This is a genomic window from Streptosporangium sp. NPDC049248, from assembly GCF_040678965.1.
In the GTDB taxonomy this organism is placed as follows: Bacteria; Actinomycetota; Actinomycetes; order Streptosporangiales; family Streptosporangiaceae; genus Streptosporangium; species Streptosporangium fukuiense.
Genome location: NZ_JBFAQY010000002.1, coordinates 550,916 through 608,586, shown reverse-complemented (window position 1 = coordinate 608,586; position 57,671 = coordinate 550,916). Strand labels below are relative to the sequence as shown.

Sequence of the window (57,671 nt, the reverse complement as noted above, 5' to 3'; positions counted from 1 at the left end):
GATACCGTACGCGCCCGAGTAGCGGTTGCGGGCGCGGTGGTTCCAGTTGCTCTCCCTGGTCCAGAGCCTGCTGAGGCAGTCGAACTGGGCCCTGCTCCAGCCGTGCGCGGCCACCATCGGCCTGGCGACGGCCTGGTTGCCCGTTCTCGCCGAGGACGCCTGGGCGACCGTGGTGGTGGTGCCGAGGGTGAGCGCCGAGGCGATCACCAGCACACCGGTACGGCGTAGCGTCGACATGGGACTCCCTTGTGCCTTGGGGGTGGGGACGGCCGCCACGATGCCCGGCGATTCGCCGCCGGGCCAGTCGACAGCGCCTGTCAGGAGCCATGTCAAAGATCGGTAAGAGAATGATCAAAGTCTTGGTGAGGGGGGCGCCGTCTCACCTGTGGCCTCTGTCACATTTCACTTTATGGACGACATAACTCTCAAATGTGACAGGGGGATTAGGGTGCGGAGCATGGGAATCCGTGATATCGCCATCCACACTCTTTCCGACGCGCCCACCACCCTGGCCGAGCTGGCCGGAGATCGGGCGGTCCTCGTCGTCAACGTCGCCTCCAAATGCGGCCTGACCCCCCAGTACGCGGCTCTCGTCGACCTCCAGCGGACCTACGGCGACCGGGGTTTCACGGTCGTGGGGGTGCCCTGTAACCAGTTCTACGGACAGGAGCCGGGCAGCGCCGAGGAGATCCAGGAGTTCTGCTCCACCACCTACGGCGTCGACTTCCCGCTTCTTGCCAAGAGCGAGGTCAACGGCGAGGGCCGGCACCCGCTCTACGACCTGCTCACCCAGACCGCCGACGGCGAGGGCAAGGCCGGCGACGTCGAGTGGAACTTCGAGAAGTTCCTCGTCTCGAAGGACGGGGAGGTGCTCGCCAGGTTCCGGCCGCGCGTCACGCCCGACGATCCCGCGGTCATCGAGGCGATCGAGAGGTCCCTCTAGCCGCGCAACTGCCCCTGACGATCAGCTCGGTGGGCAGCAGCACCCCGCGCGGCCGCCTGGTGCCGCCGCGCAGCACCAGTTCGGCGGCGCGGTAGCCGATGTCCTGGGCGGGCTGGGCGATCACCGTCAGTGGCGGTGAGCACAGCTCCGCCCAGGGCACGTCGTCGAACATGATCAGAGACAGGTCCCTGGGGATGCGCAGGTCCAGCTCCCTGGCCGCCAGCACCGCCGCCTCGCCCAGCAGGTTCCCTCCCGCCAGTACGGCGGTCAGGTCGGGCCGGTGCTGGAAGAGTCCGGCCGCGGCGGCGTAGGCGGAGTCGCGGCTGCCGCGGGCGACCACGACCAGTTCCTCGTCGACAAGAGGGCCGAGCGCCTGCCGGAAGAAGGACAGGCGCTGTTCCTGGCCGGGACCGCCCAGGTAGGCGATGCGACGGTGACCCAGCCCCGTCAGGTAGTCGACCGCGGTCCTGATTCCCGCGCGGTCGTCGGCCAGCACCGCGGGGATGTCGGAGTGCCCGGGCGAGAGCCGGTGCGCGAACACGGTGGTCAGCCCGGCCCGCAGGGTCGGCGCCCAGCCGTCGCCGTCACCTGAGGGGACCGCGACCACCCGGTCCACGCCCTGTTCGAGCAGCGTGCCGATCAACTCGGCCTCACGCTCGGGATCGTCGCCGGTGGCGCCCAGGATCACCGGCTCTCCAGCCGAGCGCGCGCAGGTGAGCACGCCGTCGGCCAGGCGGCCGTAGAAGGTGTCGGTGATGTCGGGCAGCAGCAGCCCGATCCCGCCCGAGCGTCGCTGGCGCAGGTTGCGACCGAGCGCGCTGGGCCGGTAGTCGAGCTGGGCCGCGACGTTCAGCACCCGTTCCCTGGTCTCGGGACTCGCCGATCCGCCGGACAGAACCCGGGACACCGTGGCGACCCCCACCCCGGCCGCCTCGGCGACATCCTTGATCGTTGTGCGATGCCTGTTCATGGAAACGATTCCATCATGCTTTCCGTGTTCGATCCAGCGCGAAGCGATAACGACCGCCTTGCTGACAGGCCAGGACCGGCCATCCTCTTGACAGGGATGTCCGTTTCCGGTGAGATGCATGAAAACGTATCCAATATCGGGTGAACACGGGGTTGGCCCGAGGCGCTAAGGACTTCCATGGCATCCATCGTTCTCAGCAAAGTCGACAAGATCTACGCGGGCGGCGTCAAAGCCGTGAACGGCCTCGACCTTGAGATCAAGGACGGGGAGTTCATGGTGCTGGTCGGGCCGTCCGGCTGCGGCAAGTCCACCGCCCTGCGCATGATCGCCGGGCTTGAGGACATCAGCGGCGGCGAGATCGCCATCGGCGACCGGGTGGTCAACCACCTGCCGCCGAAGGACCGCGACATCGCCATGGTCTTCCAGAACTACGCGCTCTACCCGCACATGACCGTCGAGGAGAACCTCGCCTTCGGTCTGAAGCTCCGCAAGATGCCCAAGGCGGAGATCGCCAAGCGCGTCAACGAGGCCGCCAAGATGCTCGGCCTCGACCAGTACCTCAAGCGCAAGCCCGCCGCCCTCTCCGGTGGCCAGCGCCAGCGTGTCGCCATGGGCCGCGCCATCGTGCGTGAGCCGCAGGCCTTCCTCATGGACGAGCCGCTCTCCAACCTGGACGCCAAGCTCCGCGTCTCCATGCGGGCCTCCCTCAACACCCTGCACGAGCGCCTGGGCGTGACGACCGTCTACGTCACCCACGACCAGGTCGAGGCCATGACCCTCGGCGACCGCGTCTGCGTGCTCCGCGACGGCCTGCTCCAGCAGGTCGACACCCCGCAGAACCTCTTCGACAAGCCGGTCAACCTGTTCGTCGCCGGCTTCATGGGCTCCCCGTCGATGAACTTCGTCAACGCCGAGCTGGTGCGCGGCGACGGTGGCGCGGCCGTCGCCTTCGCGGGCTTCAGGCTGCCGGTGCCGAACGAGACCTTCACCGAGAAGCGCGGCCTCGACCAGTACTTCGGCAAGAAGATCATCCTGGGCATCCGCCCCTCCGACTTCGAGGACTCGGTCGCCGCCAACGGCGCCTCGGGCGGCTGGACCCGCCTGCAGGTCCGCGCCGAGGTCACCGAGGAGCTGGGCTCCGAGATCAACGTGCTCTTCCTGATCGACGCCCCGCCCGTCCAGCACCAGGACACCGTGGCCGCCGCCGACGCCGACGGTGACGAGGAGGCGACGCTGCCGCTGGTGGGCGACAAGTCGCTGTGGACCGCCCGGGTCAACTCCCGCAGCCACGTCCGCCCAGGTCAGAACGTCGAGCTGGTCGTCGACACCCACAACCTGCACTTCTTCGACCCGGTCTCGGGCCTGGCGATCGGCCACGAGGCCAACGTTCGCGTCTGATCCGGCCCGGCGGACCTCAGGGGCCGTCGTCGACCACCCCCGCAGGCCGGAAAGGGCCCGCGCCACGACCCCCTCCCGTGGCGCGGGCCCTTTCTGTCGGCGACGTCAGGCCGGCGACGTCGGCCGGTGTTGTCATGTCAGTGGCGTCAGGTCAGCGGCGGCCGAGGCGGCGGGAGACCAGGGCGATCACGTTGGCCGGAAGCAACCTGCTGACCCCGACGACGGCCTTGTAGCGAAGGTCGGGGACGCTCACCAGCACACCGCGGGCCAGATCGCGCATGGCCTCGCGGACGACGTTGTCCGCCGACAGCCACAGGAAGCCGGGGATGCCCGACTTGTCTATCGAGGCGCGCTCGTGGAACTCGGTGTGCACGAAACCCGGGCACAGGGCCATCACCCGCACGCGGCTACCGGCCATCTCCATGGCCGTGGACTCGCTGAAGTTGACCACCCACGCCTTGGAGGCGCTGTAGGAGCCCCCGGGCAAGAACGCCGCCACCGACGCCACGTTGATCACCGCACCCCGGTCGCGCTCCCTCATGCCCGGCAGCGCGGCCAGCGTCAGCCGCAGCACCGCCTCGCAGTGCAGCTTGAGCATCCGCACCTCCTCCTCCACGGGGATGTCGAGAAAACGGCCCTGAAGGCCGAAGCCCGCGTTGTTGACCAGCAGGTCGACCCCCTCGCGGAGCCGTCGCTCCACCGCCTCCAGCCCCTCGTCGGTCACCAGGTCGGCGGCGAGCACCTCGCTGCTCACCCCGTAGCGCAGGCGCAGTTCCTCGGCGACCGAGGTGAGGCGTTTCTCGTCGCGGGCGACCAGGACGAGTGAGAATCCGTCGGCGGCCAGACGTCGGGCGAAGGCGGCGCCGATGCCGGCCGTCGCCCCGGTGATCAATGCGGTTGGCATACCCGCAGTCTAGGGACGACACGGTGCGGGAAGGACAGGCGAAGGCCCGGAGACTCCCGGTCGGTGGCCGTGTCGACCAGTGATCGTCAAAGGGCGGAGAACAGTTGGCGATCTTTCGGTAAGTGTCACGAGGCGGCGAGTCCGTTTCCGACGAGGTTGCATATAACGGGTTCCAGGGACATGTCGCCCGCACTCCGGGTGTCGTTTCCACAGCTTGAAATGCCGCCATCGGGGAGCTTGAAATGGCTGGAAAGTGTTTGGTACCCACCGTCTTGACGATGACCGTCGGGGCCGTACTGGCCTTCGGAATATCAACGGCGGCCTCCGCCGCGACCTCGACCACCGCGACCGGCCTGTCCGCGCCGGCGGTCCAGCCGGTGCCGTACCCACCGCGTCCCGCGGAACAGGTCAACACGATCCATCAGGACCAGAAGCAGGCGAACAACATCCGCCTGGAAAACCGCAGGAGGCATCACCGTAACTGCAGGGAGCACTGCCGTAACTGCGGAAGGAACTGCGGTGGTGGCGGCTGCGGGAGAGGCGGGAGAAGCTGTGGGCCGAGCGCGGTGGCGGGGAAGCAACTGCCGTTCACGGGGGCGCCCATGGGGGCGATGGCCGCGCTCGGCGGCGGCCTGCTGGCCGCGGGGGCGACCGGCACGCTGATCTCGGTACGGCGCCGTCGATCCGCCAGTGCCGAATAGGAGGCGACGCCTGACAGTCGTGGTGGGCCTGCTGGTCCCCGCAGCCCTGGGGCTGGCGGGAGGCTGGTCGGTCCACCTCGGCATGCGCGTGCGCGATCACCTGGAGGCCGCCAGGGGCGCGCTGGTCCAGTTGCGCGCGGTGGTGGGCACGGGCGATCCGCGCACGGTGACCGAGGCACTGGCGGCGGCCCGGCGGCACGCGGTCGAGGCCCGGCGGCTCACCGGAGGCCCGGAGTGGTGGGTGATCACGCACACCCCGATCGCGGGGAACGCCGCGACGACCGTGCGCGGTCTCGCCGGGGCCACCGCCGAGCTGACCGATGTGCTCACCGGCGTGCGGGAGGCGGCCGACCCTCTCCTGACGATCGGGACGCGCTCCCCGGGCGACCTGCGGCATCAGCTGGTCGCGCTCGACGCCGCGGCGCCGGTCCTGGACGACGGCGTCACCCGTCTCGGGCGGGTGCTCACTCACCTGGCGGCCACTTCGGACCACACCGGCCTGGACCGGCTGGACGAGGCGCGTGACACGGCACTGAACGAGATCGGCCGACTGCGTGGCCTGCTCCGCGGCGCGGCGGACGCGGCCGCCCTGTTGCCCCCGATGCTCGGCCGCGACGGCCCCCGCCGTTACTTCCTGGCGTTCCAGACCAACGCCGAGGCGCGAGGCACCGGGGGACTGGTCGGGGCCTTCGGCATCCTGAGGGCCGACCGTGGCCGGGTCTCCGTCGAGCGTCTCTCCGCCAACACCGGCCTGGCCACGAGCCCGGTGCCCGTCGCCGACCACGGCCAGGACTTCCTCGGGCGCTACGGAGCGAGCGCGACCAGGATGCTCTCCATTTCCAACCTCTCCCCGCACTTCCCGTACGCCGCGGCCACCTGGACGGGGCTGTGGGAGCGGCAGTCCGGCGAACGGCTGGACGGTGCCATCGCCACCGACCCGGTGGGTCTCGCCCACCTGCTGAAGGTCATCGGGCCGGTCCCTCTCCCCGGCGGGAGCGAGGTCACCGCCGAGAACGTCGTCGACCTCACCGAGCGGGAGGCCTACGCCCGCTACCCCGACCCCGCGGCACGCAAGCGGTTCCTCATCGAGGTCGCCGGTGCCGTCAGCGAGGCGCTGCCCAAGTCCCTCGTCGCCCCCACAAGGCTGCTGCCCGTGCTGTCCGACATGGTGAGCGAGCGGCGGCTCCAGATCTGGAGCCGCCACCAGGCCGAGCAACGGCGGCTGTCGGGTACCCCGGTCGGCGGCGTGTTGCCGTCGCGCCCGGGCCCGTTCGCGGGACTGGTGGTCAACAACTCCGCCGGAGGCAAGCTCGACTACTACCTGGAGCGCTCCCTTGGCTACGAGCTGGGCCCCTGCCAGGGCGGGCTGCGCTCCTCGACGGTGCGGATCCGGCTCACCAACGACGTCCCGAGACGGACGCTGCCCTCCTACGTCACCGGCAGGCTCGACGCCCCGCAAAGCGGCCACACTCCCGGTTCCAATCTGCTGTGGGTGTCGCTGTACGGCGGACTCGACGCGAGGATGACCGCGGCGCGCCTCGATGGCGAGCGGGTGGCGGTCATCAGGGAGGCCGAACGCTCCCACCCCGTCTACTCGGCTCTCCTGGAGTTCGCCCCGGGACAGTCCAGGAGGCTGGAGTTCGACTTCACCGAACTCGCCTCCGACGATCCGCCGGTGGTGCCGGTGCAGCCGCTGGTCCGTCCCCAGCGGACTCATGTCACCCAGGACCCGCGAGGTTGCGCCTTCTGACGCCGAACTCCCCGGCGGGACGAAGGGTGGACCCGCCCGGTGCCTGTCCTCGCGGGGTGTCGGCGCCGTATCGGCAGAAAAGAGCAAAGAGGCGCGTGCCACCGGCGATGGCGTGACGCGAACGATCTACCCTCGCGCCATGAGGGCTTCACCGGGGACCGATGGGATCGCACAGCACCCCGTGACCGCGGCGGGCGCCGGAGCACCGGGCGAGGGCGTCCCGGCCGGGCACGAGGACTGCGGGCAGCGCTGCTGGCGGGAGACGGGGGATGCGCGGGCGCCGCGGGACGGTGCCCGCTTCCGCATCCTCTTCGTGTGCACCGGCAACGTCTGCCGTTCCCCGATGGCCGAGCGGCTGACCCGCTCCGCCCTCGGGCCGTGCCCGGCGGTCCAGGTGATCAGCGCGGGCACCCACGCCGAACCGGGGCGGGAGATGACCGAGCATGCCCGGCGGGTCCTGGTACGGCTCGGCGGCGATCCGGCCGGCTTCGGCTCCCGCTCGCTCAGCCCCGAGCTGGTGGCCGCCGCGGACCTCGTGCTGACGGCCACCCACGGGCACCGCGCGGAATCGGTGGCCATGCACCTCGCGGCGGCCACCCGGACCTTCACCATCGCCGAGTTCGGCACGCTGGTGCGGGCCGTGCCGCCCGAGGAGATCGTCCGGCACCGGGATCCCGTACGACGGGCCCGCGCACTGGTCGACGAGACACGGGCGATGCGCGGGCTGGTCCGGGTCGACCGGCTGGACATCGCCGACCCGTACCGGCGATCCCGGCTGGTCTATCGGATGGTGGGACGGCGCATCGCGAGATCGCTCGCCGTCCCACTCCGGTTGCTCACACACCCACCGGCTTCTTGACCGGCTTCTTGACCTCCGCCTGGTACTCGTACCCGTAGCCGTGGTAGGCGTCGTTACCCGAGGGGACGAAGTTCAGGACGGTTCCCACCACGCGGACGTTGATCGACGACAGCAGTTCCGAGGCGCGGGCCATGTGTTCCCGGCGGGTCTTGCCGTACCGGGCGACGAGCAACGCGCCGTCGCAGAGTGCGGCGATCGCCGCCGCGTCGGTGATGGGCAGTAGCGGCGGCGCGTCGATGATCACCATGTCGTACGCCGCGGTGAGCTGGGCGAGTACCTCACGCATCCCGCCCGAGCCGAGCAGCTCGCTCGGGTTGGGCGGGATCTGGCCGCTCGGCAGGACGGACAGACCGGCCTCGCCCCAGACCTGGATGACCTCGTCCAGGCGTGCCCTGTCGATCAGCACGTCCGTCAGGCCGATCGCCCCCTCGATGCCGAGATAGCGAGGAATGCTGGGACGGCGCAGGTCGCCGTCCACCAGGACGACCCGCCAGCCGGCCTGGGCCAGCGTGATCGCGAGGTTGGCGGAGGTCGAGGACTTCCCCTCGCCCGGCAGGCAGCTGGTGACCACGAGTGACTTCGGCTGCCGGTCGACGCCGATGAACTGCAGATTGGTGCGGAGCGCGCGAAACGCCTCGGATCTGGTGGACCGGCCGCGGTCGCGCAGGATCAGGGGGTAGTGCCGCGCGTCCCGCTCGTAGCCGATGACCCCGAGGGTCGAGTTGCCCGACGCCTCCTGCAGTGCCTGGGAGGTCTTGATGGTCGTGTCCAGCCGGTCTCGGAGGATGATCGCGGTCATGGTGGCCAGCAGCGCGGTCAGCACCGCGACCGCCAGGTTGGCCAGTGGTCTGGGACTGACGGGTTCCTCCGGGACATCCGCCTGGTCCACTATCGTGATCTTGACGGTGGGGCGGCTGCGCGGAGTGGGCCGCTCGATCTGGTCGATCAACTCGGCGAACCGGTCCCCCAGGGCGTTGGCCAGCTGGGAGGCTCGCGCGGGGTCGGCGTCGGTGACCGTGGCACGCAGGAACACGGTGCCCGGGACGGCCTCGGCGGTGATGTTCTGCTGGAGGCGCCCGATGTCCTCGCCCTTGACGATCTGGCCGACCACCCGGCGGCTGGACAGCAGGCTGGCGTAGGAGTGCACCCGCTGGGCCGACAACATGCCCGCCTGATAGGCGGTGGAGAGACTGCCCTCCTTGTCATAACCCGACACCAGCATGGAGATCGTCGCGACGTATTTCGGCGGCGTGTTCGCCGTGATGGCGAGCGCCGCGCCTACCGCCAGGATCATCGAGAGGAGGAGGAACAGCCAGTTCCTGCGCGCCAGTCGTACGTAGTAGAGCAGATCCACGGGGTCAACGCCGCCTTTCGCGGATTTTCTGAGGGGCCTTGGGGCGCTGGACCGGCGAGTCGACGCTCGCGCCGCGCAGTAGACCGATGAGAACGACGGCGATCACGCCCGCGATGACCACCGCGATGAGCGGTGACAGCCGGCCCAGGAGCACCGTCAGGCAGAGGGCACCGGTGATCGCCGTGATCGTGCCCAGCGTCACGGAGACCGCCCGGGTTCCCAGGCCGATGTGGCGTAGCCGGTGAGACAGGTGATCGGTGCCGCCCTGCAACGGTGAGCGGTTCGCCAGTATCCGGGAGAGGAAGACCACGCAGGTGTCGACGGTCGCGACGAAGGTCGGCAGGAACAGTCCGGCGATCGTCGCGTCCGGGGGCCGTCCGGTGACCAGGACGGCCGCCGAACAGGCCAGTGTGAATCCGAGGAACAACGATCCGGAGTCCCCCATGAACACTCTCGCGGGCGCCCAGTTGTGCGGCAGGAAGCCCAGGCACGCGCAGGCGAGCGCGGACAGGAATACCGCGAGCGCGGTGTGGCCCTGTACCAGGGCCGTGGCCGCGAGGAGACCGGCGGTCACGGTGGCGACGGTTCCCAGCGCGCCGTCCATGTTGTCCAGCAGGTTGAAGGAGTTCGTCATCACGACGACCCACACCACGGTGAGGGCGCCGTCCAGCCACGTCCCGGTCAGGGGTGCCTGGACGCCGGAGAGCACCACCCCGATCGCCACCACGGTCTCCACGGCCAGTCTGGTGGCCGCGGGCAGGGGGGCGATGTCGTCGATCAGGCCGAGGACGCACACCGCGGTGGCGGCGAGGAGGATCGCGGTGATCTGCAGGTCGGCGAGGCCGAGCGCGGCCACGGTGGGCACGACCGTACCTACCATGATCGCGATGCCGCCGAGGTACGGGGTCGGGCGGGTGTGGGCCTTGTGCCCGCTGGGGTGGTCGGTGAGATCCCATCGCAGCGCCAGGCGTCTCAGCGGCACGGCGGCCGTCACGCTGAGCAGGCAGGCCGCTCCCGCGGTGAGGACGATCGTCCCGCTCACCGGGGGAACACCGTCGGATCTCCGCAGGACTCTCTGATGATCTCGGTGAGGATCTCGTCGAGAGTGCGTCGCGGGGTCCAGCCGGTGAGCGTGTGGAGCTTCGTGGTGTCGGGGACCCTGCGGGTCATGTCCTCGAATCCCCGCTCGTAGGCCTCGGAGTAGGGGATGAGGTCGACCCCGGAGGTGGATCCGGTGAGCTCGATGATGAGTTTCGCCAGCTCCATGATGCTGACCTCTTCGGAGGAGCCGATGTTGAACGTCTCACCGACGGCCGCGTCCTCGTCCAGTAGCCGGAGCAGCGCGTCGATGACGTCCGCGACGTGCGCGAAGCAGCGGGTCTGGGTCCCGTCGCCGAAGACCGTCAGCGGCGTGGCCGACAGGGCCTGCCGGACGAGACTCGGGATCACCATGCCGTAGGTCGGGCTCTGCCGCGGGCCCACGGTGTTGAACAACCGGACGACGATCGTCGGCAGGCCACGCTCCCTGTGGTAGGCGTTGGCGAGGATCTCGTCGACGGCCTTGGCGGTGCTGTAGGCCCAGCGGACCACCGCGGGGCTGCCGAGAATGCGATCGGCGTCCTCGCGCAGCGCATCGGAGGAGTTCTTGCCGTAGATCTCGCTCGTGCTGGTGATCAAGATCTTCTTCCGGTACCGGTGTGCGGCCTCGATGACGATCTCCGAACCCCGGATGTTGGTCGTCAACGACCGCAGCGGTTGCTCGACGATCAGCTTGACGCCGACCGCGGCCGCCAGGTGGACGACGACGTCGCACCGGTGGACCAACTCGTCGACCATGAGTTCGTCCAGCACCGAACCGTGCACGAAACGCAGGTCCGGGTGGGGTCGCAGGTTCTCCAGCCGCCCCGTCGAGAGGTTGTCCAGGACGACGACGGAGTCACCACGCGCGAGCAGCGCGTCGGACAGGTGCGATCCGATGAATCCACTGCCACCCGTTATCAGATAGTTGGTTCTTAGTGTCGTGCTCACGGGTTCCCCTCATCACGTGCTTGGAGAGATCTCTGTTGGCGGGAGGAGGCGGTGGTTCACGCGTACGTGCCAAGCGTCGACTCGATGCCCGGAACCTGGGTCGTCTCGAACCAGCGCACCGTTGTGCGGAGCCCGTCCTCAAGCGGGACGGGACACACACCGGGGAACAGTTCGCGCAGAAAATGGGGAGAGGCCTGGGACTGCCGGATGTCGCCCGCCCTCGGCGGCAGGTGAGCCGACTCGACCGGCCGGCCGAGGACCTCGGCGAGGACGTCTATCAGGTGCCGGAGGGAGACCGTGGTGCCGAACGCCAGGTTCACCGGCTTCGTGCTGGTCATCCGACACGCGGCCGCGTCGGCGAGGACCCGGGTGACCGACCCCACGTAGGTGAAGTCCCGCGACTGGAGGCCGTCGCCGTGCAGCGGCACCGGCTCGCCCCGCAGCGCCGCCGAGACGAACGCCGGAATCACGGCGGCGTAGGCGTGGCCGGCGGTCTGCAGCGGGCCGTAGACGTTGAAGAAGCGGAACGGCAGCACCGGCAGGCCGTAGCTGTGCGCATAGGCCATCGCGTAGGCCTCGCCCGCGAGCTTGCCGGCCCCGTACGGGCTGAGCGGTCTGGTGGGCAGGTCCTCGTGCTTGTGGGGTTCGGGACTGTCGCCGTACACCGAGGAGGAGGAGGCGAGGATCACGTGCGGCCTGTTCGCGCGGCACGCCTCGAGCACGTGGAGGGTGCCCGTAGCGTTGACGGAGTGCGAGGCCAGCGGGTCGAGGAGCGAGCGGGGCACCGACGGGCGGGCGGCGAGGTGGATGACGGTGGCGACGTCCGCGACGAGGTCGGCCAGGAGATCCCGGTCCAGGATGCTGCCCATCACGAAGTCCACCCCGACACCGTCGAGGTTGGCGAGCTCTCCGCTGCTCAGGTCGTCCAGCACGGTGATGTTCTTGATTTCGGGCCGAGCTGCGAGCGCACGACACAGATTCGCGCCGATGAACCCCGCTCCACCGGTCACCAGGACTCTCACTTGTTCATTCCTCTCATGATTCCTGTCGTAACAAGGCGATCGCGGCGTTCTGCGTACAGTGCTCGATAAAGGGCTTCGGTGTCCGCGACGAGGCGCTCCACGTTGAAGGAGGAATCGGCCCATCGGCGGGCCGCCTCGCCCATCCGGCAGGCGAGCGCGGGGTCGGAGAGCAGCCTCACGGTGTGTCGCGCCAGCTCCTCCGCGTCGGCTCCGGCCAGCAGGCCGGTGCGCCCGTCCTGGACGATCTCGGCGACGCTTCCGACTCGCGTGGAGACGGCCGGGGTTCCGGCCATCCCGGCCTCGATGAGGGTGAGGGGCGTGCCCTCGTTGTCGGAGGTCAGCAGGATCACGTCGGCTGCGGCGTATACCGTCTCGACATCTTTTCTCCACCCGAGCATGCGAAAGGAGTCCCCCGCAGGCCGGATGCTCCGCTCCACCTCCTCCTTGAGATCGCCTCCTCCGCAGATGACGAAGCGGCAGTCGGGCAGGCTCCGCAGGACGGCGTTCGCCGTGGCGACGAACCGGTCCGGCCGTTTCACCGATGTGAGCCGTCCCACGAAGGCCACGACAGGCACGTCCAGGGGAAGGTTCAGAGCGGCACGAGCCGCCCCGCGCTCGGGAATCCGGTCCAGCCGGACACCGGGTGGTATCACGACATACTGCTCCGACCGGCCGATCCCGGCCGCCAGCAGGTCGTCGCGGACCTGAGATCCGACGGTCACCAGCCGATCCGACATGGACGCGAGGAGCCGTTCCACCTGTACGTACAGGTGACGTTTGGCCGGTGAGAAGTAGCCGTGCAGGAGATGGCCGTGGAAAACGTGGATCCGGGCCGAACCGACGCCGGCGAGGCGTGACGCCGTACGGCCGAGCGCACCCGCCTTGGCCGTCCGTGTGTGGACGATGTGCGGGCGGAACGCACGCATGGCGCTGATCAGATGGAAGAGGGCCCGATAGTCGTCGGTGGGCCTGAGCGGCCGGCCGAGGCCCGCGACCCGGTGAACCTGCACCGCCGAGTCGCGGAGCCGGAGGTGGTCTCCCTCGCCGTTGTCGACGTGACCGGTGTAGAGATGGTGGTCGAACTCATCCGGGTTCAGCCCTTCAGACAATCCCATTACCTGGGTAGCGGGACCGCCGACATTCATCCGGGCAATGATTTCCATGACACGAATCCGACTGTCGGGCTTCACACAGGCTCCTTGCTGACAGGCGTGGCTCACGTCGAGAAGCTAACTAGGGATTCGGGCCGTTCCGTCCACGCCGTCACGGCGGTGGTGAAATGTTTTATCGCTCCCTACCTGCGCGTTATCGAGCCGCGTTGCTCGGTGTGACAGCCGTCCGCGTCGCTTCACGGACAGCGGGCTCAACCGACGGGATACGCCGGCGAAAAGAATCGGCAATGGGGGGTAATCACCAGACCATGGACATCCTTCGGACATGAGGACATCCGTCCCTCGGCGCTAGCGTCGCCGACGCAGAGTCACTCGCCGGTGGGTCAAACCGACCGCCGGCCCCTGTGACGTCGTCCTGACGCGGATCGAAGGTAGCCTCCCGTGGAATATCTCATCGTTGCCGCCGCCGCAGTGGTGCTCGTCTTTCTTGTCCGTGCGAACCTGGACGCCGCAGTGGCGCGCCGGGTCCTGCCGGTCCTGCTCGCCGCCTTCGTCGTCCGGCTGGTCGTCCACGTCCTGGTGATGCGGAGCGGTGTCATCGACTACGGCGGCGACAATCTGGGTTACGAGGGGAGGGCCGTTGGAATCGTCGAATACTGGAGGCAGGAGGGTTTCCAGTTCGTCACGGCCGATGAGATCGACACCCTCACCTCCGTCGCTGTGCCGTGCCAGGTCTTCGCGATCGTCATCTACCTGTGCGGTGGCCTCGCTCCGCTCGCCTGCACCGCCATCGTCGCGCTCCTCGCCTGTGCGCTGTGCATCGTCATCTACAGACTTGCCCGGCTCGTCGGTGCCGACGAGCGCTCGGCGTTTCTGGTGCTCGTCGTCACGGCGTTCATGCCCGCGTTCCTGTTGCACACCTCGGATACATACAAGGACGGCTTCAACGCATTTCTCGTGGTGACCAGCATCGGCCTGGGAGTTTCGCTTTCACGACGATTCGACCTGCACAGGCTCCTCATGCTCGTCCCGCTGCTGTGGGCCCTGTGGTACGTGCGGCCGTACATGGTGTTCATGTGCGCGGTGCCGCTGATCCTTGGCCTGGTGGGTCTCAAGAGCGTGTTCTCCCCGCGGCGCATGCTCGTCTTCGCGATGCTGCTGGTATCCGCCGTGTTCGTTTTCGGGGGCGTTTGGGAAGCCCAGCTCGAGGTGGCCCAGGAGCAGCTTGAGAACGGGCAGTCGGCGGCCGTCCGTCGTGCCAACGGGGACGGGAGGTCGGGCGTCGTCTTCGAAGACGGCGGCGACCCGTGGAACGCGCTCGGCTCCAAGGTGCTCTACACGCTCCTGTCCCCGTTCCCCTGGACCGAGGGCGGCCTGATATTGCATCTCGGGAAGATAGACGTCCTTATCTGGTATTTCCTTCTTTACAGTGCGGCGCGCGGGTGCCGCCGGCTGTGGCGCCGTGACCGCGCGACACTCCTGATCCTCATGTCGTTCATCATCCCGGGCACGATCGTCTACGCCAGCACCATGGCCAACATCGGCCTGATCTTCCGGCAACGCATACCGATCGTCCTGGTCACGAGTGTGCTCGCCGCAGTGGCGTGGAGCAGGAGCTCATGGGGCGAGGAGCAGCCCGCGGCCGCTCCTCCATGCGGGCGGCCTGCCGATGGCGGTGTCTCGAAAGTGATCTGACGGCGCGACCGGGCCGGGTCGCCGGAGGAAACGCGGCCGGTGCTTCAACGCCGGAACCATACCTCCGACATGACCAACGTTGGCCGAACCTTTCGCCGGTGCATGCTGATCATCACGGCTGCGCGCCCGCCGTCCGCCGTAGCATCGGTCGCGATACGACAGCCTGCGAATTCGCTTCAGGACGGATGGTTCGATCGCACGGCACCGAGCCGGCTCGAAGAGCCCGCACGCGGTCTCCTCCGGCTGCCGTCCGTTTCCAGGATCCGCCCTTTCCCGAGATGGGAGCCATGTGGTGATGATGCACCGGATCGACGTGAGTGCGGTCCCCGGCCTGGTCCTTGCCGGACGGCGGGCAGGCGACGATAGATCGCGCGGGGGAGCCGTCGTACCGCCTGATGTCTTCGCGACAGTGGTATGAGGTGTGCCGGATGCTGGTCACCGTTCTCACTCCCACGTTCAACCGGGCAGGGTATCTCCCGGAACTCCACGCGAGCCTGTTGCGTCAGGACATGGACCTGGAATGGGTCGTCATCGACGACGGGTCGACCGATGACACCGAAGATGTCATGGAGGAACTGGCCCGGATCAGCTCGTTCCCGGTCCGCTTTCAACGGCAGCCGAACGGTGGGAAGCACTCGGCGTTCAATCGCGGGGTCTCGATGGCCCGCGGCGAACTGATCGCTCAGATCGACTCGGACGACCTGCTCGTTCCCGGCGGGCTGCGCCGCCTCCTGGACCATTGGTCCGATATCGGGGACAGCCGGAGGTACGCCGGGGTCGCCGGCCTCTGTGTGGACGAGCGGGGGCACGTCGTCGGTGAGAGATTCCCGCGCGACATGATCGATGCAAGCTGGCAGGAGGCGCTCTATCGGTATTCCACGGCCGGCGACAAACCGAGGATGTACAGGACCGATGTCCTCCGCGCGCATCCCTTTCCCCTGAGAACGGGGTACGTCGCCGAAAGCGTGCTCTGGCGGGCGATCGGAAGAAATTATCTGACGCGCCACGTCAACGAGCAGGTCGTCGTGTGCCGTATGTCCGCGCAGAATCGCCTGACCCGGCGTCCCTTCGCCGAGATCGCCTCTGGGGCCGTCATGCAGCACGGCATCACCCTCGCGGAGGACATCGCATGGCTGCGCTTCAGGCCGGTTCATTTCGTCAAGGCCGCGGTGAACCTCTCGCGGGCCTGTTTCCATCAGAAGGAACCGGTGTGGCGCCGCTCCCGCGGGTTCGACGCGGTGGCCGCCAGAGCTCTGAGCATGGGCTCGATACCACTTGGCTGGGTGTTCTACCGCATGGACCTGCTCTCCTCTGGCTCATGAGAAAGTCATCATGAGCGTTGCGGGGAGATTCGGCCCTCCCGGCTGAGGGCCCGTGACGTCCGTGACCGGTGTCTGATCACGGCCACCGCCGGCCCCCAGACGCCTCCGTGGACCTCCCCTGGAAGGAACGCGGCATCAGGCGTCATGGCGGCGCCACCGGGCGATCAGGCCGGAGTCCGTCAGCGGCGCCAGTACCGAACGCGCCTCGGACAGGCGAGGTAGGAGATCGCGTAGCGGGAGGTGCGCCGAACGCGTGAACCATGCGACTTCGAGCAAGGCCATGAGGATGTAGGCGACGCTGGACGCGAGGGCGGCGCCCAGCGCGCCCCAGCGAGGAATCAACACCAGGTTGAGCAGGACGTTCATGGTCAGCGCGCCGACGGCGATGACAGTCATGGAGATCGGCCGGGCGAGCCGTACGAGATGCTGCTCGACCAGCCGGATCACCGAAAGCGCGATCATTCCGGGGGCCAGTGCCAGCAGCGGTATGACGCTACCGGCGAAAGGCCGGCCGTAGACCAGCGGGATCAGCACGGGGGAGACGGCCGCCAGGATCCCGATGAAGGCTGCGGAGAGAAGCAGGTTGAGCCGGAGGGCGCGGACGGTGACCTGCTCGGCCTGCCGGATGTCGCCATAGGCCTGCCGGGGAAGCATGACCCGGGTGATCGCCTCTGCCGGGATGCAGGCAAGGGAGAGCGTCGTGACCGCGACGGTGTAGATCCCGACCGTGGCGGCGGAGTCGAGAGCGTTTATCAGCAGGGTGTCAACGGTCATCAGGAGATAGAAGGCCACCAGCCCGATGTGGTAGCGGCTCCCCACGGCGAGCTGGCGGCAGGCGAGCCGACCGTCCGTCAGCAGGGGACGTGGGCGGAGCGCCCGGATGAGAAGGATGAAAGGAAGGACCACTGACATCGTCCAGCACACGATGACGCTGGTCACCGTGATGTGGCCGGTGGCCGCCAAGACCAGAAGGGGGAGGCACTGGATCGACGCGGCGGCGACGGTACCGCGGTTGATGATGTCCACCTGTGATCGCAGCAGCGCGATGCCTTTGAGATTCGTGGCCGCCACCCCGAAGGGCACGGTGAGCAGTGCCAGGCCGAGCAGCGGAGACGTCGTCGGCATGGCGCCGACACGCATCAGCGTCAGCGCGATCAGTGCGGTGGTCGTCCCCGAGAGCAGGCCGATTACCAGGCCGTTCGCGAGGAGACTGCCGTGCCGTGCCCGGTCCGTCCACAGATAGATCTGTGCTTTCTCGACGGACAGGTGCCCCAGCAGGATGGCGATGAGCGTCGTGGTCGCGATGACCGAGTAGGTTCCCCGCCCCTCGGGCTGAAGGGTGCGTGCGATCAGCACGCCCGTCACCGTGCCCAGCAACACCTGGACCGCATGGCTCCCGACGGTCTGGAGCACCCTGCTGAGGGAGGAGCTCAGGTACGCGGTACGGGGCATCGCAGTTGCTAGGCGTGGCATCCGGCCCCGCTGATGAGGGCGGCGTTCGGGGTTGCGTGCGTTCGGTGCCAGAGCTCGAACTGCAGCAGCGCCCACAGCCGAACGCTGTGGTCGGCACCGTCGATGTGCTTCCGGAGCAGCTCCTGGACCACCGCCGGCCGGAACAGGCCCCTGTTGCGGGCGGTGTCGTCGGTGAGCATGTCGTAGGCCAGTTCTCGCAGTTCGCCACGGAGCCACGAGGCTAGAGGTACGGCGAACCCCTGCTTGGGATAGCGCAGCAGTTGTTCGGGCAGCCAGGGGGCCACCGCTCGTTTGAGCAGGAGTTTGGTCTGACCGTTGCGGATATGCAGTGCGCCGGGAAGGGCGGCCGCCCACTCCATTATGTGGTGGTCCAGGAACGGCGAACGGGCCTCCAGCGAGTGGGCCATCGATGTGATGTCGGCCTTGACCAACAGGTCGCCCGGAAGGTAGGTAAGGGTGTCGACATCCATGACACGGCCGAGATCGGTCTCAGCCGATGAACCCTGGAAGGCCTCCTCCAGCAGGCGGTAGCTGTCCACCCCCGTCAGTAGGTCCCGGAGCGCGTCGCTGTAGATCGTGGATTTCTGCTCCGGGGTGAAGTAGGACATCAGGCGGGCGTAGCGCTGTGACGGACGCGCCGCGGTGAACCTCATCAGCCGGCCCAGCTGATGGGGCAGAGATCGGGAGTCGCTCCGCTCGCTCACGAGGGTGCCGGTGCGCGTGAGCATCGCCGCCAGGGCCGGGGGCAGCGCCGGAATCCTGCGGGCCTGGTTCATCAACGCGTAGCGCCGGTAGCCGCCGAAGCACTCGTCGCCGCCGTCTCCGTTGAGCGCGACGGTGACATGCTGCCGGCTCAGCTGGGCCACGTGGAAACTGGGGATCGCCGAGGAGTCGGCGAACGGTTCGTCGAAGTGCCAGGCGAGGCGTGGCAGTATGTCGAGCAGGTTCGATGTCACGACGAGCTCATGGTGATCAGTGGAGTACCGGTCGGCGACCATCCGTGCTTTGTGGCGTTCGTCGTACCGACTGTCCTCGAAGCCGATGCAGAATGTCTTGACCGGTTCGGTGCTCTGCATCGCCATGGCGGCGACCACGGCGGAAGAGTCTATGCCTCCGGACAGGAATGCCCCGATGGGCCGCTCGCTCACCATGCGGATCCGGGTCGCGTCCAGGATCAGCTCGCGTAGCCGTTCCTCCTCCTCCCGCTGGTCCAGCACCGGTCGTGGGGTGCGGTCCAGCTGCCAATAGCGGTTGACCGTGATCCTGCCGCGTTCCCAGACGAGCACGTGTCCGGGAGAGAGCTTGTGCACGCCCTGGTAGATGGACCACGGCGCGGGGACGTACTGGTACGTCAGATAGTGATGCAGGGCGACGGGATCGATCTCGCGGCCCATGCCGGGGTCCTGCGCGAGAGACTTCAGCTCGGACGCGAACCGGATAGAGGAGTGGTCGGCCCGCCAGTAGAGCGGTTTCTTGCCCACCCGGTCCCTGGCCAGAACCAGCCGCTGGCGGTCTCGATCCCAGATGGCGAAAGCGAACATCCCCCTGAGCCGGTGAACGAGCTCTACGCCGAACTCTTCGTAGAGATGCACCAGACATTCGGAGTCTCCGGCGGTACGCAGACGGTGCCCCTTGGCGATCAACATGTCGCGGAGTTCGGCGAAGTTGTAGATCTCGCCGTTGAACACGGCCACGACGCGGTCGTCCTCGTTGTAGACGGGCTGGTCGCCGGTCGCCACATCGATGATCGCCAGTCGGCGCATGCCGAGTGCCGCGTGTTCGTCACTGTGGAAGCCCGCGCCGTCCGGTCCCCGGTGCACGATCACATCGCACATGCGGCGGACGAGTTCGGGGTCTGGGTGTGATGTTGTGGCCATTCCGGCTATTCCACACATCGGGTCTCCAGGAGTTGGTGGTACAGGTTGATGTGCTGGGTGGTCATGGCGGTTGCGTCGAGGTTCTTGCGTGCCCAGGCGCGTGCTGCGGTCGCCAGGGTGGTGGCGTGCTGGGGGTGGGTGAGCAGGTGGGTGATGGCTTCGGCCAGGGCTGCGGGGTCGGCGGGGGGGACGAGGAGGCCGCGGTCTTCGAGGAGTTCGGGTGTGCCGCCTACCGAGGTGGCGATGGTGGGTCGGCCGGCGGCCATCGCTTCCATGACCGCGTTGCTGAGGCCTTCGGACAGGGAGGGCAGTACGACGATGTCGGCGCGGGCCAGGAGGCCGGCGGTGTCGGTGCGGGATCCGAGGAAGCGGACGTCGAGGCCGAGTGTGGTGGCCTGGGTTTGGAGGGGGGCGTATTCGGGGCCGTCGCCGACGAGGATGACCGTGCAGGGGTTGCCCTGCCGGGCCAGGGTGGCGGCGGCGTCGATCAGGAACCGGTGTCCTTTGATCTCCAGGAGGTTGGCCACGCACAGGATGACGGGCAGGGAGGTGTCGATGTTCTCTGGTTCGGCCGGGTCGAAGGCCGTTTCGGGGAGGCCGTTGTAGATCACGCTGAGTTTGTGCGCGGGGAGGCGTTCGACGGTGCGGGCGTCCTCGGCGACGGCGGCGGCGTTGGCGATGACGTGGTCGGTGACGCGGTTCACGGCCCGTTCCAGAGCCAGCACCCACCAGCGTTCCCGCTTGAAGAAGCTCAGACTGCGCCGGCCCGCGACGACGACCGGAACCCCCGCCAGCCGGGCGGCGGGTGGAGCCACGACGTAACCGAAGTAGAGAAACGCATGCAGCACCTGAGGCCTCAGATGTCGCAACAGACGTATGAGACGGCCGGCGGCGCGCAGGTTGGCGACCAGGGCCGACGGTTCAGAGGAGAGGGATACGAAGCCGAGCCGGTGCACCTCGATCCCCGCCAGGCGCAAAGTCTTCGCATACCCCTCATCTCCCCACAGGACGAGCACGCTGACGTCGATATTCCTCGCGTGCAGTTGCCGGGCCAGCAGGGAGACCTGCACCTCGGTCCCCCCGGGCAGCGTCAACTGCGGGATGAGAAGCGCGACGCGCCGGAGGCCGGACCTATCGCTGGCCGCCACGACGTTCCCCTTCCGGAGGCTGCTCTTCGGTATGAAATCCAATGTGAGGTGCCACATCCGCGGTTCTCAGCCGGAGTGGTCGTCAGGTGTGCGGTGAGGGTGGAGATGTGACCGGCCGGCCGGGCGGGGCCGTTTGACAGGTGTCACCCTGAGGAGGACCGAGAGAAGTCGGCCGCCGAGCCTGGCCAGGCCCGCCGAGGCCCGCCGATCGCCGACATGCGGACGCCGGTTATTTGACGCCGCGGATGACGTACAGCCCGCGGTGACGTTCGATGGAGACCTCACGCAAACCCAGCTCCTGTGTCCACCGCTCAAGACGTCGCCGGGTCTGCGGTTTTTCGTAGCGCGGCGAGAGCCAGTCGAAGGTGTCCAGCACCGACCAGCTCCGGGCGGTCTCTCTGTCCGTCACCCCCAGATAGCGATGGTTCGCGACCGGGATCAGGCGCGCCAGGCACTGTCCCGCCCACGGGACGGCGCTGAGCTTCATGGACAGGGGGAGCAGCTTCGGCACGGCCTTCTCCACGAGGGCGTAGAGCTTGGCGGGAGGCACGTGTTTGGTGATCGGACGCAGCAACTGCCGGGGATGGGGATAGGCGACGATCGCCGCGTACACGTCGATGCAGAACCGGCCGCCGGGCCGCAGATAGCGGAACAGCGTTTTGAACGTCTTTTCGACGTCCGGCGTGTGCTGGATCACCCCGCAGCAGAACAGGAAGTCGAACGACTCCTCGGGAAACGGCAGTGCGTAGATGCTGGCCTGGACAAGCCTCAAACGAGGAAAGTGGCCGTTCGAGGCGGCGTTGGCGTGGACGGCGCTGGATATGTCGACCGACGTCACCTGGGCGCCGGTCTCGCACAGGACCTCGGTGAACCGCCCCGCCCCGCTGCCGCATTCGAGTACGGCCTTTCCCGCGAGCTCGGCGGCCGACCAGCCGCTCGCGTTCATCAGTCGATCACGCGAGATCGGCATGCCGGAGTGTGAGTCAAGCTGCGTCAGCCGATGCTGGTTCCACTGGTATCCGAACCCCTCCGCGTAGTTGTCCCGGGGAACGAAGCGTGGAATTCCATTGTCGATGGGGTACGCGGTCGAGCACGAATCGCACCGGAGTTCGGCCGCGGCACGGAGTGGACCATGACAGCGTGGGCAGCACAGCACGGACTGCCAGACGGTCTCGTTGTCCGTCTCGATGTCCGTGCCGCCGTCTACGCGTTTGGAAAGAGTCATTCGATTGCCTATCCAGCAAGACAACAAGGACGGCCACGCCGGCCGGTCCCTGGTTCCCGAGTCATGTTACGGAACGTGACCGCACGGACACGGGTAGGTGGAAGGGTGTGTCCCGAGACGGACCGTTGAAAAAGTTGAAAAAGACGACGGGTTCCGTCCCTCGCAAAGGAAAACGTGAAGCTGTTTTGGACGCAACGTGATCCGCTCTCATCTAGCGTCGGGCGCGGTGACCGATCGGTATGTTCAGATCTGTCGCGAACTTCTGAGGTATGAGGCGCGCGTAGGTGCTCAGGTATCGATCGACGAGCCTGTCGCTGGTGAGGTGGTCCACCGCCCACGCCTGCGCCGAGGCGCCCAGTCGCTTTGCGAGCACGTGATCGGTGAGCAGGCGCTGGATCGCGTCGGCCAGAGCGGCGGCGTCGGCCGGGGGGACGAGCAGCCCGCGATTCTCTTCGAGGAGCTCGGGTACGCCGCCGACGCGCGTCGAGACCGTGGGAAGTCCGGCTGCCATCGCCTCCATGATGCAGTTCCCGAGGGCCTCTGCCAGTGTCGGATGGGCCATGATGTCGGCGCGGGCCAGCCAGGCGTGCACGTCGGTTCGGAAGCCGGGAAAACGAACGTCGATCCCGAGCTGCTCCGCCTGCTTCTCCAGGTTGCCGCGTTCCGGTCCGTCCCCGATCAAAACGATGGTGCACCTCAGCCCGCGGAGTTCGAGGAGCGCCGCGGCGTCGAGCAGGTAGCGGTGACCCTTGAGGGGCTGAAGCCTGCTCACGCAGACCACGACGGGGAACTCCGTTTCCAAGGGGGCCGGGCTGTGTGGAAGAAACGCCGCGGGTGGGAGGCCGTTGTGGATCACGCTGATTTTGTGGTGGACGCGGAAGCGGCTTGAGAGCTCGTCCGCGATGCTCTGGCTGACCGGAACGATGTGATCGGCCATGTGGTTGGCGGCCCTGTCTATGAGCGATGTCAGAAGACCTCTGCCGGTGATCATGAGTGGTGTGTGACGTCCCGCCACCACTAAGGGGACCCCGGCCAACTTGCCTGCTGGTACACCGATGGCGTAGGAGTGGAACAGGTGGGCGTGAAGCACGTGAGGTCGGGCCTGGCGCAGGAGGCGTACGAGACGGCAGAACGCCGCGATGTCGCAGAGGAGCGCTCGCCGCCAGCCGGCGGTGCTGATGGTCCGGAAGCGCAGATGCACCACGGGAACCCCCGCGTCCTGGAGAAACGCTTCGAAGGGGCCACCGTCGAAGAGCAGGAGTACGCGGCTGTCAACACCGCGGGCACGCAGTTCCTTGGCGCGCAGTACGACTTGGCTTTCCGCGCCACCTATGCCCATAGTGCCGATCATGTAGAAAACGCGTAATTCTCGGCCATCCGTCAGGCGACGATTACGCCTGAGGTGCCGTCCCTTAAGATTGCTGATCATGGCTGTAGCATTACAGATCGCGGCTGTATCTCCCGTTCCAGGAGATGGCGTGTCTCGCCGCTCAGCCGTACTGGCCGGCCCATGTGAACGAATGACAAAGACATTGAAAAACCTGGCCGTCCAAATCCGGCCAGGACGCTCGTGTCGTGAGACTTGCGTGCATGGCCAAGACTCCGCACCTTCAAAGTCCCTTGCCGGATCCCCTGGAAATTATGGGAAAAGTGTCGGCAAATCGGACTCCACATAAACAAAGATGGCCTGTCTGGTGGCGGAGGGTCTGGTGCTCTCACGTATTTAGATGGTTTCCCGCGGCGTTTGTGACCATATTTGCTGTGACGGTGCTGGGTGCCTTTGGGGTTTCCGTCCGGGATATGGCCTGCTTCGGCGCCTACATCGCGCTGGGACTCGCGCTCCCGGGGCTGCTGCTGATCCGCGCCCTGTACGGCGGCAGGCGGACGCTGGCCGAGGAGATCGCCCTCGGGCTGACGCTCGGCTACGCGATCGAGGTGCTCGCCTATGTCGCCGTCCGCGCGGCCGGGATGCCGCTGCTCGTCATGGCCTGGCCGATCACCACCTACGCGGTCTTCATCGCCGTTCCCCGCCTGCGCCGGCACTGGAGAGGCAGGCGTCGCCTCACCACGCCGCTCTGGTGGTCCTGGTCCCTCGCCCTGGTCACCATCTATCTGATCGCCTGGAGCGCCGCCAAGTTCTTCAGGACGCATGCTCTGACGTGGCCGGCGCTTGGGGCGGCCAATCTCGACATGCCGTTCCACCTGGCGCTGATCGGCGAGTTGAAGCACCATATGCCGCCCACGGTGCCGATGGTTGCCGGTGAGCCACTCTTCTACCACTGGTTCGTCTACGCCCACCTCGCGGCGGCGAGCTGGGTCACCGGCGTGGAACCGCTGGTGCTGCTGTTCAGGCTCTTCATGCTGCCCATGATGGTCGCCTTCGTCGTCCTGATAGGGATGATTGGACGGCGCGTGGTGGGCGCCTGGTCGGCCGGGTTGCTGGCCGTCGCGGGCACTGTCTTCATGGAGGCCCCGAACCTGTACCTGGGGACAAGCGTCGGAATCTTCACGTGGCGTCCCCCTCAGTCGTGGCTGAGCCCCACCCAGGCCTTCGGTGCTCTCCTCTTCGTGCCGGTCGTCATCCTCCTGATCGACCTTCTTGAGCGCAGGCGTATCGCCCTCGGCTCCTGGGTTCTCCTGGGCGTCTTCCTCGTGGCGGTGATGGGGGCCAAGGCCACCTACCTGCCCCTGCTCGCCATCGGCCTGGCGGCGATCGTGGTGATCGAGGTGGCGAGACGACGCCGGGTGCCCTGGCGCGTGCTCGTCGTGCTGGTGACTACCGTGATGTGCTTTCTTTACGCGCAGTTCGTGCTGTTCGGCCAGGCGCGCCTAGGGATGATCGTCGAACCGCTCGCCATGACCCGCAAGATATGGGCGGAACTGACCGGTCAGGACGGAGACATCGGGCCATTGTCGGCCTCGGCTTTCGGCGTCACGCTGCTGTACCTGCTGAGCTGGGTCATAGAGTGGTGCGGGATCTGGGGCCTGCTGAGCCGACCGCGGTTGCTGCTGCGGCCTGCCGTGGTTGTGATGCTCAGCATCGGGGCGGGGGGGTTCTGCGCCACGCTTCTGTTCGGGCACCCTCATCATGCCGAGATGTACTTCTCCGTGGCGTCCTATCCCTATCTGGCGATAGTCGCCGTCTACGGAATCTTCGTCATTGTTCGGCTGGCTCAGGTGCCTCCACGCGTGACGGCGTACGCGGTTGGCGCGGCGATCGTAGCGACCTGCTCGATCCGTATGATCTTCGGCGTCCGGATCCCCCTGGGCCCGGGCCAGAGCGAGATCCTCCTGTACCGGCCGTATATCGCCTTTGCGGCTCTCGCCCTACCGGTGATCGGCCTGCTCCTCCTCGCCAACAGGCGGCGCCTCGTCGTCGCCGGAGCCATCACGATCTCAATGGTCACGGCCGTCGGCCTGCCCGCGGCCTGGGCGGCCCGCGTCCTCTCGTCGGCCGTTCCCGCTCCGGCGGGCGGTGGCGCGGACACGGGCCCGGGAGTGCCGGTGATCCGCAGGGACGCCTTGACCGCCGGACGATGGTTGCGTGCCCACTCGGATCCGGATGACCTGGTCGCCACGGACACACATTGCCGAGGGAAATCCGAGAACCCCTGTGACAGCCGTGAGTTCTGGGTGTCCGCGCTGACCGAACGACGCGTGCTGGTGGAGGGGTGGGCGTTCAGCCCGGCGAATTACCAGCACTGGCACAGGGGCCTCGTGGCGGAGCACCTGCCGTTCTGGGACCAGGAGCGGATCCAGCTCAACGATGCCGCATTCCGATCGCCCTCGGCGGCTTCCATTCAGCGGTTACGGACGCGTTACGGCGTGCGCTGGCTGTTCGTCGACGAGCAGCACACCGGTGCGGACTCCAAGATCGGTGACGGCGCGAACCTGAGGTTCCGTTCCGGCGACTACGCCGTTTACGAGGTGCCAGACGGTACGGCCTGACTCCTTCGCCGCGTCCAGGCCCCGTCGGTGCCCGCCTATCAATCCTCAGGCCGAGGTTGACCTGTGACAACGGATCGTGACGGCCGAGCATGAGCCGGAGTGCCGGATGGTTGAAGCGGGGAGCCGAAGCGCCCGCGGCGAGCATTCGCATTCCGGGCGGAAAGACTTGTCTTGGCGTCACCGCATCACCTGTCCGATGAACAGCGCCATGGCGGCCATGGTCCGTCACGCGCTCCTTGGCCCGGGGTTGCCGACTGCCAATGGACATTCCGCAGCGGCGGAAACCCATGGCTCCGGCAACTTGTCGCCCGCCCTTCGGCAAAGGCGGAGGACGGCGTGCGGCCACTAATCCGAGTCCCGCATAAATTCAAGCGGACAGGTGGTCGCTGAGGCCATGCGTTCTTCGCGGAAGGGCTCAAACACCGGTGGAGGCACTTGTTCCGGCAGGCGGTAAGGGGACGAGATCGCGTCCGCGGTCCCACAGGCCGGCGAAACAACTGACCCCCTGTCAGCGAGAGGCCGGTGCTCCATTACGGGCTCGAAGCGGTTTGGGACGCGAGCGTCACCCGCGTGGGGATCGTCGTCGGCGACACGGCCCGCGGGATCCGGGCAGCGGCGGGCGACGGCTCCGGGGTCGGCCTCGACGTGCCCTTCCTCGCCGGAGAGGAGCCCTCCGGTCTGGCGCGCTGCGTCCTGACCGCCTGCGACTTCTCGCCGGTCAGCCGTTCATGGAGAGGATCGCCCAGATCATGCGCTGGTATCGGAGCAACGAGCCATGGTAGCGACGGTTGAAGGAGAGGGCCTGATGAACGGGGAAGAACCGATGAGGTGCCCGGTCGACCGGATCGCGGCCGCATTGGTCTGCCCGTCCTGCCGCGTTCCCCTCGACGCGTCGTACGGATGCGCGGCCTGCGGAACCGGTGGTCACCGGACGGGAAACCAGCTCCGTTTTGCCGGCTTCGGAGACGCCGAGCTACGGGACGATCCGCTCAATCGGATCAAGGAGACCGTCAAGCGCCGTTTCGGGCCCGCATATCCGCTTGTGATCCAACTGCTCTCACCCGTGCTGCTGAGACGGTTCATCCGCCCCTTCCTCATGAGTTTCGATCTTGATCGTGATCTGGTGGCGGATCTAGGGTCGGGTACCAACCGCTATGATTCACGACTCCTCTGTGTGGACGGGGGCGCGTACGCCAACGTTGACATTGTGGGTGACCTGCGAACACTGCCGATCGATGACGGGGCTCTCGCCGGTATCGTCAGCATCGCCGTACTCGAGCACGTACCGGATCCGCAGGCTCACGTTCGGGAGATGTGGCGTGTGCTCAGGCCGGGAGGGCGGGTGCTGTGCTACGTGCCCTTCATGCAGCCGTTTCACGCGTCACCGTATGACTACCAGCGCTACACCGAGGCGGGTATGAAAACCCTCTTCAGCCGTTTCGACGTGATGCATGTGCGGATAGGCGCGGGTCCCACCTCGGCCATGCTGTGGACGTTCCAGGAGTGGCTGGCCCTCCTGCTCTCGTTCGGCAGCAGGCGGCTCTACCGCGTGCTGGCCCCCCTGATGTGGTTGCTCTCGCCCATCAAGGTCCTCGACGTCCTGCTGGCGCGGCACCCCAACGCCACGGTGGCGGCCAGTGGGTTCGTGATCGAGGCGCGGAAGCCGACGGAGGCCCGGCCGGAGTAGCGGCCGGGGGCGGCAGGGTTGACCGGTGTGACCTAAGACTTACGTAATGGATCACCAATGGACGGCAGCGCAACGTCTGCCGACTGATCCTTCCGTTGTTCACTTCGGCTGTGAAAGTAACCGATCGGGAGACGATTCCCTTCAACCGAACGCATATCTCGCCGAACGAGCTGGACTATCTCGCCGAGGCGGTATGCCGGCGATCCACCTGCGGAGACGGGCCGTTCACCCGGCAGGCCTCCGAGCTTCTCGAGAAGATCACCCAGGCGGGCCGGGCGCTGCTGACCACCTCCTGCACGCACGCGCTGGAGATGTCGGCGATTCTGCTCGCCCTCCAGGCCGGCGATGAGGTGATCATGCCGTCGTTCACCTTCATGTCGATGGCCAACGCCTATGCCCTCCGCGGGGTGGTGCCGGTCTTCGTCGACTGCAGGCCCGACACCCTCAACATGGACGAGCGGCTGATCGAAGCCGCGATCACCGATCGCACCCGGGCCGTCGTGGTCATGCACTACGCGGGTGTCGCCTGCGAGATGGAGGCGATCGGAGAACTGTGCGAACGGTATGGTCTCGCGCTCGTCGAGGACAACGCCCACGGTCTGGGCGGGGCCTATCGAGGCCGACCTCTCGGTTCGTTCGGCAGCATGGCCACCCAGAGCTTCCACGCGACCAAGAACGTGCAGTGCGGGGAGGGAGGCGCGCTGCTTCTGAACGACGCGGATCTGGTGGCGCGAGCCGAGATCATCCGGGAGAAGGGCACCGATCGCAGCAGGTTCTTCCGCAGGCAGGTGGACAAGTACAGATGGGTCGATATCGGATCGAGCTATCTTCCGTCCGATGTTCTCGCCGCACAGCTGACCGCCCAGCTGGAGTCGTTCGGCACGATCCAGGCCCGGCGCCATGCGGTATGGCGCAGGTATCACGATGAACTGGCGGACTGGGGTGCGGTGAACGGGGTCGCCCAGCCGACGGTCCCAGATGGCTGCGCCCATCCGGCGCATCTGTACTATCTCTTGCTTCCGGATCTGGTGAATCGGCAGGAGTTGATCGCCCACCTCTCGAAGAGGGATGTGCAGGCGGTATTCCACTACCAGCCGCTGCATTCCGCGCCCGCAGGGGTGCGATACGGGCGGGTGGCCCCAGAAGGATGCCCGGTCACCGAGGAGGTCGCTGACCGTCTTGTACGGCTGCCGCTGTTTGCTGATCTGACCGAGGCCGACGTCGACCACGTGATCAACGCCGTCCAGACCTACGAGGTGAACTGATGGGGTGTGACGTGATCCAGGCGCGAGCCGTACGGGCTCGGGAATCCCCCTTGGAGTCACCCAGGTCCGGGTGTCCGGCCGGGCGTCTCGCCGCTCCCGCTGAGGTCTGGCCTCCATTCTCCGAGGTCCGAAGGCCGTCTACAGATCGGCCGCATACGTCATCGTGCATCGATACCCGGTTGGCCGCTTCGACCGGTTCATGAGGCCGATCGCGCCCGGCCGGACCGTGACGCTCGCCGGCTCTCTTGCAGATCGGCGGCTATGTGCGCAAAGAGGCCGCGCACGCGGACGCCATCGCGGGATCTGCGTATGACAGGAATCATGCGTGCGGCTGCTGGGAAGGCGCTGGTTTCCACCAACTCCGCCGCACCCGGAAGTCACCGCCTGACACATCTTTGTTCAGCGCCATCGAGGTGTAGCGGGTTGATCGGGACGAAGGCTGAGATCCGTCAGGTCTCGACGAGCGACCCGAGCCAGGTCACGAGCGCCGGAAGAGTCTGTTCAGGCGGTAACACGCGATGACCGGAACCGTCTCTGACGCCAACCCCCGGTTGATTTCCGGTGGCCGACCATAATTCATTCGATCCCGTTACTCGATCACGATCCGGAGTGACTGCCATATGGTTGAAGTCGGAAGCGGGACCGCCCACGAGAAGGATTCACGCTCCGGGTGGCGAGCTCTGGTTTCGGCATTTTGGGGCCGACGTGTCGCATATCTGCTGGCCAGCGCCATGACGGCGGTAGTCTATTGCGCTCTCCTGGGGCTGGGGCTGCTTGCCGTCAAAGATCGGGTTCCTTATGTCTTCCTGCTTGTGGCCTGCCAGTTCCTCACCTCGGTGATCGTCTATCCATGGTACAGGCTGGTGGTTTTTCGTGCCGCCGGGGAATCGTGGTTCGCGGGTTACCTGAGATTCTATGCGGTCGGACTGGGCTTCCTGGCGGCGTCCGTTGTCGGTGTCCCGATTCTGGTGGAATTTGTCGGTATTCCGATTATGGTGGCACAAGGCCTGCTAATAGCCGTGAGTCCGCCGCTAACCTATTTGACGCACCGGGTGTGGACGTTCCCCAATCGGGAGAAAGTCTAGTCTTGCCAAGATGCCATACGTTCTTTGACAAAAGTGAAGGATGGCGGCGGGCTGCTAATTGGAGCTCCGCGTAAATTGAGTGTGCAGACGGTCGCTGTGGCCAGGCGCTCTTGGTGGAAGGACTCAACAACCATGAAGGCACTCGTTCTAGCGGGTGGCAAGGGGACGAGGCTGCGCCCGCTGACCCACACCTCGGCGAAGCAGCTGGTCCCCGTCGCCAACAAACCGGTGCTCTACTACGGACTTGAGGCGATACGGGACGCGGGCATCAGCAACGTCGGGATCATCGTCGGCGACACGGCCCATGAGGTCCGGGAGGCGGTCGGGGACGGCTCGAAGTTCGGCCTCGACGTGACCTACATTCCCCAGGAGGCCCCCCTGGGGCTTGCGCATTGTGTCCTGATCGCTCGGGAGTTTCTCGCCGATGAGCCGTTCGTGATGTATCTGGGCGACAACTTTCTGGTGGGCGGTATCAGAGGCCTGGTGGAGGCATTCTGCGAGGCTGACAACGACGCCCAGATCCTGCTCACCAGAGTCGCCGAGCCACAATTCTACGGAGTCGCCGAGCTTGGACCGGACGGCGGGATCATCGGGCTGGAAGAGAAACCGGAGCACCCGCGTAGTGATCTCGCGATCGTGGGGGTCTACACGTTCTCTCCGGCCATCCATGAGGCGGTCAACGCGATCACGCCTTCCGCCCGCGGAGAGTTGGAAATCACGGACGCCATCAAATGGCTCATCGACAACGGTGGCCGTGTCCGTTCGCACTTCGTGAGCGGCTACTGGAGAGACACCGGACGTCTGCAGGACATGCTGGAATGCAATCGCATCGTCCTGGAGGCGATCGAACCAGACATCCGGGGAACCGTTGACGGGTTCTCGGAGATAACGGGGCGCGTTGTCATCGAGTCCGGGGCGGTGGTGGAGAACTCGGTGATCCGAGGGCCTGCGGTCGTCGGTACCCAAAGCAAGGTAAACGGCTCGTACATCGGCCCCTATACCTCGATCGCCGAGGGCTGCGTGCTGGAGGATGCCGAGGTGCAATACAGCATAATTCTGGGAGAATCCGTCATTAGAGGCGTCTCAGGACTCACGTACTCCCTGATCGGCCGAAACGTCGAGGTCATCCAGGCCAGAGGAGTGCCCAACACGCATCAACTCATGGTCGGTGACCACAGCAGGATTCAGGTGCGGGCATGAGAATCCTTGTTCCAGATGGTGCTGGATCATCGGCTCCCATTATGTGCGATCGCTGCTGCCGGGAGGATATCCCGGCTATGAGAATGCTCATGTGACGGTGCTGGGCAAGCTCACATATGCGGGCAACGTGGCGAATCTGCGCCCGGTGGCCGAGCATCCGTGCTTCACATTCGTCAGGGGGACGTCACCGATGCCCGGTTACCGGCCGACGTGGTGCCGGGGCATGACGTGATCGTGAACTTCGCCGCCGAGACTCATGTCGACCGATCGATAAGCGGCCCCGGGGAGTTCGTGGTCACCAACATGCACGGCCTGCAACGCCTCCTGTAGGCGGCGCTCGATACCGGCGCGCGTACAGTCGTTCAGCTCTCCACGGACGAGGTGTACGGATCCATTGCCGCGGGGTCCTGGACCGAGCCGGACCCTTGCTGCCCAACTCGCCCTATTTGATGAGGGACTTATCCAGGTCGTGCGGTGGTACCGCGATCATCAGGACTGGTGGCGCCCATTGAAGAAAACCGGTCGATAACCGCTGGAGTGCTGCGGTTTGAATCGCCCTGGCCCAGGTGGAGACTCTGACGAACCCGAGTCCGGCGGAGCCGGCTTGATGGACGGGCCCGCACCCGCCGCCGTAGGGCCTGTCGGACTTCACGGGCGCAGCACCGAGTAGAGGATCTGGTCGTGCCAGCCGCCATCCCGCCATTGGGCGCGGCGCAGGATTCCCTCGCGTTCGAACCCGGCCTTCTCCAGAGCGCGCTGCTCGCCGTAGTTGGCGATGTCCGTGAAGGACTGGATGCGCTCGGCTCGCGTGTGGGCGAACAGATAGTCCACGAGCTGGCGCTGAGCCAGTGTTCCGATGCCTTGGCGGCGGAAGTCGGAGAAGACACAGATGCCCATCGCCCAGCACCAACACGTAGAATTCGGTCCCCAGGAGGTCGTCCACCACACCACCCATCCGGCCGGGCCACCGTCGACGTCGATGGTGAGGCGACCGGAGTCGGTGCCGAGGAATCCGTTCTCGGCGAACTCCTGGCGGAGCCCGTGCGAAGAGCGGTGTCCATACCACTGGAGCTCGCCTCTGAGCTCGGGGGTAGCCCGTTCCGCCTCGAAGACGTCCAGGTCCTCCTCGCGGACCGGCCTCAGTTTGATGACCTCCATGACCTTCCTTTCGTATGGCCTGCGCAGGCCTCGTGGCAGAGCGGTTCCAACGGTGCCGGCTCGGGAGGAGGCCGGCCTGACGGATCGGTTCGGGTGGACGCCAGGTGGACGCGAGCCGTAGGACATCGTTCCAGGCAAGACTTTCAAAGCCGACCATGTGAGACCGGCATGCTGGAATGCGAGCTGAAACGCGTTGGCCGATGCTCACTTCACCGGCATCCGGCCCCCTCCGCTCAGTCGCCTTTAGGACAAGCCGTAAAATTCCATCCGAAAGAGTCATTCGATTGCTTATCCAACGAACTAGGAAAGATGACCACGTGGGCCGGGGCTCCCATTCCCGAGCCATGCTATGGATCGTGACCTCCCGAAGACAAACATGCGGGAGGCGTGTCCTGAGCTGTATCGCCGGAAAGGCTGCCGGCCTCGATCCGCATGAAGAACCGGCAAGAACAATGCCGGGGTAAGGGCGTCCGTCCCCGCCTGTGGCGCTGCGGTGGTCACCCCCGGCCTGATCGCCGCCTGGGGCAGATCCAGGCCCCGGTATCTCCGGCTTGAACTGCGAAAACACCAACGAGCGCGACGAAAGGCTCTTCCGCCGACCTTATGGCGCCGACCCGCACTAGGCAGCGACCGGACCGCGGGCATGACCGAACTCAAAACCCGTCCCCACAGAAGATCAACTCGATGTGAGTCGATTACTCCAAGATCATGAAAGATTCAAGGGTGGGCGTAGAAAATCGTGGTTTCGTCCTTGGTCTCATTAATATAGTGTAAATCCGGCCTGCGGGCCCGACCGGCCGACTTGGTAGTCATGAGACTGGCACTATGACTAGCGTATCCGTCGTAATTCCATGCTATCGATCCGAGCAGACGCTTCCGGTGCTGGTTGATCGCCTCCTTGTTGTTTTGTCAACCGCCGCCTCCGTGTCCGAGGTCATACTCGTCGTCGACGGTTCACCAGACAAGACATGGGAAGTCGCCCAACAGCTTGCCGATCGGTACGAAACGGTCCGCGCACTGCTGCTGGCCCGGAACTACGGTCAGCACAACGCTCTCGTCGCCGGCATCCGCTGTGCTCGCTACGACACCGTGGTCACCATGGACGATGATCTTCAGCATCCACCAGAAGAGATCCCCAAACTCCTGGCAGGCCTCCGGCCTGACCTCGACATCGTCTACGCAGTCCCATGCGCTGGGACGCACGGATTCATACGTGATCTCGCCTCCAGATCGCTCAAGATCGGACTCTCTGGGCGATTCGGTGAGGCAACAGGCCAAGATATCTGCGCGTTCCGTGCCTTCCGCAGTTTTTTGCGCGAATCATTGGACGGGGTCGCAGGCCCCCACGCTCTAATCGACATCTCGTTCTCGTGGGCCACCATGCGGGTCGGAACCGTCCCGGTAAACATAGAGCGCCGACTTGTCGGGCGCTCCAATTATACCGTTCCGATGCTCATTCGCCATGCGGTCCATGTCATGATTGGATACAGCACCGTCCCGCTTCGCCTGGTCACCTATTGCGGGCTGCTGGCAGGGGCTCTCGGCGCCGTCCTGCTCACTGTCTTTCTTTGGAACTACTGGTGGGGGGACAGCACACTCAAAGGGTTCACGTCGATAGCGTCCATGATTTCACTGTTCGCCTCTGCCCAGATGGTCGCCCTTGGAATCATCGGGGAATATCTCGGCAGGATCCATGTGGAGCGCATGGGGCGTCCCACGTACATCGTTCGCGAGCGGTCCGAAAGTCGCGACTCACGCCTGCCGGCGACGCCTGACGTGAACGCGGAGACTTTAATCCGCCCGGGAGTCGGCGCTCACGAACGGTAGTCCGATCCGAGGGTCTTCCCGGGAGACCCATACGAAGCCCGAGCAAGTCGAAAGTGTGGGGCACATGAAACGAGTTGCGATAGTGCAATCAAATTATATTCCATGGAAAGGATATTTCGACCTGATTGCCCACGTCGATGAGTTCGTACTCCTCGACGAGGTGCAATACACTGACAGAGACTGGCGTAATCGTAATCGTATAAAAACGGCGGCGGGTCCTAGATGGCTCTCGATCCCGCTCACGCACGGCCCTCGGAGCCGGCTGATCAACGAAATGGTCATTGCCGACCCGAACTGGAACATCATGCACTGGCGAGCTCTCACACAGGCGTATCGGAAGGCCGCATATTTCGACGAGTTCGCGCCGGCCCTGGAGGCGCTTTACCATGGATGCCGGGATGATCGGCTTTCCGAAATAAACAGACATTTCCTCGAAGGGCTCTGTTCGGTCCTTGGCATCCGAGCCGATCTGCGCTGGTCCACCGACTACGTCACCACGGGATCCAAGACGGAGCGCCTCGTCGATTTATGCCAGAAGGCGGGGGCCCATGAATATATTACCGGTCCGACTGCGCGGGCCTACCTCGATGAGAGCCTCTTTCGGAGAGCGGGCATCGAGTTGCGATGGTTCGACTACTCGAGCTACCCGGAATATCCACAGCTCCACCCGCCGTTCGACCACCGGGTGAGCGTCCTTGATCTTATATTCAACACGGGGCCGAATGCCATCGAATACCTGAAGATCGCTACTTCTGGGCGGGCATCACGGTGAGCGCCGGCTCGATACTGTTTCAACCGGGATCACATCACACGGTATTTTCGAATGGGGTGGGCCGATCCCCACGAGTTCGAGCAGCCGACTTGGCACGTGGCCTGTTTCTCCCTTATTCCGGCCGCACCCCGTCTGCGCGAGCAGGATTCTCCGATGAAGCGATGGGAGGCCTGCTCGGCCCTACATCCGGCTTTGAGAGGTTCGACTTTGGTGGCGTCTTCCACGGGGCCGTCGCTGCAGGACGGGGTGAGCCCGGCGGAAGTCTTGGCGAGTCCGTGAACGACGGCGTGCGAAGCGGGCAGGTCAGGGGTGCGGGTACTACATTCGCAGATCTCGCGGGAGGGGATCGCCGCGTCGGCGGTAGTGGCTGATCAGCGCGCGGGTCTGGTGGAGCTGTCGGAAGGCCGACCAGGCCAGGACATGACGGTGACGGCCACCGCCGTCCAGCAGGCCGGAGTGGTGGCCTTGGGCTCCGGCCTGTCTTCCCAGCACAGCCGGGCGCCCAGGTCGAGCGCCGCCCTTTCATCGCCGGCCACTGCTCGGCGGCCCAGGTCTCGATCACCTCCTCGTCGCGCTCGATGGCGCGATGGACGTGCGTCTGAGGAGTCCAGTCGATGCGGTGCAGCAGGTAGGAGACCCCGCGCGGGGTATAGCGGATACGAAACAGCGCAGCGATCAAGTCCGCGACCCGGGCCAGGGTCCAGCGCCGATCCTCGGTGTAGCCTTGCGCGGCCGGGCCGCGCCGGCCGTCAACCGGGCCAGGAGGGTCTCGTCCAGGCGGCACTTGTCCCCGCCGGGACCCTTGGAGGCCGGCGCCTCGATGCCGCCGGCCTGCCAGGCCCGGTACCGGCGGTTGGCCGACATCCGGCTGACCCGGAACCGGCGGGCCACCTCCGGCGCCGGCCCTCCCCGCGCGAACAGGTCAGCGGCTTCAACAACCGGCAGATTCACTTCGGAGAAATCCCTGTCCCTCTCGAAGCCGAAAAGACGGCATCCGAGCTTCCACGACATCACGGGCCTGAGCGGCTCGTTTTCCTGAACGACGCGTGGAAGCTCGGTCCCGGTAAGACCGTAATCTGTGGCTGGATTACTAAGGCGAAGTGAACACCACATCAACCCAGTAGTTGCTGGATTGGTTGCTGTTGACAGGGAAATTATTCACTGCGCCGTAGCGGTATACGCCGTTTCCGCCTGCCGCGCCATCCGCGAGCGCGATGAGCGGGCCGTTTGCGTATTGCGTGGTGAAGTAGGGCCTCGTTACCGACCAGTATCCCGATGTGGTGTGGTAGGAGGCGATGTAGGTGGTGTTGGGGGTGATCTCCACGGGTGTGGGGAAGTTCACCTGTTGCCACCCGGATGCGGTCTCGTTGGTGAAGACCGCGCTCGCGAGCAGTTGGCCATCGGTGGTCCACAGGCTTCCGGTGTGCGTCCCGGTGTTCTGCGGCCCCTTGTAGAAGCGGATGCCGTCGATGGTTCCGGCCGTGGTCGTCTTGAATTTCACACCGAGTGTAATGGCACTGGTGTCGGGCTGGGATTGGACGGCCGGGACCACCGTGTTGTCCCACAGGCTGTTCGAGGGGGTGAATACGACGTCCACCCAGTAGTTGCTGGCTTGATAGGTGTCGGTTGGGAAGGAGTTCGTGGCGCCGTATTTGTATACGCCGTTTCCGCCTTCCGCGCCGTTCGCGAGCGCGATGAGCGGGCTGTTCATGTATTGCGTGGTGAAGTAGGGTCTCGTTACGGAATAGAATCCGGATGTGGTGTAGTAGGAGGCGATGTAGGTGGTGTTGGCGGTGATGTTCACGGGTGTGGGGAAGTTCACCTGTTGCCACCCGGACGCGGTCTCGTTGGTGAAGGTCGCGCTCGCGAGCAGCTGGCCGCTGCTGGTCCACAGGCTTCCGACGTGCGTCCCGGTGTTCTGCGGACCCTTGTAGAAGCGGATGCCGTTGATGGTTCCGGCCGTGGCCGCCTTGAATTTCACGCCGGCCGTGCTGGCATTGGCATCGGGCTGGGATTGAACGGCCGGGACCGCTGCGTTGTTCCACAGGCTGTTCGAGGGGGTGAATACGACATCCACCCAGTAGTTGCTGGCTTGATAGGAGGCGGTTGGGAAGGAGTCCGTGGCGCCGTACTTGTATACGCCGTTTCCGCCTTCCGCGCCGTTCGCGAGTGCGAGGAGCGGGCTGTTCGTGTATTGCGTGGTGAAGTAGGGCCTTGTTACGGAATAGAAGCCGGATGTGGTGTGGTAGGAGGCGATGTAGGTGGTGTTGGCGGCGATGTTCACGGGTGTGGGGAAGTTCACCTGTTGCCACCCGGACGCGGTCTCGTTGGTGAAGGTCGCGCTCGCGAGCAGCTGGCCGCTGCTGGTCCACAGGCTTCCGACGTGCGTCCCGGTGTTCTGCGGACCCTTGTAGAAGCGGATGCTGTTGATGGTTCCGGCCGTGGCCGCCTTGAATTTCACGCCGGCCGTGCTGGCATTGGCATCGGGCTGGGATTGGATGGCCGGAACGGCCGACGGTGGCCAGATGCTGCAGGGTGAACACCCTGGGACGACGGTGACGGTCAGTTCCGTCGGAGTCCCCTGAATATTTCCGATGTCATCGACCGCTCGGGATTTGACCGTTACCGTTCCGCTGCTGGGCGTTGTCCAGTTGTATCGCCAACTGGTGCGACCCGTTGCCTGAAACCATCTCGTCCCGCCGTCGAATGAAACCTCGACTCCGCCGACGACCCCGCCTCCGGTGTCAGCCGCCGTCCCTTGAACGGGGATGACGGTTCCAGCGGGTACGGTGCCGCCGCTTGCCGGATAGGTGATTGCCGACGTGGGCGGAGTGGTGTCCGTTGACGCGACCGCCGGAACCAGACCCGGCTGGATGCTGGCCGGCTGGGTTTTCATGTCGGCCAGCAGGTTGACTGTCGCCTGCTGCATCCGGATGTCCGTGGGGGGCGTACCGCCCAAGCGGCCGCCGCCTGCGGGTTTCAAATCATGATTGTCATCGAGTCCCCAGGACCACTGGACGGTCCCCGTGCCGAAGACCAGCGCGCCACTCGCATGCCTGTAGAGCGTAAGGCTGTGTGTCGGGGTTCCGGCGCCGTAGGTGCTGCCGAAGTTGAGCAGGTACGTCGATGTTTTGACCAAGGTTGTCTTGGAGAACTTCACCAGCCCCGCCGGTGCGAACCCGTTGTCGGTTGCTTCGTCCCACTCGTACCCCAGCGTTCCAACGGGAAAGGTCGCCGTCTGGCCGGGTTGCAGACTGGCGATAGACGTGTTGCGCCACAGTCGCATGTCGCTGTATTCGGCGGAAACGGAGATGGCATCGTTTGCCGGGGTATTCACCATGAAAAACGTTCCGCTTAAGGCGTTCTCGGGTCTTCCGCCATCCGATGGAGGGGAGAAACGGGGATCGCGCCACGTCCCTGTCCACTGTGGACTCGGATCGATCTTGGCGTTGGCGTGAGTCTCCTTGTAGCAGACCAGTGTCCGGAAAGGGGTGCCCGTTGCATCCAGAGAGTTCTCCCATCTGGTTTTCCAGAAAACCTGGTTTCCAGAGAGGAAGATGAGACTCACCCCGTTGTCCCGGGCGTTCTGGACATTGTTTCGCGTTTCATTGGACCAGTACTCGTCATGTCCGGAGGAGACGAATATCTTGTGTTCAAGCAGCTCCGCCCCCCGGCTGGCCGTGTCGACACTGCTGGTGTAGCTGACGTCGTACCCGTTGGCCTCGATCCATCTGACCAGAGGATACTCGGCCATGAAGAAACTACTGCGGGTAAAAAGCGGGCGGTTGTAGCTGACCTTGTAGGCGCGCCCCACCGGCTTGCCGAGATAGAGGCTGTTGCCGCCATACTGGTTGTACGCCTGCCATGTGGTGTCAGAGGTTTGAAGTAAGATATCCGAATTGCGAGAATCGTCTCGGATGATGAACAGGATCTGACTGGTCCCGGCCGTGCCGTCTTCCCGTATCAAATTCGCAGCATAGACTCCGGAAACGGCGTCATTCGGTACCGGCCAGGAGGCCGACAGCCCCCAGTTTCCGCAATCGATTAGACCGGTCGTCGTGTCACCCAAACAGGCCGGTTGCGTCTGGGGCAAGGCAGCGGAGGGCTCGATCGTCGTTATCAGCCGTGCGCCCATGCCGCCGTAATATCCAATGCGGTAAATATCTATACGATAATTGGTCGCATTGGTGTTCACCTTGAATTGGACGTTCTCCCCCTTGTTCACGCTCATTTGAGTGACGTACCCCTCGATGTTGGTGCTCTGGGTCGGTACGTCCCACTGACTGGGAGGAGTGCCCGGCAGACTGTTCTCTATACAGACGACAGAAGTGGGCGGGCAGTCGGCTCTGCGTCTCAGGGCATGGGGAGACCGACTCCTGATCTTCGTGCCGTGTGCGCTGTCAGTCGCGCCCTTGACGGGCGATGTCTCGTCGGAAGGGGAGGGAGAGGGGATGAGCCTGGAATTGCTCGGCGTCGGCCTGGCGGATTCCATCCCGTTCTCCATCGGGCCTGCCGACGCCATCACGGTCAGCGATGCGGCCTCCGGGGCGGGGAGAGGAGGTAAGGCCGCCCCCAGTAAGCCGAGCATGGCCACCGCGCCGCCTCCGAAGGTGATCGCGCTCCGGAGAATCCGCCGCAACCTCGGATCGGACTGTTGCTTGTCGTCTGGCACTTAAACTCCTCACTCGAACCATCGCAGTAGATGACTAGCCGACTGAAAGCCTGACAATCTGATGACCGAAAGGGGCCAGGGCCGCTCCCACCTGGGGGTGTCCTTGCCAGACCTTTATTGAGCTTCTGTTGAAAGGGGCACTCCTGACGGCCGCGTCAAGGCAGCCCGCGCCGACGGCCGGGTCGACTCTGGTGACCTGCCCTCAGCAGACCGGACCCGGGCCTCATGGACGGCGATGGCGCCGCCGAGACGGGTGGCGGTGAGCCGACGCTCTCGGACCTCGAGGGTTGAGGCCGCGAGCGTGGCAGTTCCATCGACCAGATCTGATGCACCGCCACCGCGATCAGCTGTGATCCGCTCGCTGGTTCTGCCTGCTGTGCTGTGATGACGATCTCGTGACCGTCGAGCTCCGCCGCATCGCGGGCCGTCCCTCCCGCGTCCGGCCCCGGCGATACATCCGCAGGCTGCGCGTCTGGTTTTCTCCGCTCTCCATGTCCACGCGCACTCGCCTGATCCCGCGCCGCACGACGGCCTTGGGCCGAGTAGGTCACCATGGCCGTCGTGTGGGCTGCGGGCATTGCCCGCACCAGCCTGCCGGTGGCAAGCCGCCGGACGATCAGAAGGACGTCTGCGGGCGCGTGGAACCTCGCCCGGCGGGCGTGAACCAGGCCACCACGCCGCCCGGACACCGAAAGCCGCTGACGGCTCCGGCCGTGGTCGTTTTGAATTCGATGCCGAGCGTGACGGCCTTGGAGGCGGGATCACGTTGGACGGCCGGGACCGCCGCGTTGTTCAAGAGTTATTCGCAGGGGTGAACACGACATCCACCCAGTAGTTGCTGGCCAGATAGGCGTCGGTTGGGAAGGAGTTCGTGGCGCCGTATTTGTATACGCCGTTTCCGCCTTCCGCGCCGTTCGCGGGCGCGAGGAGCGGGGCGTTCGTGTATTGCGTGGTGAAGTAGGGCCTTGTTACCGAATAGAAGCCGGATGTGCTGTGGTAGGAGGCGATGTAGGTGGTGTTGGCGGCGATGTTCACGGGTGTGGGGAAGTCCACCTGTTGCCACCCGGACGCGGTCTCGTTGGTGAAGGTCGCGCTCGCGAGCAGCTGGCCGTCGCCGGTCCACAGGCCTCCGACGTGCGTCCCGGTGTTCTGCGAACCCTTGTAGAAACGGACGCCGCTGACGGTCCCGGCTGTGGTCGCCTTGAATTTCACGCCGGCCGTACTGGCTTTGGGATCGAGGTAGGACCGGGTGGCCGGGACCGCTGAGTTGTCCCACAGGCTGGTCCGCACGGTCTGGACCAGTTCGGGCGAGCTGCTCGGGGCGAAATGGACGATGGCCTCACCGTCGGGGGTGTCGCCGCCGAGATAGACGGCGGTGATCGAATGCTGCCCGGCGGCCAGGCTCGAGGTCGTGAAGGTGGCGGGGCCCGAGTTGTCGTGCCAGCCCGAGCCGATGACGGTCGAGCCATCCTTGAAGACCACCTCGCCCTGGGGGACGAGCGAGCCCGTGACCGGGCTCACCACGGCGGTGAAGGTGACCGGTTGCCCCTGTTGGGAGGGGTTGGCCGACGTGGTCAGGGTTGTCGTGGTCGGCGGGTTGTTCGGCACGCTGATACGGGTTGCCGGTGGGTCACTGGCGCCTTGGAGCGTGACCGTGTTGTTGAGCGCGAAGGCGCGGCCGTAGATGGTGGCGCCGGGGCTCACCGTCACCGATGTCAGCGCCAGAACGTTTCCCCGGAAGGTGGAGAACGTTCCAAGCGTCGCGGAGCCGCTGACTCGCCAGAAGACATTGTCCTCTTGGGCGCCGTTCACAAGGTTGATGTTGCTGACGTTTGCCGCGGAGAGGGTGGACGCGTTGAAGATGAAGACCGCGTCCGGATCATCGTCGGCATCGAGTGTGAGCGTCCCGGTTATTCCGAAGGTGCCGTCGGCGGAGTTGTAGACGCCCGGAGTTTTGGTCGTGCCGCCGAGCTCTGTCGGTACGGTGACGACAGGTGTCCGCCCGGCGATGTCGTTGTAGGCGGCGACCAGGTCGGCTTTGGCGCCGGACGCCGTAGCGTCGCCCGCGTGGATGGCTCCGCTCACCGTGCCGGGTGGGAATCCGGTCACCGAGATGCCCGGACTCACTCCGAGGTCTCCGGTGATCGCCGTGAGATTCGTATTCGTCACGGCGCTCCCGGCCAGAACGCCGAAGGGCGCGGCGTCGCCGAGACTCACCGGTGCCTGATCCGCGTTCGCGCTGTGTGGCGTTCCGACGATCACGCCCATCGACAGGACGGTTGTCAGCAGTACTACAGGCCAAGAGCGACCGACGCTCCGCCGGAGAAAGCCGCGGTGACCGGTTTCACGCTTCAGCTGTGCCGGCGAAGTCGTACCGGCCGGTTGCTCGGGTGGGCTGTAATGGGGTTTGGACATGGGAGTCAACTCTCCGGTGATCTCAGGTGTCGGACCTTGCGTGCAGTCCGTACATTAAGGATCAACCTCGCGATCCCTGCTTACTTCTGCCCGGTCGGTCGCTGTTTTTAATAAAAATTAAAGATACCGGCGGCGAGAAACGCCGACCTGGCATCTTGGTTTCCGTTGAAGGCGCCGCGACTCATGAGGGCGGACAAGGCTTTGACGATGTCGTTACGTGTCCGCAGTGAATCGCGGGTCGAATTCCAGCAACGCTTGTTTAAAGCAGGATTCGCCTGCAGATATCTTCCGTGGCCAGTGTCCTGAGTGGGTTCGCCGTCCAGCCTCAGGATTTTTTGGCGGATTACAGTGTCTTTGATTGTTTTCATGAGAGAATCCGCTTGGGATGACCGCCTGCCCGGCCAGGGCGCTCAAGGTGATCAGGGGGCGCACTCTCGCGGGGATTCCAGTGTTCCGCAGGCTGTCGCCGATGCGGCGACCGCCGTGTTCCTGCGAGGAATCAATGGGTTCTCCCTGCGGCAAAAATCGGATTTTCGAGTCACCGCATTGCATGGCGGCGCAAACGAGAGATGCCCATTCATGAAGTGGTGATGCTTGATCGAAGTTACGATTGGGGCAAACAAACGACACGCCGAGATAAAAGGTGTCCGTTTGGTCGGTATCTTTCGTGATCTCAACTCATTTAGTGAACGCGCGCCATTGTGCCGTTATCCGGTCACCGCGGGAGGCGAGGTCCAGGCACAGGCGCATGCCGTGGTTCCGGAGTGCCCGGCTGATGAGACATCGGATATGGCGGTGCGGGTCACGAGTCGCCTGCAGGGCAAGACGTCATGAGGCCCCGCGAACAGGTGATCGTCAATGGCGCCTGTTCCTGCGGAGCCTCGTTGTCGTTGACTCTGCCGTGTCCGTCGGCCAGTGGGCGGTCGGCGCACCGGAACGGGTGCCGACGGCTCTGGGGTACGGCAAGGCGGCTGGTGGTGCCGTCGGAGTCGGCGGGCGCTGTCCCGTTCGGCATCCCCGATCTCACGATCCGAGAACGCCGGAGTCGGGAAAAGGTGCTGATCTATGTCGTCCCGGGGTCGAGCACCTGCTGATTCACCACGGGTGATTCGCTCGGGGCGAAGTCGACCCAGGCCTCGCCGACGGAGGTGCCACCGGCCACGTAGACAGCCGTGATGGGGTGCACGCCCTTGGTGAGTTCCGCGGTCGTGAACGTCGCGACGCCGAGGTCGTCGAGCATGGCCGAGCCGATGACGACGGAGCCGTCCTTGAAGAGCACTGTGTTGGTGGGGCTGACCCCATGGAAGTCCCCGCTGACCTCGGCGACGAAGGTGACCGGATCCCCCAGTCGAGACGGGTTCAACGACGAGGTGAGGGACGTGTCGGTCTCTGGGGCGTCCGGCAGCATGATCTGGGTGGCCGGCAGGATGGTCGTGCCGTTCAAGGTGACCACGTTGTTCAGCGCCATGGCACGGCCGTGCATCGCCGCGCCCGTCATCACCTTGACATCGTTCAGGGCCAGGACGGTCCCCCGAAAGGTGGAGTATTCCCCCAGGGTCGCCGAATCGCCGACCTGCCAGATGATGTTGTCCTCCTGGGCGCCGTTCGTGAGGTCGATGTTGCTGGTCTTTGCCGTGTTGAGCGCGGAATCGGCTTGGAAGATGAAGGTCGCGTCCGGGTCGCCCTGAGCGTCGAGTGTGAGCGTCCCGGCTAGCTCGAAGACGCCTCCGGGAGTGTCGTAGACACCCGGCGTGATGGTCGCCCCTTCTCCAAGGTTCGGCGGGATGGTGGCGGTGGGCGTCCGCCCGGCCGCGTCGTTGTAGGCGGCGACCGCGTCGGCCTTTTTCTGCTGCGCCGCTGCGTCGTTCTTGTGCACCTCTCCGCGCACTACCCCCGGTGGGAAGCCGGTCATCGTGATGCCCGGGCTCAAGGCGACCGTACCGATGATCGTGGTGAGATCCGTGCTTGTGACCGCGTTGCCGGCCAAGACCGCGCAGTCCTCGGCCTGCCCGAGGGTCACCGGCTGTATGTCTGCGTTCGCGCTGGGTGGCATCACAAGGGGTGCGCCCAATGTGAGGACGACTGCGAGAGCCGCTTCCAGGTAGGGGCTGAGGCCATTCCGACGGAGAGCGCGAGGGCGATCACTATTTATCATAAAATTGTCCCTTTGTCTGGTAATTTGAAATCGATGTGCACCTGAGAAATCGACCTTACTGTTGTCGTTCTCGCCATCCTGAATCGACATGCGGCGGACCCGTGAAATGCGGAGGCGACACGCCCAGGGGCCCAAATCAATGTTGTGAGAACACTCGGCTCCTACAGTCAGGTCATATATCACTTGAAGTGACGGGGGTCCTGACATGGGAGAGAAGCTGGTCGTTGTCGGCCAGGGTTACGTCGGCCTGCCTCTGGCGATGCGGGCGGTCGACGCGGGGTTCGACGTCGTGGGGATCGACCTGGACGAGTGGCGGGTCAAACGGCTCAACGCCGCCGAGTCCTACGTCGAGGACGTCGGTGACGAGACGCTGGCCGCCGCCCACCGGTCGGGGCGCTATCTGGCCAGCGCCGACTACGCCGACGCCGAGGGGTTCGACGTCTGCGTGATAACCGTGCCGACGCCGCTGCGCGAAGGCGTTCCCGACCTGCGCCACATCGGTGCGGCGGGGGAGTCGCTCGCCCCGCTGCTGCGGCCGGGCGCCACGGTGGTGCTGGAGTCCACCACCTATCCGGGGACCACCGAGGAATATCTGCTGCCGCTGCTGGAGGACGGCTCCGGGCTGTGCGCGCCGCGCGATTTCCACCTCGGCTACAGCCCCGAGCGGATCGACCCGGGCAACGCGCGCTGGCGCCTGGAGAACACGCCGAAGGTGGTCTCCGGGATCGACGGGGCGTCCCTGGAGAGGGTCAGGGCGTTCTACGCGAGGATCGTGGGCGAGGTGGTACCAGTCTCCTCGCCACAGGTGGCCGAGCTGTGCAAGCTCCTGGAGAACACCTTCAGGCATGTCAACATCGCTCTGGTGAACGAGCTGTCGATCTTCGCGCAGCAGCTCGGCATCGACGTCTGGGAGGCCATCGACGCCGCCTCGACCAAACCGTTCGGCTACCTGCGCTTCACTCCGGGGCCCGGGGTCGGCGGGCACTGCCTGCCGATCGACCCCTCGTACCTGTCCTGGAAGGTCAAGCGCAGCCTGGGACACAACTTCCGGTTCGTGGAGCTGGCCAACGACATCAACGACCACATGCCGGAGCATGTCGTGCACCGGGTCGGCCTCGCACTGAACCGGCTGCGCAAGCCGGTCAACGGCAGCCGGGTGCTCGCGCTCGGCCTCGCGTACAAGAAGAACGCCGGAGACTGCCGCGAGTCGCCCGCGATCGACGTGGTCAGGGGCCTGCGCAAGCTGGGCGCGGACGTGCGGGCCGCGGACCCGCATGTGGACTGCTTCCTGCTGCCGGAGGGCGTCGAGGTCGTCGCCTTCTCGGAGCGGGAGCTGGCGGCGGCGGACGTGGTGCTGGTCCTCACCGACCACGACCGCTTCGACTACGAGCTCGTCCAGCGGGCGAGCGGCTTCGTCCTCGACACCCGCAACCGCTGCCGCGGGCCCAACGTCGAGAGGTTGTGACCACCGTGCCCCACCGTGCCCCACTGTGCCCCGCCGCGCGTCTCCCATGGGGCGGCGCGTCGGTGGCGCGGGGAATCCCGGCCCCGAGGGGCCGGGAGAAGGGCGACGACGGTGGCCCCGCCGGTGCTCCGCGAGGGCTAGGACTTCATGACGCGGGCGATCAACTCCTCGACCTGGCCATTGAGCTTGGCCCCCCGGGGCCACCCGGCGTAGTGGGTGAGGAAGATGACGATCTCGCGCAGCTCGTCGGGGGTGAGGTCACCGGTCCTCAGCGCCGCGTCCAGCTGGAGCCCGACGACATCGTCCATGCCCTGCCCGACGAGCAGGCCGACCAGCAGCAGCCGCCGGTCGCGGGTCGAGATCCCCTCCCTGGACCACACCTCGGCGAACAGGTGCTCGACGGTCATCCCGAAGAAGTCGCCAGGACCGTCCCCGACGTGATCCCAGCCGTAGACCTGTTTCATGATCTCCAATCCGCGCCTCCGGCGGTCAGGAGTGTCATTCGTGTGATCGCTCATGGGGCACTCCGAGTCCGTCGGCCAGCCGTTCGAGGGCGAGGGCGGCCAGGGGGGTCTCCACCCCTCTGGCCTGTGCCAGTTCCAGTGCGAGGGTAAGATCTTTCTCCCCCAGAGTCCTAACATGTAGCAATATGTCGTACCAGGGATCGTCCGGCGTTACAGGTCCCGTCGTCTTCCTCAGCATGATCGCCCCCGGGCCGCCGGTGATCGCGTCCGAGTGCTTGACGGCCCGCGCCAGTGCCTTCAGCGAGATCCCGCACGACTCGGCCAGCCGCTGCGCCTCCGCCGCCGCGGCGAACGACGCGAAGTGCAGCAGGTTGCGCGCCAGCTTCGCCCTGGTGCCGGCCCCGGCGGGGCCGACGTGCAGCACCAGCTCCGCCCAGCGCCCGAACGGCTCCTCGCACCGCTCGGCCGCCTCCTCGGAGCCGCCCACGAACACCGCCAGTCTGCCCTGGTGGGCGCCCATGAAGCCGCCGCTCACCGGGGCGTCCACCACGTGCACGCCGTACGGCTCGGCTTCGGCCGCCAGTTCCTCGGCGGTGGACGGGGCGATCGTCGAGTGGACGGCGACCACCGTGCCCGCCCTCGCGGCCGGCAGTCCGGCACGCACGACCTGGCGTACCTGCTCGTCGTCGAGGACCATCACCTCGATCAGATCGGCCTCGGCCATGATCTCCAGCGGGTCCGGTACGGCCCGCGCGCCCTTCTCCACCACCGGCGCGCACGCCTCGGCCCTGATGTCGTGCACCAGCAGCCCTCCGGGCCAGTCGGCCAGGTGCGTGGCCATCGGCGCGCCCATCTGCCCCAGCCCGATGAATCCGAGTCTCAATGGAGAACCCCCTTGTTGATTCGAAGGTCACTCGATCGGGGTTGCGCCCATGTCGCGCCGCTCATGACCGGATCACCTGCCCGCCGTCCACGTTGAAGATCTGCCCGGTGATCCAGCCCGCCTCGTCCGACAGCAGGAACAGGCACATCCCCGTCAGGTCCTCGGGCCGGCCGAGCCGCTTGAGCGCCAGGTCGTCGACCATCCGCTTGCGGTAGCCCTCGGGGACCACCGCCCGGGTGGCCTCGGTGTCGGTGGGGCCGGGGGCTATCGCGTTGACCCGGATGCCCATGCCGCCGAGTTCGTGGGCGAGCTGCTGGGTCAGGCCGTTGATCCCGACCTTGGCCAGGCCGTAGAACCCGGAGTAGACCCACGCGGCGGTCGACGACTGGTTGACGATCGAGGCGCCCTCGCCCATCAGCGGATAGCAGGCGCGCACGCAGTTCAGCGCCCCGTCCAGGTTCACCGCCATGAACCTCCGGTAGTAGTCCCAGTCCACGGTGATCAGGAAGTCCAGCCTCATCCCGCCGTAGATCGCGGCATTGTTGACCAGGTAGTCGAGCCTGCCGAAACTCTCCCTGGCCACCGAGGCCATCGCCCTCGCCGACTCGGGGTCGGCCACGTCGGTTCTGACGAACACCCCGCCGACGTCCTCGGCCACCCGCTCGCCCGGCTCGGTCTCCAGATCGGCCACCACCACCTTCGCGCCCTCGGCCGCCAGGGCGCGGACGTAGGCCTCGCCGATTCCTCGCGCGCCGCCGGTGACGATCGCCACCCTGTTCTCGAAACGCATCACTGACCTCCGTGAGGGGTGGCGACGACCTTGCTCTCCAGGTACTCCTCGAAGCCGAGCACGCCCATCTCCCGGCCGACCCCCGACTGCTTGTAACCGCCGAACGGCACGTCCCCGCCGTACCACTGCCCGCCGTTGACGCCGACCGTTCCGGTCCGCAGCCGCCTGGCCACCGCCAGCGCGCGCTCCTCGTCGCCCCCGTGCACCGCGCCCGACAGCCCGTACGGCGAGTCGTTGGCGATCCGCACCGCGTCGTCGTCCCCGTCGTGCGGCACGGCCACCAGTACCGGGCCGAAGATCTCCTCCTGGGCGACCCTCGCTGAGTTCGGCACCCCGACGACGAGGGTCGGCTCGATCCAGAAACCCCTGTCCCGCTCCGGTGGCCGCCCGCCGCCACAGGCGAACGCGCCGCCCTCGTCCACGGCCAGCCGCAGGTAGGACTCCACCCGGTCCCGCTGCGCGGCCGAGATCACCGGTCCGCAGACGGTCCCGGGGTCGGCGGGGTCGCCCACCCCCAGCTTGCCCAGCGTCCTGGCCGCGGCGTGCACACCCTCGTCGAACCGCGCCCGGGGCAGCAGCAGCCGGGTCGTGATCGCGCACCCCTGTCCGGCATGGGTGGCCACCGCGAAGGCCGCCATCGCCGCGGCCGAACCGATGTCCGCGTCCTCCAGCACGATGTAGGCGGACTTGCCACCCAGCTCCAGGAAGACCCGCTTCACGGTCGCCGCCGCCGAGGCCATCACCGAGCGGCCCGTCGCGGTGGAACCGGTGAACGAGACCAGGTCCACCCGCGGGTCGGCGACCAGCTGGGCGCCGAGCGCGTGCGAGGAGGAGGTGACGACGCCCAGCACGCCCGGCGGGAAGTCCGTCTCCTGCTGGACGATCCGCGCCATGAACTCGGCCACCAGGGGAGTGTCGGGGGCGGGTTTGAGCACCACGGTGTTGCCCGCCGCCAGCGCCGGGCCCAGCTTGGCCAGGTTGATCTGGTGCGGGAAGTTCCACGGGGTGATCGCGCCGACCACTCCGGCGGGCTCGCGCAGCAGGGTACGCCGCGACGTCATGCCCATCGGCGCGCCCACCCCCAGGTCCCGCGACCACTCATAGGACTCGGCGAGGTCGGCGAACCAGCCCAGATCCGCCACCGGAGCGTCCAGCTGGGGGCCGTACGTCAGGAAGACCGGGCAACCTGCCTCCGCCACCGTCAGCTCCCGCAGCTCGGAGGCGTGCGCGACGAGCCCGTCCCGCAGCTGGCGCAGGCAGCGGGCACGCAGCCGCGGGTCGGCGGACCACGCCCCGGCGTCGAACGCCTCCCGCGCCGCGCCGATCGCCGCGTCCATGTCGGCGGGTGTCCCGTCGCGGGCCTCGCCGACCACCTCCTCGGTGGCGGGGTTGACGCTCGCGAACCGGCCGCTCATCGCCGCCCCCTTACGGCCGGAGCCCGCTCCGGCACGCGCCCGGAGGGCGGCGCGGCCCGTTCCGGAACCCGGCGCGGCGCGCGGCCGGGCCGGCGGCTCACGGGCGGTCCCAGAGAGCGACGGGAGCACCGCCCAGCCGGTACCAGCCGTCGGGTCTGCCGCCGGCGCGCTCCATCCGGCGCTTCATGCCGTCGGTCAGCACGCCCGCCTGGATCATCTCCACGAACAGCGCGGTGGCGTTGCCGAAGTCGAACCAGTCGCGCTGCCACGACCACTTCATCTCACCGGCGTACCTGAACCACGAACCGCCGATCCCGGCCACCTCGTACGGCGTGCCGTCGGGGCGCGTCGCCTCGGCGACCTGCTTCCAGAAGCCGACCACCTCGCCGGCGACCTCGTCGACGAGGACCTTCTGGTACGGGTACCGCCAGCCGTCCAGACCGCCCATCTCCTGGCCGAGCGCGATGTCGCGGATCTCCTGCCGGCCCACGGCCATGAACTCCAGTTCGGGTCCGAGGTTCCAGCCGTAGGTGGCGTCCTCGGTGTAGAGGGAGGCCAGCGGCCTCCAGTCGCCGAGACGTTCGCACTCCCGGTTGGACGACAGCCACAGCCGGACCATCTCGTCCAGCTCTTCGCGGGGATACATCAGTCCTCCAGTCGCAGGGCCCGGGTCGGGCAGTTCCGCACGGCTTCGCGCACCGCGTCGAGCAGGGTGTCGGGCAGAGAGTCGGGCAGGGCGTCTCGCCGAATCTCCACCACGCCGCGTCTGGGCACGGAGAAGACCTCCGGGGCGGCGAACTCGCACTCGGCGTGCCCCTGGCACAGGTCGGGATCCAGGACGACCCTCATCGGGCCCGCCTGCGGTAGCGGACCGCGCAGGGCCGCCGGAGCTGGACGACCATCTTGCTGTGGTCGTTCTCGTAGCTGTCCAACGGCTGGGCGGGGGCGAACTCCCAGTCCCGCAGCAGCACCGAGAAGATCGCCTTCAGCTGGACCATCGCGAACTGGGCTCCCACACAGCGATGCCTGCCGGCCCCGAACGGGATCCACGTCCACCGGTTGACCAGGTCCTCCTGGCGCGGCTCCGCGTAGCGCCCAGGCTGGAACTCGTCCGGCGCGGGGAAGTCGCCGGGCAGCCGGTTGGAGATCGCGGGGGAGGCGGCCACCAGATCACCGGGCTCGATGTCGTACCCGCACACCCGCTGCGGTGTCTTGGCCACCCGCATGAGCAGGATCAGCGGCGGGTGCAGCCGCAACGCCTCCTTGATCGCCGACTCCAGCACCGGGATCTCGCGCAGCGCCTGGAAGCTCACCGCGGAGCCGTCGGCGTACAGCGCGTCCAGCTCCCCGGTGACCTCCGCCAGCACCGCCGGGTTGCGCAGCAGTTCGATGAGCGTCCAGGCGGCGGTGCCGGAGGTGGTGTGGTGCCCGGCGAACATCATCGAGATGAACATCCCGGTGACCTCGTCGGCGCCGAAGCGCGGCGTGCCGTCCTCGTTCCTGACCGAGAGCAGCACGTCCAGCAGGTCGCGGTCCTCCCGCGCCGCGGGACCGCGCGAGTCCATGATCTCCTGGACCAGCGCCACGAGCCTCACCCTGGCCTCGTCGCGGCGGCGGAACGACTCGATGTCGGCGTACGGGTCCACGAACGCGATCGGGTCGGTACCGCGCTCAAGATCGTGGTAGAGGCGTGCGAACCGCACGTCGAGCTGCTCGCGGAACCTCCGGCCGATCAGACACGAGGAGGAGGTGTAGATCGTCAGCTCGGCGAACCAGTCGAGCAGGTCGATCTCGCCCTCGTCGCCCCAGAGCGCGACCAGCTCCCTGACCTCCCGCTCGATGGTCTCGGCGTGCCCGCGCATCATGGTGGCCCGCAATGCCTGGTTGTGCAGCATCTCCTTGCGCCGCTCGGGCGGGGCGTCGAACACCACGCCCTCCCCGAAGATCGGTTTCATGAACGGGTACGCCTCGGCCTGGTCGAGGTCCTCCTCCGTGGAGCGGAAGAAGAACTCGTTGGCCTCCGCGCCGGACAGCAGCACGACGGGCCGCCCCGCCAGCGCGAACGTGCCGACGTCCCCGCACTCCTCCCGCACCCGCCGCATCAGCGCGATCGGATCGGTGCGCAACTCCTCCAGGTGCTCACTTCCCGACACCGCCGGAGGTCTGGTAATCATCTCTCTCCTTCGCGCAGGGGGGCTTCGGGTTCTATTTCGAGGAGGGTTATGTGGGCGCCGCGGGGCATGGAGACGACGGCGAGGACGGCCGCGGCCACGTCGCGGGGTTTGAGGAAGCGGTCGTGTCTGGCCAGCCCGAACCTCGTCCAGTCGTCCAGGACCGGTTGCAGGACCTCCACGGGCCAGGTGGATCCCATGCCGGAGAGCGTCGGGCCGGGGCGCAGGATCGAGGCGCGTACCCCGGTGCCTTCCAGTTCCATCTGCATCGCCCTGGCCAGTCCCTCCAGCCCGTTCTTGGCGGCGACGTAGGCGCCCATCCGGGGGCGCGGCAGGCGTACGACGTCGGAGGTGACGAACACGATGTCACCGCGGCCCCTGGCCGCCATCGCGGGGACCATCGCGGACACGAACCGCTGGGTGCCGACGAGGTTGAGCTGGAGTTGAACCTCGAAGGAGGGGGTGGAGGTCTGGTAGGAGTTCTCCGGCGTCACCTCTCCGGCGCAGGTGACCACCACCTCTATTTCACCTAACGCTTGCTCGGCTCCGGAGACAAAAAAAGAGACGGACTCGTCCGAGGTCACATCCAGCGGCAGCGCCACCGCCTCCCCGCCCCCGGCCCGGATCTTCGCCGCCAGTTCCTCGCAGATCGCCGTCCGGCGCGCTCCCAGCGCCACCGGATACCCGGCCTCCGCCAGTCCCACGGCCACGGCCGCGCCGATGCCCGACGAGGCCCCGGTGACCAGGACCGGCCTGCGCTCGGGATGCGGGGGAATTCTCGGCATGGGAAACCTCCATGGTCAGCGGCTCGCGTACGGCTCGGTCATCGGGGGCGGTGGGGACTCGGATGGTCCGGACGCCGGTCGGGCGACACGGTGAGGGGCGTTCGGGAACCCCGGCCGGCGGGCGGCGCTCCGGATACCTCGGTGGCGGTTCATCGGCGTGTCACGCTCATCGGCAGGTGGGCGAAGCCGCGGACGTTGGCGGAGTGCACCCGTTCCGCCGAGGCCAGGTCGATCTCGTAGCCGGTGATCTGCCGGGCCAGCTCGCCGAGCACCACCCGCGCCTCCAGCCGGGCCAGTGAGGCGCCCAGGCAGAAGTGGCCGCCGCGGCCGAAGCTGATCAGTTCGCTGGTGTCCCGGTCGAGGTCGTAGCGGTCCGGGTCGGGGAACACCCGTCCGTCGCGGTTGGCCGAGCCGACCAAAAGCAGCAGCCGGGAACCGGCCGGCAGTCGCGTACCGTACATCTCCACCTCGCCGGTGACGCGCCTGGCGAGCATCTGCGAGGAGGTGTCATAGCGAAGGGTCTCCTCCACCCACGGCCCGATCGCCCCGCCCAGCGCCTTGGCACCCTCCGCCGGGTTCAGGTACGCCCAGTACAGGGCGTTGGCGAGCAGCTTCGTCGTGGTCTCGTTGCCCGCGACCACCATCAGGAACAGGAACGCGATGATCTCCTCGTCGGTCAGCCGGTCACCGTCGATCTCCGCGTCCAGCAGGGCGCTGGTCAGGTCCTCGGTCCGGTGCGCGCGGCGTCGCGCGAGCATGTCGGAGTAGTAGACGACCAGATCCAGCGAGGCGGCCATGCCCTCCTGCGGCACGTCCTGCAGGCCGTCGTCGCGGTGCACCACCACGTCGGCCAGCCGTCGCAGCTCCTGCCGGTCGGACTCGGGTACCCCCATCAGCTCGGAGATCACGTCCATCGGCACCCGTCCCGCGACGGCGGTGACCCAGTCGAACCGTCCGGACTCCAGTGCCGGCTCCAGGTACAGCCGGGTGATCTCCCTGATCCTCGGCTCCAGGGCGGCCACCCGGCGCGGGGTGAACCCCCGCGAGACCAGCGCCCGCATCCTGGAGTGCCGGGGCGGGTCCATGGCCAGGAAGGACATCGTCCGGTGCGCCTTCGGCCCCCACGCGGTGGGCTCCAGCGACACTCCGTACCCGTTGGAGTAGGTCGCGGTGTCCCTGAAAGCGGCGCTCACGGCACCGTGCCGGGACAGCGCCCAGAAGTCCAGCTCCTCGTTGCGGTAGAGCGGCGCCTCCTCCCTGAGCCTGGCGTAGATCGGATACGGATCCTCATGAACCACGTAGTCATAGGGGCTGTACACGAGCTGTGTCGATGGCGACGCTAACGCGTCGCGGTTCGGCCGCTGGGACCCGGGTCCTTCCCTCGTCGAGCGGGGTCGTTCGTTCCTCACGACCCCGCCCTCCTCGGTCCAGTCCCCGGCGCGGCCTCACGGGTTGCCGGCGACGCTAACGCGTCGCGGTTCGGCCGCTGGGACCCGGCTCCTTCCCTCGTCGAGCGGGGTCGTTCGTTCCTCACGACCCCGCCCTCCTCGGTCCAGTCCCCGGCGCGGCCTCACGGGCCACTCCCTCGGGGCGGTTCGTCTGGCTCGTTCCTGGCAGGGGTAGCCGGCGCGGCCTCATGGGCACTCCTCGGTACGGGGGAAGATGGTTCTGGCGGTGGTGGCGAGGAGGTCGGGGAGGTCGCGGTAGGAGAGGTGGCCCATCCCCGCCTGGACCAGCGCGCCGTAGAAGGCCAGTTCGAAGGCCTGCAGGGCGGCGGGCGAGGCGTCGGTGGCGCCGGAGATCCGCTCGTGGACACGGAGCCCGATGCGGGCACGCAGCCGAAGGACGTTGGGCTCGTCGGCGAGCATCGCGGTGGTGCACGCGGCCGAGAGCGCCGGGTCGTCGGCGACCAGCAGCGCCACCGCGCTCAGCGCCTCGGCGGCCCGGTCGGCGGGGGAGCCGCCGGGGAGCGGGTCCGGTTCCGGCAGGTCGCGCAGCCGCCGCCAGAACACCTCCGCCAGCAGGTGGTTCTTGGAGGCGAAGTAGGTGTAGGCGGTGGCGGGCGCGACCCCGGCCCGTTTGGCGACCCCGCGCACCGTCAACCCCTCGTACCGGTGCTCGGCGACCTCCTCGACCGCCGCCTCGGTGAGCCTGCGCACGGTCTCGGCCTGCCGGCCCGACAGCCGGGCCCGAGGCGCCTCGGTGGTCCTGGGCATTGTCGCTCCTCAAACTGGACACCTGTCCAGAAGCTAGCCCACGCCCCGTCACTTGCCTAGTCCCAAACTCCCGGAGGAACCGGCTGTCTCCGAACCTTCTCGCCCCGCGGGACCGGTACGAGGCACGGGTGCCAGAGCCCGCCACAATGGGAGCGGCTCCACTCGTGGCATGAGAGCCGTGGAATCCTGAAAAGTCAGGAAAGGGGAAGCGGATGGGATGCGTGCTTGTCACCGGGGCCTCGCGGGGGCTCGGTGCCGCCATCGCCGTGCGGCTCGCCGAGGACGGCTGGACCGTCGGCGTCAACTACGCCCACGACACCGCGGGTGCCACGGCCGTCGTCGAACGTATCTCCGCGGCCGGAGGCCGGGCGTTCCTGGCCCGTTTCGACGTGACGGACGAGGAGTCGGTACGGCGGGGGATCGCGGAGGTGACCGAGAAGGCGGGGCGGGTCGAGGTCGTGGTCAACAACGCGACCGGACCCCAGCCGCTGGTGCCCCTCGCCGAGCAGACCTGGGAGCATCACCTCGACCAGCTCCGGTTCTTCGTCAAGGCGCCGCTGCTGATCCTGCGGGTCGTGCTGCCCGCGATGCGCGAGGCCGGTTCGGGCCGGATCGTCAACGTGGGCAGCGAGGTCGTCGACCTGGGCAACGTTGAGATGGGGCACTACGTCGCGGCCAAGGCGGCGATGCACGGCCTGACCCGTTCCTGGGCCAACGAGCTCGGGCGGTACGGCATCACCGTCAACACCGTCGAGCCCGGCTGGATACCGGTGGAGCGCCACGAGGGAATGGACGTCGAGGAGTACCGTGCGGGCCTGCCGCTGGGCCGGATGGGAGTGCCCGCCGAGGTGGCCGACGCGATCGCCTTCCTGGCCTCGCCCGGCGGCCGTTTCATCACCGGCCAGCGCCTGGCGGTCAACGGCGGCAACACCATGTCCTGAGACCCGCGGGGCACCGCCTCGCCGGCTGGTCGGCCTTATCCCGTCGTCGTTCTCACGGCATGTACCGTGCCGCCGATGGTGGACCGGGGCGTCCGATGACACGGCGTCATCGTGGTGCTTCGATTCCGGTCCTGGGCTGACGGCCCTCGGCGGTGGAGTCCGGTTGGGCGAGAACCGCGCTTGCGACGGTGAGGTCCTGCCAGGACATGCCGACACTCTTGAACACGACCCGACGACCGACGGCGAGGGAGACGGTACCGGTGACGACGGCCTTCATCGGGATCAGGTCGCCGGTCTCGATGGCACCCTCGCTCTGGGCGAGGATCACGTCGCCCGCTTCGCGCAGGGCGGTGTCGATGTCCTCGACGATCACCGATGCCGTCGCGAGGAGGGCACTGTCGAGTTCGCGTGCGTCCGGTTCGTGTGAGCCGATGGCGATCACGATCGCTTCGGGCGAGACGGCATCTGCGGGGAACAGTGGCGCTCGTGCGCTTGTCGCGCAGATGACGACGTGCGCGGTGGTCAACGCCGCCCTGACGTCCTCGCTGCCGGCGCGGATCATGTCGCCCCGTTCACGGACCGCTGCCGCCGCCTGTTCCGGCCGACGCACGACGAACGTCACCGCGGCGACAGGAGCGTCGACGACGGCGGCGAGGGTGTCCACATGTGCGACCGCCTGGGGTCCACCGCCGAAGACGACCACTCGCAACGGTTCACGGATGCGGCTGAGGGCGGGGCGCACCGCTGCTACGGAGACGGCGGGCGTGCGAAGGGTCGTCAGCGCGGTGCCGTCGAGGATGGCCTGCAACGTCAGCGTCGCCGCGTCGAACAGGAGGTAGCAGGCCTGGATGCGCGGAAGTCCCGACGCCGGGTTCTCCGGTGCGACGGTGGCGACCTTCACTCCCGCGTGCCCGCCGACTTCCGAGGGCATGAGGAGGAAGTGGCCGTGACCGGTGTGGGCCGTGGTCCGCGCGGTGTCGGATGCGGGGTCGAACCCGGCGGTGAGCGCAGCCGTGATCGCTTCTACGGCGTCGGCGGGAGTCAGGGCCGCGGTGACTGCCGCGGTGTCGAGATAGCGCACGCCGTTCATCGAAACACGAACCCCGGAACGAGAGGATCGCGGGGGTCGACCTCGAACGTGGAGGTCGAGATCCGGTATGCATCACCGCTGGTCGTCCGTGCTCTGTCGGGTGTGCGTGCGCCTTTGCGTGAAAGCGTGAGCCGGCGATCGAGTCGTGCACGAGGTGCTGAACGTCACGAGCGCCGTATTTTGACGGGTCGTCGGCCGGGCCGGCTTGGGAAATGTCCGCCCAAATCTTGAGAGCGCTCTCAGAAGAGCAGGGTTTGGGTCGTCCGGCCAGCGGTGATGCGGTCGTATCGCGTTGTAAAAGGCCTGATAGGCGGGGTTTACAAGCCGCGAGCCCTGTATCGAACAGGTGTTCAGCTGAGAGAGCGCTCTCGCGAAACTATTGACTCGGCAGCGTCACAGCGTAAGGATCTGCGAAGTGCGGACTCGGGGGCCGCCACGACCGTCGCTGTGCCTGGAGAACGGACCTTCGATGATCAGACCCTTCGCCCGGCCGGGCCCCAACCGGAGCAGGCTCGCGGTGCTGGCGAGCCTCACAGTCCTGGCGGCCGGTGTCGCCGGGATCCCGAGCGCGGGCGCCGAGACCGCGACGGGCGGCCGGCAACCGGTGATCGGCAAACCGGCCCTGGACGCCCGAGGCTGTGCCCGTATCGAGAAGAAGCTGCCCACCCTCGCCGAGTGGCCCAAGGTCGACAGCGCCATCGATCAGAACCGGTCGGACGAGAAGCGGGTGGCGAAGATCCTCGCGGGCATGACGCTCGCCGAGAAGGTCGGCCAGATGACCCAGCCGGAGATCAGCGCGATCACTCCCGACGAGGTCAAGCAGTACTTCATCGGCTCGGTGCTCAACGGTGGCGGCGCGTGGCCCAACCGTGACAAGCACGCCGCGCCGAAGGCCTGGCTCGATCTCGCCGACGCCTACTGGAACGCCTCCGTCGCCACCCGGACGAAGATCCCCGTCATCTGGGGCATCGACGCCGTCCACGGCAACAACAATGTCTACGGCGCGACGGTCTTCCCGCACAACATCGGCCTAGGCGCCGCGCAGGACCCGTGCCTGGTGCGTGACATCGGGGCGGCGACCGCCAGGCAGATCCGCGCCACCGGCCAGGACTGGGCGTTCGCGCCCACCCTCGCCGTCCCCCTCGACGACAGGTGGGGCCGTACCTACGAGGGCTTCTCGGAGGACCCCCGGATCACCCGCGCGTACGGCTACGAGGCGGTCAGGGGACTGCAGGGCAAGCACCCGCGCGGCATCGGCTCCGACGGCGTCATCGCCACCGCGAAGCACTTCATCGGTGACGGCGGCACCATCAAGGGCGTGGACCAGGGCGTCAACCCCTCGTCCGAGGCCGAGATGATCAACGTGCACGGCCAGGGCTACTACAGCGCGCTCGCGGCCGGCGCCCAGAGCGTGATGGCGTCGTTCAACAGCTGGACCAACGCCGACCTCGGTATCAACGAGGGCAAGCTGCACGGCAGCAAGCGA

General features: G+C 66.7%; 48 protein-coding genes and 2 pseudogenes (2 of these 50 running past the window's edge). 18 read left to right on the top strand and 32 right to left on the bottom strand.

Annotated features, from left to right (window positions below; all coding sequences use genetic code 11):
* Positions 1–144 (bottom strand): annotated as a pseudogene (locus AB0K21_RS06510) (transglycosylase SLT domain-containing protein); its annotated part reaches 156 nt to the left of the window's first position; the annotation flags it as partial.
* Positions 145–457: 313 nt separating this feature from the next.
* Between AB0K21_RS06510 and AB0K21_RS06505 the strand changes: the two are divergent.
* Positions 458–943 (top strand): glutathione peroxidase, encoded by a 486-nt coding sequence (locus AB0K21_RS06505; protein ID WP_343983182.1) that lies wholly within the window; start codon positions 458–460, stop codon positions 941–943.
* Here the strand turns inward: AB0K21_RS06505 and AB0K21_RS06500 are convergent.
* Positions 915–1,913: a LacI family DNA-binding transcriptional regulator gene (locus tag AB0K21_RS06500; protein WP_343983179.1), complete on the bottom strand. Its 999-nt coding sequence runs from the start codon at positions 1,911–1,913 to the stop codon at positions 915–917. The genes AB0K21_RS06505 and AB0K21_RS06500 overlap by 29 nt on opposite strands.
* A 177-nt stretch (positions 1,914–2,090) precedes the next feature.
* Here AB0K21_RS06500 and ugpC point away from each other — a divergent pair, with 177 nt between their 5' ends.
* Positions 2,091–3,311 carry a sn-glycerol-3-phosphate ABC transporter ATP-binding protein UgpC gene (gene ugpC / locus AB0K21_RS06495; protein ID WP_343983176.1) on the top strand — a complete coding sequence of 407 codons (1,221 nt, stop codon included), beginning with the start codon at positions 2,091–2,093 and terminating at the stop codon, positions 3,309–3,311.
* Positions 3,312–3,462: 151 nt separating this feature from the next.
* Here the strand turns inward: ugpC and AB0K21_RS06490 are convergent, their stop codons facing one another.
* On the bottom strand, positions 3,463–4,215 hold the full coding sequence (locus AB0K21_RS06490) for an SDR family oxidoreductase (RefSeq protein ID WP_343983172.1): 753 nt from the start codon (positions 4,213–4,215) through the stop codon (positions 3,463–3,465).
* A 278-nt stretch (positions 4,216–4,493) separates the two neighbouring features.
* Here AB0K21_RS06490 and AB0K21_RS06485 point away from each other — a divergent pair, with 278 nt between their 5' ends.
* The 3 genes from AB0K21_RS06485 to AB0K21_RS06475 all read left to right on the top strand — a co-directional run bounded on the left by AB0K21_RS06485 (position 4,494) and on the right by AB0K21_RS06475 (position 7,525).
* Positions 4,494–4,916: a hypothetical protein gene (locus AB0K21_RS06485; protein WP_364148317.1), complete on the top strand. Its 423-nt coding sequence runs from the start codon at positions 4,494–4,496 to the stop codon at positions 4,914–4,916.
* A gap of 19 nt (positions 4,917–4,935) precedes the next feature.
* Positions 4,936–6,666, top strand: coding sequence for a DUF4012 domain-containing protein (locus tag AB0K21_RS06480; RefSeq protein WP_364148314.1), 1,731 nt, complete (start codon positions 4,936–4,938; stop codon positions 6,664–6,666).
* 139 nt (positions 6,667–6,805) lie between these two features.
* On the top strand, positions 6,806–7,525 hold the full coding sequence (locus AB0K21_RS06475) for a hypothetical protein (RefSeq protein ID WP_364148312.1): 720 nt from the start codon (positions 6,806–6,808) through the stop codon (positions 7,523–7,525).
* Here AB0K21_RS06475 and AB0K21_RS06470 read toward each other — a convergent pair.
* From AB0K21_RS06470 to AB0K21_RS06450, 5 genes are read right to left on the bottom strand one after another with little or no spacing between them, the layout of a single operon-like run.
* Positions 7,503–8,879, bottom strand: a complete 1,377-nt coding sequence (locus AB0K21_RS06470; RefSeq protein ID WP_364148309.1) for a polysaccharide biosynthesis tyrosine autokinase — start codon at positions 8,877–8,879, stop codon at positions 7,503–7,505. The two genes, AB0K21_RS06475 and AB0K21_RS06470, sit on opposite strands and share 23 nt — an antisense overlap.
* Positions 8,880–8,883: 4 nt before the next feature.
* Positions 8,884–9,921 (bottom strand): MraY family glycosyltransferase, encoded by a 1,038-nt coding sequence (locus AB0K21_RS06465; protein WP_364148307.1) that lies wholly within the window; start codon positions 9,919–9,921, stop codon positions 8,884–8,886.
* Entirely contained in the window at positions 9,918–10,907 is a 990-nt protein-coding gene (locus AB0K21_RS06460) for a GDP-mannose 4,6-dehydratase (RefSeq protein ID WP_343983155.1), read from the bottom strand. Before AB0K21_RS06460 ends, AB0K21_RS06465 begins: the two co-directional genes overlap by 4 nt.
* Positions 10,908–10,963: 56 nt before the next feature.
* A complete protein-coding gene (locus tag AB0K21_RS06455) occupies positions 10,964–11,929 on the bottom strand; it encodes an NAD-dependent epimerase/dehydratase family protein (RefSeq protein WP_343983152.1) in 966 nt (321 codons plus the stop codon).
* On the bottom strand, positions 11,926–13,074 hold the full coding sequence (locus tag AB0K21_RS06450) for a glycosyltransferase (protein WP_364148397.1): 1,149 nt from the start codon (positions 13,072–13,074) through the stop codon (positions 11,926–11,928). The genes AB0K21_RS06455 and AB0K21_RS06450 overlap by 4 nt, the downstream gene beginning before the upstream one ends.
* 408 nt (positions 13,075–13,482) lie before the next feature.
* On the opposite strand from AB0K21_RS06450, the gene AB0K21_RS06445 reads away from it, so the two are divergent.
* Positions 13,483–14,736 (top strand): hypothetical protein, encoded by a 1,254-nt coding sequence (locus tag AB0K21_RS06445; RefSeq protein ID WP_343983149.1) that lies wholly within the window; start codon positions 13,483–13,485, stop codon positions 14,734–14,736.
* 428 nt (positions 14,737–15,164) lie between these two features.
* A complete protein-coding gene (locus AB0K21_RS06440; RefSeq protein WP_343983146.1) occupies positions 15,165–16,058 on the top strand; it encodes a glycosyltransferase family A protein in 894 nt (297 codons plus the stop codon).
* A gap of 135 nt (positions 16,059–16,193) precedes the next feature.
* Here AB0K21_RS06440 and AB0K21_RS06435 read toward each other — a convergent pair whose 3' ends face one another.
* The 6 genes and pseudogenes from AB0K21_RS06435 to AB0K21_RS06410 all read right to left on the bottom strand — a co-directional run bounded on the left by AB0K21_RS06435 (position 16,194) and on the right by AB0K21_RS06410 (position 23,210).
* A complete protein-coding gene (locus AB0K21_RS06435) occupies positions 16,194–17,510 on the bottom strand; it encodes a polysaccharide biosynthesis C-terminal domain-containing protein (protein WP_343983143.1) in 1,317 nt (438 codons plus the stop codon).
* An 8-nt stretch (positions 17,511–17,518) separates the two neighbouring features.
* The gene (gene asnB / locus AB0K21_RS06430) at positions 17,519–19,408 is read right to left on the bottom strand and encodes an asparagine synthase (glutamine-hydrolyzing) (protein ID WP_343983140.1); all 1,890 of its coding nucleotides are present in this window, start codon (positions 19,406–19,408) and stop codon (positions 17,519–17,521) included.
* Between the two features lie 5 nt (positions 19,409–19,413).
* Entirely contained in the window at positions 19,414–20,556 is a 1,143-nt protein-coding gene (locus AB0K21_RS06425; protein ID WP_364148301.1) for a glycosyltransferase, read from the bottom strand.
* 229 nt (positions 20,557–20,785) lie between these two features.
* Positions 20,786–21,502 (bottom strand): class I SAM-dependent methyltransferase, encoded by a 717-nt coding sequence (locus AB0K21_RS06420; RefSeq protein WP_364148394.1) that lies wholly within the window; start codon positions 21,500–21,502, stop codon positions 20,786–20,788.
* 129 nt (positions 21,503–21,631) lie between these two features.
* Positions 21,632–21,781, bottom strand: a pseudogene (locus tag AB0K21_RS06415) (Trm112 family protein); the annotation flags it as partial.
* 211 nt (positions 21,782–21,992) lie between these two features.
* Positions 21,993–23,210 carry a glycosyltransferase gene (locus AB0K21_RS06410; protein ID WP_364148299.1) on the bottom strand — a complete coding sequence of 406 codons (1,218 nt, stop codon included), beginning with the start codon at positions 23,208–23,210 and terminating at the stop codon, positions 21,993–21,995.
* Between the two features lie 332 nt (positions 23,211–23,542).
* Here AB0K21_RS06410 and AB0K21_RS06405 point away from each other — a divergent pair, with 332 nt between their 5' ends.
* The 6 genes from AB0K21_RS06405 to AB0K21_RS06380 all read left to right on the top strand — a co-directional run bounded on the left by AB0K21_RS06405 (position 23,543) and on the right by AB0K21_RS06380 (position 31,296).
* Positions 23,543–25,729: a hypothetical protein gene (locus tag AB0K21_RS06405; protein WP_364148297.1), complete on the top strand. Its 2,187-nt coding sequence runs from the start codon at positions 23,543–23,545 to the stop codon at positions 25,727–25,729.
* A gap of 805 nt (positions 25,730–26,534) precedes the next feature.
* Positions 26,535–27,416, top strand: coding sequence for a class I SAM-dependent methyltransferase (locus tag AB0K21_RS06400; protein WP_343983124.1), 882 nt, complete (start codon positions 26,535–26,537; stop codon positions 27,414–27,416).
* A 110-nt stretch (positions 27,417–27,526) separates the two neighbouring features.
* A complete protein-coding gene (gene rffA, locus AB0K21_RS06395) occupies positions 27,527–28,681 on the top strand; it encodes a dTDP-4-amino-4,6-dideoxygalactose transaminase (RefSeq protein WP_343983121.1) in 1,155 nt (384 codons plus the stop codon).
* A gap of 620 nt (positions 28,682–29,301) precedes the next feature.
* Positions 29,302–29,766 carry a GtrA family protein gene (locus tag AB0K21_RS06390; protein ID WP_343983118.1) on the top strand — a complete coding sequence of 155 codons (465 nt, stop codon included), beginning with the start codon at positions 29,302–29,304 and terminating at the stop codon, positions 29,764–29,766.
* A 132-nt stretch (positions 29,767–29,898) separates the two neighbouring features.
* Positions 29,899–30,966 carry a glucose-1-phosphate thymidylyltransferase gene (locus AB0K21_RS06385; protein ID WP_343983115.1) on the top strand — a complete coding sequence of 356 codons (1,068 nt, stop codon included), beginning with the start codon at positions 29,899–29,901 and terminating at the stop codon, positions 30,964–30,966.
* Between the two features lie 159 nt (positions 30,967–31,125).
* Positions 31,126–31,296, top strand: a complete 171-nt coding sequence (locus AB0K21_RS06380; protein ID WP_364148291.1) for a GDP-mannose 4,6-dehydratase — start codon at positions 31,126–31,128, stop codon at positions 31,294–31,296.
* A 318-nt stretch (positions 31,297–31,614) separates the two neighbouring features.
* Here the strand turns inward: AB0K21_RS06380 and AB0K21_RS06375 are convergent, their stop codons facing one another.
* On the bottom strand, positions 31,615–32,124 hold the full coding sequence (locus AB0K21_RS06375) for a GNAT family protein (RefSeq protein ID WP_030923499.1): 510 nt from the start codon (positions 32,122–32,124) through the stop codon (positions 31,615–31,617).
* 825 nt (positions 32,125–32,949) lie between these two features.
* Here AB0K21_RS06375 and AB0K21_RS06370 point away from each other — a divergent pair.
* Together AB0K21_RS06370 and AB0K21_RS06365 are read left to right on the top strand one after the other, a co-directional pair.
* Positions 32,950–33,951: a glycosyltransferase gene (locus AB0K21_RS06370; protein WP_343983103.1), complete on the top strand. Its 1,002-nt coding sequence runs from the start codon at positions 32,950–32,952 to the stop codon at positions 33,949–33,951.
* Between the two features lie 64 nt (positions 33,952–34,015).
* Positions 34,016–34,723 (top strand): WbqC family protein, encoded by a 708-nt coding sequence (locus AB0K21_RS06365; RefSeq protein WP_364148287.1) that lies wholly within the window; start codon positions 34,016–34,018, stop codon positions 34,721–34,723.
* Positions 34,724–34,835: 112 nt separating this feature from the next.
* On the opposite strand, the gene AB0K21_RS06360 is transcribed toward AB0K21_RS06365, so the two are convergent.
* The 6 genes from AB0K21_RS06360 to AB0K21_RS06335 all read right to left on the bottom strand — a co-directional run bounded on the left by AB0K21_RS06360 (position 34,836) and on the right by AB0K21_RS06335 (position 43,830).
* The gene (locus tag AB0K21_RS06360) at positions 34,836–35,507 is read right to left on the bottom strand and encodes a winged helix-turn-helix domain-containing protein (RefSeq protein ID WP_364148285.1); all 672 of its coding nucleotides are present in this window, start codon (positions 35,505–35,507) and stop codon (positions 34,836–34,838) included.
* Positions 35,399–35,674 (bottom strand): helix-turn-helix domain-containing protein, encoded by a 276-nt coding sequence (locus AB0K21_RS06355; RefSeq protein ID WP_343983097.1) that lies wholly within the window; start codon positions 35,672–35,674, stop codon positions 35,399–35,401. Before AB0K21_RS06355 ends, AB0K21_RS06360 begins: the two co-directional genes overlap by 109 nt.
* 139 nt (positions 35,675–35,813) lie before the next feature.
* Entirely contained in the window at positions 35,814–39,395 is a 3,582-nt protein-coding gene (locus AB0K21_RS06350) for a DUF4082 domain-containing protein (RefSeq protein ID WP_364148282.1), read from the bottom strand.
* Positions 39,396–40,187: 792 nt separating this feature from the next.
* On the bottom strand, positions 40,188–41,663 hold the full coding sequence (locus AB0K21_RS06345; RefSeq protein WP_343983092.1) for an ice-binding family protein: 1,476 nt from the start codon (positions 41,661–41,663) through the stop codon (positions 40,188–40,190).
* A gap of 254 nt (positions 41,664–41,917) precedes the next feature.
* Entirely contained in the window at positions 41,918–42,178 is a 261-nt protein-coding gene (locus AB0K21_RS06340; protein WP_343983090.1) for a hypothetical protein, read from the bottom strand.
* Positions 42,179–42,873: 695 nt separating this feature from the next.
* Positions 42,874–43,830, bottom strand: a complete 957-nt coding sequence (locus AB0K21_RS06335; RefSeq protein ID WP_364148278.1) for an ice-binding family protein — start codon at positions 43,828–43,830, stop codon at positions 42,874–42,876.
* Positions 43,831–44,170: 340 nt separating this feature from the next.
* Here AB0K21_RS06335 and AB0K21_RS06330 point away from each other — a divergent pair, with 340 nt between their 5' ends.
* Complete coding sequence (locus AB0K21_RS06330; RefSeq protein WP_343983084.1) at positions 44,171–45,430, top strand: nucleotide sugar dehydrogenase; 1,260 nt, start codon at positions 44,171–44,173, stop codon at positions 45,428–45,430.
* A 137-nt stretch (positions 45,431–45,567) separates the two neighbouring features.
* On the opposite strand, the gene AB0K21_RS06325 is transcribed toward AB0K21_RS06330, so the two are convergent.
* From AB0K21_RS06325 to AB0K21_RS06280, 10 genes are all read right to left on the bottom strand, one after another.
* Positions 45,568–45,894: a carboxymuconolactone decarboxylase family protein gene (locus AB0K21_RS06325; RefSeq protein WP_245651864.1), complete on the bottom strand. Its 327-nt coding sequence runs from the start codon at positions 45,892–45,894 to the stop codon at positions 45,568–45,570.
* A gap of 34 nt (positions 45,895–45,928) precedes the next feature.
* A complete protein-coding gene (locus AB0K21_RS06320) occupies positions 45,929–46,777 on the bottom strand; it encodes an NAD(P)-dependent oxidoreductase (protein WP_343983079.1) in 849 nt (282 codons plus the stop codon).
* 61 nt (positions 46,778–46,838) lie between these two features.
* Positions 46,839–47,567, bottom strand: a complete 729-nt coding sequence (locus AB0K21_RS06315) for an SDR family oxidoreductase (protein WP_343983076.1) — start codon at positions 47,565–47,567, stop codon at positions 46,839–46,841.
* Entirely contained in the window at positions 47,567–49,111 is a 1,545-nt protein-coding gene (locus AB0K21_RS06310) for an aldehyde dehydrogenase (protein ID WP_343983073.1), read from the bottom strand. The genes AB0K21_RS06315 and AB0K21_RS06310 overlap by 1 nt, the downstream gene beginning before the upstream one ends.
* Positions 49,080–49,628, bottom strand: coding sequence for a hypothetical protein (locus AB0K21_RS06305; protein WP_030922986.1), 549 nt, complete (start codon positions 49,626–49,628; stop codon positions 49,080–49,082). Before AB0K21_RS06305 ends, AB0K21_RS06310 begins: the two co-directional genes overlap by 32 nt.
* Complete coding sequence (locus tag AB0K21_RS06300; RefSeq protein ID WP_343983068.1) at positions 49,628–49,831, bottom strand: ferredoxin; 204 nt, start codon at positions 49,829–49,831, stop codon at positions 49,628–49,630. Before AB0K21_RS06300 ends, AB0K21_RS06305 begins: the two co-directional genes overlap by 1 nt.
* Entirely contained in the window at positions 49,828–51,156 is a 1,329-nt protein-coding gene (locus tag AB0K21_RS06295) for a cytochrome P450 (RefSeq protein ID WP_343983064.1), read from the bottom strand. Before AB0K21_RS06295 ends, AB0K21_RS06300 begins: the two co-directional genes overlap by 4 nt.
* Complete coding sequence (locus AB0K21_RS06290; protein WP_364148272.1) at positions 51,153–51,938, bottom strand: SDR family oxidoreductase; 786 nt, start codon at positions 51,936–51,938, stop codon at positions 51,153–51,155. Before AB0K21_RS06290 ends, AB0K21_RS06295 begins: the two co-directional genes overlap by 4 nt.
* Positions 51,939–52,087: 149 nt before the next feature.
* Complete coding sequence (locus tag AB0K21_RS06285; protein ID WP_343983058.1) at positions 52,088–53,257, bottom strand: cytochrome P450; 1,170 nt, start codon at positions 53,255–53,257, stop codon at positions 52,088–52,090.
* Positions 53,258–53,572: 315 nt separating this feature from the next.
* Complete coding sequence (locus tag AB0K21_RS06280; protein ID WP_364148270.1) at positions 53,573–54,154, bottom strand: helix-turn-helix domain-containing protein; 582 nt, start codon at positions 54,152–54,154, stop codon at positions 53,573–53,575.
* Positions 54,155–54,366: 212 nt separating this feature from the next.
* On the opposite strand from AB0K21_RS06280, the gene AB0K21_RS06275 reads away from it, so the two are divergent.
* Positions 54,367–55,095 (top strand): SDR family oxidoreductase, encoded by a 729-nt coding sequence (locus AB0K21_RS06275; protein WP_364148267.1) that lies wholly within the window; start codon positions 54,367–54,369, stop codon positions 55,093–55,095.
* A gap of 106 nt (positions 55,096–55,201) precedes the next feature.
* Here AB0K21_RS06275 and AB0K21_RS06270 read toward each other — a convergent pair whose 3' ends face one another.
* Positions 55,202–56,185 (bottom strand): ornithine cyclodeaminase family protein, encoded by a 984-nt coding sequence (locus AB0K21_RS06270; protein WP_364148265.1) that lies wholly within the window; start codon positions 56,183–56,185, stop codon positions 55,202–55,204.
* Between the two features lie 469 nt (positions 56,186–56,654).
* On the opposite strand from AB0K21_RS06270, the gene AB0K21_RS06265 reads away from it, so the two are divergent.
* Positions 56,655–57,671: the beginning of a glycoside hydrolase family 3 N-terminal domain-containing protein gene (locus AB0K21_RS06265; protein WP_364148263.1), read on the top strand. It continues 1,647 nt past the right edge of the window; the window shows 1,017 of its 2,664 coding nt (coding positions 1–1,017); its start codon is at positions 56,655–56,657; its stop codon lies off the right edge, out of view.

What these genes read in the sequence shown, in the direction of transcription:
- AB0K21_RS06505 (WP_343983182.1), top strand. Translation starts at nt 458, where the DNA reads ATGGGAATCCGTGATATCGCCATCCACACTCTTTCCGACGCGCCCACC.
- AB0K21_RS06500 (WP_343983179.1), bottom strand. Translation starts at nt 1,913, where the DNA reads ATGAACAGGCATCGCACAACGATCAAGGATGTCGCCGAGGCGGCCGGG.
- ugpC (WP_343983176.1), top strand. Translation starts at nt 2,091, where the DNA reads ATGGCATCCATCGTTCTCAGCAAAGTCGACAAGATCTACGCGGGCGGC.
- AB0K21_RS06490 (WP_343983172.1), bottom strand. Translation starts at nt 4,215, where the DNA reads ATGCCAACCGCATTGATCACCGGGGCGACGGCCGGCATCGGCGCCGCC.
- AB0K21_RS06485 (WP_364148317.1), top strand. Translation starts at nt 4,494, where the DNA reads ATGACCGTCGGGGCCGTACTGGCCTTCGGAATATCAACGGCGGCCTCC.
- AB0K21_RS06475 (WP_364148312.1), top strand. Translation starts at nt 6,806, where the DNA reads ATGAGGGCTTCACCGGGGACCGATGGGATCGCACAGCACCCCGTGACC.
- AB0K21_RS06450 (WP_364148397.1), bottom strand. Translation starts at nt 13,074, where the DNA reads ATGAATGTCGGCGGTCCCGCTACCCAGGTAATGGGATTGTCTGAAGGG.
- AB0K21_RS06440 (WP_343983146.1), top strand. Translation starts at nt 15,165, where the DNA reads ATGCTGGTCACCGTTCTCACTCCCACGTTCAACCGGGCAGGGTATCTC.
- AB0K21_RS06435 (WP_343983143.1), bottom strand. Translation starts at nt 17,510, where the DNA reads ATGCCCCGTACCGCGTACCTGAGCTCCTCCCTCAGCAGGGTGCTCCAG.
- asnB (WP_343983140.1), bottom strand. Translation starts at nt 19,408, where the DNA reads ATGGCCACAACATCACACCCAGACCCCGAACTCGTCCGCCGCATGTGC.
- AB0K21_RS06420 (WP_364148394.1), bottom strand. Translation starts at nt 21,502, where the DNA reads ATGAACGCGAGCGGCTGGTCGGCCGCCGAGCTCGCGGGAAAGGCCGTA.
- AB0K21_RS06410 (WP_364148299.1), bottom strand. Translation starts at nt 23,210, where the DNA reads ATGATCAGCAATCTTAAGGGACGGCACCTCAGGCGTAATCGTCGCCTG.
- AB0K21_RS06400 (WP_343983124.1), top strand. Translation starts at nt 26,535, where the DNA reads ATGAACGGGGAAGAACCGATGAGGTGCCCGGTCGACCGGATCGCGGCC.
- AB0K21_RS06390 (WP_343983118.1), top strand. Translation starts at nt 29,302, where the DNA reads ATGGTTGAAGTCGGAAGCGGGACCGCCCACGAGAAGGATTCACGCTCC.
- AB0K21_RS06385 (WP_343983115.1), top strand. Translation starts at nt 29,899, where the DNA reads ATGAAGGCACTCGTTCTAGCGGGTGGCAAGGGGACGAGGCTGCGCCCG.
- AB0K21_RS06375 (WP_030923499.1), bottom strand. Translation starts at nt 32,124, where the DNA reads ATGGAGGTCATCAAACTGAGGCCGGTCCGCGAGGAGGACCTGGACGTC.
- AB0K21_RS06370 (WP_343983103.1), top strand. Translation starts at nt 32,950, where the DNA reads ATGACTAGCGTATCCGTCGTAATTCCATGCTATCGATCCGAGCAGACG.
- AB0K21_RS06365 (WP_364148287.1), top strand. Translation starts at nt 34,016, where the DNA reads ATGAAACGAGTTGCGATAGTGCAATCAAATTATATTCCATGGAAAGGA.
- AB0K21_RS06345 (WP_343983092.1), bottom strand. Translation starts at nt 41,663, where the DNA reads ATGGGCGTGATCGTCGGAACGCCACACAGCGCGAACGCGGATCAGGCA.
- AB0K21_RS06340 (WP_343983090.1), bottom strand. Translation starts at nt 42,178, where the DNA reads ATGAAAACAATCAAAGACACTGTAATCCGCCAAAAAATCCTGAGGCTG.
- AB0K21_RS06330 (WP_343983084.1), top strand. Translation starts at nt 44,171, where the DNA reads ATGGGAGAGAAGCTGGTCGTTGTCGGCCAGGGTTACGTCGGCCTGCCT.
- AB0K21_RS06325 (WP_245651864.1), bottom strand. Translation starts at nt 45,894, where the DNA reads ATGAAACAGGTCTACGGCTGGGATCACGTCGGGGACGGTCCTGGCGAC.
- AB0K21_RS06315 (WP_343983076.1), bottom strand. Translation starts at nt 47,567, where the DNA reads ATGCGTTTCGAGAACAGGGTGGCGATCGTCACCGGCGGCGCGCGAGGA.
- AB0K21_RS06305 (WP_030922986.1), bottom strand. Translation starts at nt 49,628, where the DNA reads ATGTATCCCCGCGAAGAGCTGGACGAGATGGTCCGGCTGTGGCTGTCG.
- AB0K21_RS06300 (WP_343983068.1), bottom strand. Translation starts at nt 49,831, where the DNA reads ATGAGGGTCGTCCTGGATCCCGACCTGTGCCAGGGGCACGCCGAGTGC.
- AB0K21_RS06295 (WP_343983064.1), bottom strand. Translation starts at nt 51,156, where the DNA reads ATGATTACCAGACCTCCGGCGGTGTCGGGAAGTGAGCACCTGGAGGAG.
- AB0K21_RS06290 (WP_364148272.1), bottom strand. Translation starts at nt 51,938, where the DNA reads ATGCCGAGAATTCCCCCGCATCCCGAGCGCAGGCCGGTCCTGGTCACC.
- AB0K21_RS06280 (WP_364148270.1), bottom strand. Translation starts at nt 54,154, where the DNA reads ATGCCCAGGACCACCGAGGCGCCTCGGGCCCGGCTGTCGGGCCGGCAG.
- AB0K21_RS06275 (WP_364148267.1), top strand. Translation starts at nt 54,367, where the DNA reads ATGGGATGCGTGCTTGTCACCGGGGCCTCGCGGGGGCTCGGTGCCGCC.
- AB0K21_RS06270 (WP_364148265.1), bottom strand. Translation starts at nt 56,185, where the DNA reads ATGAACGGCGTGCGCTATCTCGACACCGCGGCAGTCACCGCGGCCCTG.